The sequence below is a fragment of the Siminovitchia terrae genome (assembly GCF_003605405.2).
GTDB classification, from domain to species: Bacteria; Bacillota; Bacilli; order Bacillales; family Bacillaceae_C; genus Siminovitchia; species Siminovitchia terrae.
Map to the genome: position 1 here is coordinate 1 of NZ_QYTW02000030.1, position 51,591 is coordinate 51,591.

Genomic DNA, 51,591 nt, shown 5'->3' on the forward strand with positions numbered 1-51,591 from the left:
CCTTGTGAGAGCAGGACGTCGCCGGGCAATGAAGAAAAACATGGAGTCAGTCGACTTCATGTTTTTTTGTTGAGGAGAAAAAAATTTCCTTCTTCAGGCATTCGCAATAACATGCCGTTTTCGCACGATAATGTCTAATTTCGCACGATAAAATGAGAAATCGCACGATAAACTCGATTTTCGCACGATTCTCCAGGAATTCGCACAATAACCGGTTCGCAACCAAAAACATGATCTAGAGGTTAAAATTATAACCGATTCGAAAACAAAGAAACTCGAGTCAGAGGTTAAAACAAGAATGGACCGCACTCTCAAACACGGGCCACAGACAAATCAAAAACAAAATCGTGCACCTCGCCAGCATCAGTACCGTTTTTCTTCGCATCTATGCACTCGGTAATTTGAAACAGCCCAAAAGTTGCAATAAGAACAGTATTTCTTTAGTAAGTTTCTTGCTTTTTTCCGACCCTTTCATTATAATAATCAAGACAAGTTCAATTTCATCTTTTATTGTCGCGGGGTGGAGCAGTCTGGCAGCTCGTCGGGCTCATAACCCGAAGGTCGCAGGTTCAAATCCTGCCCCCGCAATTACCTTCTTATTTAATAAAATAAACAAAGTTAACCTTAGGGGAGGTAGAGGAGCCTAAGGTTTTTTTGTATAATCAACTAAGGAGTCTTTTATGAAGACGTATGAAATAATCTCAAGTAATCCAGAAGACACCTTGGAGATTGCCCGCCGATTAGGAAAAATATTGAAACCGGCAGATGTTTTACTTCTCGAGGGTGATCTCGGTGCGGGAAAAACAACTTTTACAAAAGGTTTGGCTTCTGGTCTTGGAATAAAAAGAAATGTAAACAGTCCGACCTTTACAATCATTAAAGAGTATCATGGTCGGATTCCGTTATATCATATGGACGTATACCGTTTGGAAGATTCGTTCGAAGATCTGGGATTTGATGAATATTTTTATGGTGATGGTGTAACCGTGGTGGAGTGGGCTCAATTTATTGAGGATCAGCTTCCACAAAGTCATCTGTCTCTATACATTTATCATGAAAACCAGAACCAAAGACGTATTGTTTTTCAACCGACGGGGACAAGGTATGAAGCATTATGTGAGGAGCTTTTTGATGAAAATCCTGGCAATTGATACTTCCAATGACGTGCTTGGTATTGGTCTTGTAGACGAGACGAAAGTCATTGGCGAATATATTACAAATTTGAAGAAAAATCACAGCATCCGCGTCATGCCTGCCGTTGAACGCCTTCTTGCTGACTGTGAAACAAAACCATCTGAGTTGGATAAAATTGTTGTAGCGGGCGGACCTGGGTCGTATACGGGTGTACGGATTGGAGTGACGATTGCTAAAACGATGGCTTGGAGTCTGGGAATTCCGCTATCCAGTGTCTCAAGCTTGGCGCTTCTGGCAACTGCAGGCCGTTATTTTCCAGGGGTTGTCTCTCCAATTTTTGATGCAAGGCGCGGATTGATTTATACAGGTCTTTATCGGATTGAAGACCAGGACCCTGTTATGATAAAAGAAGATCAGAACATACCTGCAGTGGAGTGGGCAGAAATATTAAGGAAAACCGGTGAATCTGTATTATTTGTTGGGAATGATATCGACATTCACAAGGAGACTTTCCGTTCTGTCCTTGTGGAAAAGGCACATTTTGCCACGGTTGGTGAATTTAATCCCAGGCCGGGTGAGCTTGGTTTGTTGGGGATTAACCGGCCTGAAGAAAATATTCATACGTTTACTCCAAATTATATCCGGCTTGTTGAAGCTGAGGCCAAATGGCTGGAGAGACAGGGGAAAAAGACCAATGATTGATCGCAGCATGGAAATAACGAAAAATATATCGTTTCGTCTTGCTACAATGGAGGATATTCAAAAGCTCTATCAAATAGAGAGCCGTTCATTTTCGGCCCCATGGCCTGAGGAAGCTTTTTATAATGATATTGCCCATAATCGTTTCGCCTCCTATGTATTTATTGAGGTAGATGGCGTACAGGCAGGCTATTGCGGCGTTTGGCTCATACTGGATGAGGCACATATAACAAACATAGCCATTCTTCCTGAATTTCGGGGACACAAGCTTGGAGAAAAATTGCTGTGCAAAGTGATGAGCTTGGCTAAGGAAGCTGGAGGAAAAACGATGACGCTTGAGGTTCGCGTCAGCAATCATATTGCAAAATCTCTATATAAGAAGCTAGGATTCCAAGAAGGCGGTATTAGAAGGGGTTATTATACCGACAACAAGGAAGATGCTCTGGTTATGTGGGTGAATTTATGAGTAAGAAAGATCTAATTGTACTAGGAATTGAGACAAGCTGTGATGAAACCGCGGCTTCAGTAGTAAAAAATGGAACGGAGATTCTTTCAAATGTGGTGGCATCTCAGATTGAGAGCCACCGCAGGTTCGGGGGTGTTGTTCCTGAGCTTGCATCAAGGCATCATGTGGAGCAGATCACGATTGTCATTGAGGAAGCTATTAAAAAAGCGAAGATTACCTTCGATGATGTTGATGCGATTGCAGTTACGGAGGGACCTGGGTTGGTCGGTGCCCTTCTAGTGGGGGTTAATGCGGCGAAAGCCTTAGCATTCAGTTTGAATAAACCGCTTGTCGGGGTTCATCACATCGCGGGTCACATATATGCCAACAGGCTGATCACCGATTTTACATTCCCTTTATTATCGCTTGTCGTTTCAGGCGGTCATACAGAACTGATTTATATGGAAAAAGACGGGGCTTTTCAAGTGATTGGTGAAACGCTTGATGACGCCGCGGGGGAAGCCTATGATAAGGTGGCGCGAACCTTGAATTTGCCTTATCCCGGTGGCCCGCATATTGATAAACTTGCACAGGTGGGAACTCCTAATATTCAGTTGCCAAGAGCCTGGCTAGAAGAAGGATCATATGATTTCAGCTTCAGTGGATTAAAATCTGCAGTTATCAACACATTACACAATGCGGAACAGCGAGGGGAAAAGATATCCCCAGAGGATTTGGCTGCCAGTTTCCAAGCAAGTGTTATTGAAGTTTTAACGGCAAAAACTGTCCGTGCCGCTAAGGAGTACAGTGTGAAACAGGTGTTGCTTGCAGGCGGGGTCGCGGCTAATAAGGGATTGCGCGCTTCATTGGAAAAAGCTTTCAGCGAACTAGATGAAGTTGAGTTGATCATTCCTCCGCTATATTTATGCACAGATAATGCCGCTATGATTGCTGCAGCAGGCAGCATGTTGTATGAAGCCGGTAAAAGAGGCAAGCTTGATATGAATGCAAATCCGGGTTTGGATATAGAGAATTTTTGATGAGGCAGGTGGGTTCTAGGTCCATCTGCTTTTTAAATTCAAACGTCTAAGTTGTTAATAACATTTCCCTTAATGCGGCAGCCTGAGTCATAGGCGAAATGAAGCTGGATGAAGTAAATACGATATAGTGTAATGGAGATCAGTCACTTTGCAAGCTCCGCTCCTTCTTCAGAACTCTTGTTGCGCTTTCTTATGTTCGATTTTTAACTTCATTCAGCAGAAATCTCCCACTTCTGTAAGTGGTGAGATGAATGCATTTTGGTATTCCCTTCAGTAGGGGTTCAAACCCCGGCTGAATAAAGTTAAAGCCTCCGGCGGATGCCACAGATTTTGAGAGGAAATTTATCGAGCGGAGCTCGATAAAATCTGGGCGCAAATACGCCAAGGCGCATTTGATGAATTTGTGGAAATGTTAATAATAAACAATGAAAATTAGAAGTTATACATAAACAATCCACAAACCTGTGGATAATGTGGATTAATCAAAAGATGTTTGTGGATAATGTTGATAGGTTTGTTCATAACTTATAAATATTGAGCTTACTTTGTGAGTAAACCTGTGAATATTGAGCAACTAAAAAGTACAGGTACTCCTTTTTGATTGTGAGGGTGGCTGAAACAATTTCCAAATGATAAAAACAGGCCCGCACACGCAGGGCCCGTTTAAGAATCCATCTCTTCTGAAAGCTCAGTCCATTCTCCCATAAGCTTATCGACTTCTTCCTTAAGCTTTTCGACTTCCAAATGGATGGCCAGCGATTGTTCATGATCTTCGTATATATCGGGTTGGCAGAGCAGTTCTTCTTTTTCTGCTAATTCGTGTTCCAACTGCTCGACGCATTCCTCAATTTCAGAGATTCTACGTTTTCGCTGCCTGTCCAGTTTTCTCATTTCTTTTTCGTGTACATACGAACTTTTATCCACAGTTTTTGAAACAGCTTGACTTTTTTGCTCTATTTTTTCACGTGCTAGTTTTTCAAGCTCGTTCATTTCTGCTTTTTTCTCAAGAAAATAATCATAATCCCCAAGGTATTCCACAGTTCTGCTTTCTGAGAGCTCAACAACCTTAGTCGCAATCCTGTTGATGAAATAGCGGTCATGGGAAACGAATAAAATTGTCCCCGGGTAATCCACAAGCGAGTTCTCCAACACTTCTTTGCTGTCTAGATCCAAGTGGTTGGTCGGCTCGTCTAGTATGAGAAGGTTGGCTTTTTGAAGCATCAAGATGGCCAAAGCAAGGCGTGCTTTTTCACCACCGCTTAAAGATGAAACAGTCTTCAATACATCGTCACCGCTGAACAAAAAGTTTCCCAACACTGTCCGAATGTCTTTTTCACTGGTCAAAGGGTAATGATCCCACAACTCCTGCAGCACCGTTTTGTTGGATGACAAATCAGCCTGTTCCTGATCGTAGTATCCAATCTGGACATTGGAGCCGTATTTCATTTCTCCTGATAAAAGCGGCAACTTTTTAAAGATTGTTTTCAACAACGTGGACTTTCCGATTCCATTAGGCCCCACAAGAGCAATGCTGTCACCGCGTGTCAGGGAAAGCTCAATGTTTTTGGCCAAAGGACTGCCGTCATATCCAACAGTCCCGTCAACAAGTGAGAAAACGTCATTTCCAGTTTGCTTTTCGATTGAAAAAGAGAAGGAAGCGGATTTTTCATCGCCGGCAGGTCTGTCCATGATCTTCATTCTTTCCAGCTGTTTGCGCCTGCTTTGGGCACGCTTGGTTGTCGATGCCCTTGCCAAGTTTCGCTGGATGAAGTCCTCCAGCTTCGCTATTTCTCCCTGCTGCTTTTCAAAAAGCTTCACATCCCGCTCATATCTTTCCGCTTTTTGCTCTAAATATTTGCTGTAGTTTCCGTGAAATATTGAAATTTCATGTCTGGACAGCTCGTACACTTGTGTTACGATTTGATCCAAAAAATAACGGTCATGCGAAACGAGAAGAAGCGCACCTGGATAATTTTGCAAATACTTTTCAAGCCATGCCATAGTTTCTATATCTAAATGGTTTGTAGGCTCGTCCAATATGAGAAGATCAGGTTTCGTTAAAAGAAGTTTGGCTAAAGCTAAGCGGGTCTTCTGTCCGCCGCTAAGTGTCGATATATGAGTATGGTGATCTTTTTCAAAAAATCTGAACCCATGGAGAACAGAGCGGATATCGGATTCATATTGATAACCACCAATTTCTTTGAAATCCTCCTGAAGACGATCGTATTCCGATAATAATTTTTCATATGCGCCTTCTTGCTGATAATTGGCAGGATCAGACATCTTCTGCTCAATGTCGCGAAGTTTTTGTTCCATTTCCCTTACATCATCGAATACGCAAAGCATCTCTTCCCATATTGTCAAGTTTGATTCCAAACCTGTATGCTGCGATAAATAGCCGATCGTTACATCTTTCGGCTTAATAATCTGCCCTGAATCATAGGATAATTCGCCAGCGATGATTTTGAGTAAGGTGGACTTTCCTGCACCGTTCCTTCCAACAAGCGCGGTTCGGTCCTTGTCATGGAGCTCTAGCTTGATGTTTGATAAGATCAGATCGGCACCAAAGTATTTGTCGATCTGTTGCACCTGTAACAATTGCATGATTTTACACCTCTAATCATAGACAGTGTACCATTTTTTCAGTTTTTGACAATCAACAATTTGTCACTAATAAGAAAAGCGAAAGCACCTTGGCCAGCGCGGCAAACAAGACGATTCCCGAGGAGGCAGTTCTTCAGCCACCACAGGGAAGGGGCTTGATCCTTGCGAGGCTAGGCGCTGAGCTGGACAAAAACAAATCTTCCTTTGAATAAAATTTTCCATAACAAGTTATACTTTCTTCACTAACGAGAAAAGACAGGCTTGACAAAATAGTGTATGATGGATGAGAGGTGTTGAGCGTGGATAAACTGACCCATTTTAATGAACAAGGCAGGGCTCAAATGGTGGATGTAAGCGGAAAACCTGAGACCGTCCGTACCGCCATCGCCCAATCCAGTATCGAAGTCAACAACACGATTTACGAACATATTAGCCAAAACAAGGTAAAAAAAGGAGATGTCTTGGCAGTCGCTCAGGTTGCTGGCACTATGGCAGCCAAAAAGACGTGGGATATTGTTCCGATGTGCCACCCAATTCCCTTGAAAGGCATCAATTTTTCTTTTCAATGGCACGATGGAAAAGATGATCAAAAACAACTTGTTATCCAGGCTTCCGTGAAAACGATCGGAAATACTGGTGTCGAAATGGAGGCATTGACAGCCGTTTCTGCTGCAGCGCTCACTGTTTATGATATGTGTAAGGCCATTGACAAAGGAATGGTGATCGGACCGACTTTTTTAATAGAGAAAACAGGTGGAGTATCCAGTAAAGATTATCGTCGCTAGGTTTGTTTTTGGGTTTCTTGCCAGCAGTCTTGACTAGCTGACTGGCATTTCGCATATAAATCATTGGCATCTAGTCTTGGAGGATTGGATAATGAACGAAGAAACGACAAAAATACCACAGGCAACAGCCAAACGGCTGCCGCTTTACTACAGATTCTTGAAAAATTTACATGTTTCGGGAAAACAAAGAGTTTCATCCGCTGAGCTGAGTGAAGCGGTCAAGGTTGATTCGGCTACAATTCGCAGGGATTTTTCTTATTTTGGGGCGCTTGGAAAAAAAGGATATGGGTATAATGTAAACTACCTACTTACTTTTTTTCGAAAAACATTGGATCAGGATGAACTTTCAAAGGTTGCTTTGATTGGCGTTGGAAACTTGGGAACGGCTTTTTTACATTATAATTTTTTGAAAAACAATAATACAAAGATTGAAATGGCTTTTGATGTGGACAAAGAAAAAATCGGTAAAGAAATTTGCGGTGTCAGGATTTATGATATGGATGAATTGGAGGAGAAGCTTGAACAGGAAGAGATAACGGTTGCAATTTTAACCGTTCCTGCAAGCGCCGCCCAGACGATTACCGACCGAATTAAACAGGCAAATGTGAAAGGTATTTTAAATTTCACACCGGCGCGGCTCAATGTCCCGTCTTCCATTCGGGTCCATCATATAGATTTGGCAGTTGAGCTTCAATCGCTAATCTATTTCTTGAAAAATTATCCTAATGAGGACACGGAAAATTCACAGGATAAAAAGAATTTAAATGGCTAATTAAATAGGTTTCCGTTAAAATAATAGTATGAGGAGGTGGGCCCCTATGGGTATAGGTCCAGGAAGTTTTATTATTATCGCACTTGTAGCTCTATTGATTTTTGGTCCAAAGAAGTTACCGGAACTAGGTAAAGCAGCGGGAAGCACGTTGCGTGAATTCAAGAATGCAACTAAAGGGCTGGCAGACGACGATGAAAAGGAACAGAAGAAAGACTCCGATAAGTGATAGGATGAACGACATGAATCAGAAGGATATGACGATTCTTGATCATATAGAAGAATTAAGAAAACGGCTGATGATGATAGTCGTTTTCTTTGTGCTGGCGGTTGTTGTCAGCTTTTTTTTATCACAGCCACTTATTAAATGGCTTCAACATGCAAGTGTTGCCCAGGATATAACAATGAACGCTTTTCGGGTGACCGATCCGTTTAAGGTGTTCATGCAAATGGCGTTTGTACTGGCATTTATTATAACCTCGCCGGTTATTTTATATCAGTTGTGGGCGTTTATCAGCCCTGGCTTATTAGAGAAGGAACGGAGAGTGACGCTCGGCTATATTCCTGTTTCCGTCACATTGTTTTTAGCAGGGCTCCTGTTTTCATATTTTGTCCTTTTCCCGTTCGTTATTCGCTTCATGATGAGCTTATCGGGGAATATGGAGATTCAGACGACGATTGGAATCAATGAGTATTTCCATTTTCTATTTCAGATCACCATACCATTTGGCGTGCTTTTTCAATTACCGGTTGTCATGCTGTTCTTGACACGGCTCGGAATTATAACGCCGGCCTTTTTGAAGAAGGTCCGAAAATACGCATATTTTATTTTAATCGTGGTAGCGGCATTCATTACTCCGCCGGATGTCATCTCACATATGATGGTGACGGTGCCCTTGCTTATCCTGTATGAAATCAGCATATGGATTTCAAAAATAGGCTATAAAAAGTCGCAGGCTGCGGAAGCGGAGCAGGCGCGCGCATTAAATGATCCACAATAAAAATACAGGCATCCTACTGTTGTAGGATGCTTTTTTCTTGTAATAATTTATTTTTCACTAAACGCTGCGTCCAGCTCTACATAAGGACTAGTGCAAGCTAAGTGACTCCCTCGGGAATCATCTTATGCTTGTTGGGGCCAAAATAATAAAACTTAAAATTTCTCCTTGACAGATTATTTGGCATGAGATACGATGTATTCACATCAATCGTAAGACACAAAATAACACTAATTAAATAAGTTTTTCTTATCCAGAGAGGTGGAGGGACTGGCCCTTTGAAGCCTCGGCAACAGACCATAGGGTACTGTGCCAATTCCAGCAAGCCTGTAAAGCTTGAAAGATAAGAAGAGAACATTGAATTTTTAAGGTAAAACCTCTTCTTATTGTATTTAAGAAGAGGTTTTTATTTTTGTGACTTAGGAGGGGAATATGTTGGCAAAAATTGATAAAGATGCTGTGAATGACATCGTTTCTGCGTTAAGAAAGATTGAATACGGTTCGTTGGTCATCACGGTTCATGATGGAGAAGTGACACAGATTGATACGACTGAAAAAAAGCGTTACAAAGTGGAAGGGAAGAAAAGGAAGGCCCAATGATGGAAAAAAGTGAATATGTTTGCCGATTAGACAACTAAAGGCATCTTTCTATTCAATATGAATGGAAGGATGCTTTTTTTACTAAAAACGATAGGGAGGCAAGAGAGACAATGAATTATAAGCTTGGAATACTTGATCAAAGTCCCGTTTTTCTAGGGAGAAATACGTTTGAAGCATTGCAGCAAACCATCCATCTTGCTCGTAAGGCGGAGGAATGGGGTTATTCACGCTTTTGGGTGGCTGAGCACCATCATATGGAGGATGTAGCGGGTTCTTCCCCAGAAGTGCTAATATCACATTTGCTTGCACGAACGAAATATATCCAGATTGGGGCAGGCGGGATCATGCTCCAGCATTACAGCCCCTATAAAGTGGTGGAAAATTTCCACGTATTATCAACCCTTTCACCAGGCAGGGTTGATCTAGGGGTTGGGCCTTCGCCCGGCGGGCTGCCTTTATCAACAAAAGCTTTGCAATATGGAACCGAGAATAATGGAAAAGATTTTGAAGATCGGCTGAAATTCATAAAAGCGCTTGTGGATGATACAGTTGGAAAGCACCATCCACTTGCTGGAATACAGGCTTTGCCTAGACCGCCGATCAAGCCGGGAATTTTCCTCCTGGGAGGCAGCGCAAACAGCGCAAAGCTTGCGGCCGAATTAGGCTTGCATTTTGTATTCGCCAATTTCTTAGTCAGCAGTGAAGAGGTATTGGCTCAAGCGGCTAAAATATATCGAGAAAATTATCCACAAGGAACCTTCATAGCAGCCGTTTCTGTTATGGCAGCGCCTGATCAAAAAACGGCAGAAGAGCTGGCAAATGAACATAGATTATATGAGATTAATCTTAGCAGCGGTCGAACTTTGAAAGTCCAATCGCTCCGGCAGGTCACAGCCTATGAAAAACAGGCAACTGAACCATTTGAAGTAAAGGAGATCAAAGCGGATATGATAGCGGGAACCGCATGCAAAGTGAAAGCCGCGCTCACTCGACTTCATGAAGTATATCACATCGATGAATTCATTGTTCATACGCCCATTCGAAAGGAGAAGGAACGGCTTCGCTCGTTTGAACTGTTAAGCCCTTTGCCTGCCGAAGAAAGAATCTTAGAGCAGGTATAGTAAAATTTAACTTCATTCAGCAGAAGTCTCCCATTTCTGTAAGTGGTGAGATGAATGCCTATTGGTATTCCATTCAGTGGGTCCAAACCCGGCTGAATAAAGTAGAAGCCTTCGGCGCCACAGATTTTTAGAAGAGATTTATCGAGCGGAGCTCGATAAAATCTGAGCGTAAATACGCCAAGGCGCATTTGATAATATAAATCACACTATTTTGATGTGCATAATAGGAGGTTATAATGGCTTGTTTATTGAACCGGTCAATTTTGGTCAAGGAAATGGAGGAAAAGGAAAGAGAGACAGTACGCGGAGTGCTGGTTGATAGTTATCAACAGTTTGAAGCAGTGTTCGATCCGGAACGGTGGACCGACTATTTGAATGAACTGATTTCGTCTATTGATCATCCAAATATTGATAAGCTTTTGGTCGCCAAACGGGATAAGGAGGTACTTGGCAGTCTGCAGTTGTTTCCGTCGGCCGAAAAAGCCTATACGAAATGGGATGTTCAAATCGATGCTCCCATTATTCGCTTCTTGGGTGTTCATCCCCTGGCAAGAGGACTGGGAGTAGGAAGGGAGCTTTTGAAAGCGGCCATATCCTATCTTGAAACCCAAAGGGCAGCCAGTGTATTTTTGCACACGACTGACACGATGGAACAGGCCATCAAACTATATGAAAGTTTCGGCTTCATCCGTGATCTGTCCAAGGAATTTTATACAGATGATCGGTTGATCAAGTGTTACAGATTTGATTTGAATTAAAAAACGGGGGATAGAAAATGAAATTGAAACAGGGATTATTAGTATTGTTGGCAGCTTTCGGATTATTGCTCGTGACAGGGTGCGGCGCCCAAAAGGAAACTTCAGCCGAACATCCCGAAAAGGAAGAAAAACAGAAAGATGTAACGTTAAAAATAGCAGCTTCATCTACACCGCATGCTGAAATTCTTGAATTCATCGGACCGGACTTGGAAAACGAGGGCATTAAATTGGATGTTTCAATCGTTTCTGACGGCATTCAAACGAACCAGCAAACAGCGGATGGGGAGTTGGATGCAAACTTCTTCCAGCACACTCCGTATCTTGAGCAGGTTAACAAAGACAGCGGACTGGATCTTGTAAATGTAAAAGGAATCCATATCGAACCATTTGGCATCTATTCAAAAAAAATTGACTCAATCGAGGATTTGTCCAAGGGAGCGAAAATAGCATTGCCGAAAGATCCGGTAAACTTTTCCCGTGCGTTGGAGCTCTTGGCGGCTAATGACATCATTGAACTGGATGAGTCAAAATTGGGGGATTATGTGCTTACTGATATTGTAACAAATGAAAAAAAGTTGGAGTTCATCCCGGTTGATAGTGCAGTTTTAGTCCATTCTCTTGATGATGTAGAAGCATCTGCGATCAATACGAACTATGCTTTGGAAGGCGGTTTTAAACCTCTTGAGGATTCATTGATTATTGAAGGAAACGAATCGCCTTATGTCAATATTTTAGTTTCACGGAAAGATAACCAGAACGATGAAGCAATTACGACGCTTGCTGAAGCACTTACAACGGAAAAAGTGAAGAAATTTATTTTAGATAAATATAAAGGGGCAGTGGTGCCTGCGTTTTAACTTCATTCAGCAGAAGTCTCCCACTTCTATAAGTGGTGAGATGAAAGCATGTTGGTATTTNCCTGCGTTTTAACTTCATTCAGCAGAAGTCTCCCACTTCTATAAGTGGTGAGATGAAAGCATGTTGGTATTTCATTCAGTGGGGGTTCAAACCCCGGCTGAATAAAGTAAAAGCCTCCGGCGGATGCCACAGATTTTCAAAGGAAATTTATCGAGCAGAGCTCGATAAAATCTGGGCGCAAATACGCCAAGGCGCATTTGATCGGATAAGAAAAAATAAAACTAGATGTTTTGGTATATGTCTAGCTGCAACGTACAGGAAGTACTAGTACAGGCGAAGCGACAGGACGTCGGCTAACATACAGGAAGTACGAAGCTTGTCTAAGGCCACCAGTGAGGAACTGCCTGCCTTGCGCTTTTCTTATAGAATGGGAGGAGATTTTTCATGATTGAATTCCGCCGGGTCTCAAAAGTGTTCAGAAGTGGAGAAAAAGAGATTGGGGCATTAAAGGATGTAAATTTGACTGTGGAAAAGGGAGATATCTTCGGAGTTATTGGCTTTAGTGGTGCTGGAAAAAGCACATTGATCCGAACAGTCAATCTGTTGGAATATCCTACTTCGGGTGAAGTAATCGTGGAAGGAAAAAGCTTGGCAAAGATGTCGGAGAAGGAATTGCGGAAGGCTAAAAAAAGTATCGGGATGATCTTTCAACACTTTAACTTGCTGCATTCCAAGAGCGTTTTTGAGAATGTAGCTATGCCATTAATTCTTAGTAAGGGGAAGAAAAAGGAGATTGAGAAACGTGTCCATGAAGTTCTCCGATTTGTCGGGTTGGAAGATAAAGCCCAAAATTATCCCGGCCAACTTTCAGGCGGACAAAAGCAGAGAGTAGGCATTGCTCGGGCTCTTGTAACGAATCCCTCTATCCTGTTATGTGATGAAGCCACTTCGGCCTTAGACCCACAAACGACCCGTTCAATTTTGGATTTGTTGAAGCGAGTGAACGAAGAATATAAAATCACGATTTTAATCATTACACACGAAATGGAAGTTATTAAGGAAATTTGCAACAGGGTGGCAGTTATGGAAGACGGCCGAATCATTGAAAAAGGGTCGACATTTGATATTTTTGCCCACCCCCAAACTGATACGACGCGCAACTTTGTCCGGACTGTTGTCCAAGATGAGATTCCAGAAAGTGTCTATCCTTTTTCACCATCTAATGAACATCCCGGCCGGATTTTTAAAATGAATTTTATCGGATCCAGCTCAGGGCAGCCTGTCATATCCAAAACTGCAAAGAGTTATGATGTGGAAATCAATGTGTTATTTGGAAACATTTCGGAGTTGCAAGGAATTCCTATTGGTCATTTGATCGTGGAATTGATAGGAACAGAGTATGAAATTGAACGTGCATTAAGATTCATCACTACGCAAAATATCGAAGTGAAGGAGGTTCTGGAAGATGGAAGTCAGTACAGAGTTGATTTTGAACGCCTTGTGGGAAACGCTCTACATGGTTAGTATCTCACTTTTTTTCGGGGGAATTCTTGGGATATTCCTTGGCGTTTTGCTAGTTGTGACAAGGAAAGGCCACATATTGGAAAATCGCTGGGTTTTTTCCATAGTGAATCCGATCGTTAATACGTTCCGTTCCATTCCGTTTATCATTCTACTCGTCGCTATCATCCCGTTCACTAGGCTTGTCGTCGGAACGTCAATTGGAACGACAGCAGCTATTGTACCACTTGTCCTTCATATCGGTCCATACTTCTCCAGGCTCGTGGAAAATTCATTACTTGAAGTGGATGAGGGGATTATTGAAGCGGCAAAGGCTATGGGGGCTACTCCATTTCAAATCATACGCCGATTCTTATTCCCGGAAGCCTTCGCCTCTTTAATACTGAGCTTAACTACCGTAACGATCGGATTGATCGGTGCTACAGCGATGGCGGGTGCTGTTGGAGGCGGTGGCCTTGGTGATGTGGCAATTACCTACGGTTATCAGCGGTTTAGTACGATTACGATATTTGTGACAGTTGTGATCCTTGTTTTGCTTGTACAAGGGATCCAAAGTATAGGAAACTTCCTTGAAAGGAAAATCAGAAGAGTACATTAATGCGGGGAAAGCAGAGAGGAGCATGAATGGTGAAAAAATGGTTGATATCTATATTGATTCTTGGAATGCTTCTGGCAGGATGCTCCAGCAATACAACGAATGCGGAAGAAGAAACAGTAAAAGTTGGAATCAGGAGTAACCATACAAGGGTTTGGGATTATTTGAAGGATGAAGCCAAGAAGGAAGGCATTAACATCGAGATAGTCAATTTTTCCTCAGCAGTTGATCCGAACCAGGCACTAGCAGAAGGGGATATCGATATCAATTCTTTTCAGCATGTGGCTTATTTAGATGCCTTTAATGAGAATACGGAATCTGACCTTGTCCCGATTGGAACGACAATTATTGCTCCACTCGGTTTATATTCCATAAAATACGATTCCTTGGAGAAGCTTCCGGATGGAGCCAAAATAGCTGTACCAAATGATGCATCCAATTGGGGCAGAGCGCTGCTACTGTTGCAAGAAGCTAGGCTCATAAAAGTTGTAGAAGATTTTGATGGCAATGGCGGAGAAGACAAAATCAAAGAGAATCCGAAAAATATTGATATTGTTCCTGTTGATGGGGCTAGTGCTCCGCGAGTGATGGAAGATACGGATGCCTCAATTATTAATAATGGTGTTTCAATGGAGGCAGGGCTTTCTTTAGCTGATGCGCTTATCCATGAAAGTAAAACGGCAAAGCCATACATTAACATTATTGCGGCTAGGAGTGAAGACGAAGATAACAAAATTTTCAAGAAAATTGTTGATCTTTATCAATCGGAAAAGACAGCAGAATTCATTGAAGAGGCGTACAAAGGGAATTACTTGCCAACGTTTATTTCGTTAGATGAGCTAAGCACTTATAAGGAGACATACTCCAACTGATAAGGAGAGATTTTCAAAATGGCACGGAAAAGACAAATCAAGCTAGCAGCATATTTGATCGGATCGGGCATGCATTTCACTTCATGGAGGCACCCACAATCGAACCCGGTTGCAAGCATCGATGTGAAGGCTCTGCAGAAACTTGCTCAAATTGCAGAAAAAGGGAAATTTGATCTCGCCTTCATTGCCGACAGTTTGGCGATCAACCATGAGTCGCATCCACATATCTTGAATCGTTTTGATCCGGTTGTGTTAATTACGGCATTAGCTGCGGCAACTGAAAAAATCGGGCTGGCTGCGACAGCTTCAACGACATATAGTGAACCTTATGTGCTGGCACGCCAATTTGCTTCAGTTGATCATATAAGCGGCGGCCGAGCCGGCTGGAATGTTGTCACGACTGCTGACGCCACTGGCGAAACAGCCCTAAATTTTAGCAGGGAAAAGCATTGGGAACATGATCACCGATATGAAAGAGCAGAGGAATTCATTGATGTCGTCCAAGGGCTTTGGGATTCATGGGAGGACGATGCGTTCATTTATGACAAGGAAAGCGGGCAATTCTATCATCCGGAGAAAGTGCATGAGCTTCGTTATGAAGGGGAATATTTCCAAGTGAAAGGTCCATTGAACATTGCGAGGTCACGGCAGGGGCAGCCTGTGATCATTCAAGCGGGTGCCTCTGTTCCGGGACAGCGGTTGGCAGCCCGCACAGCGGAAGTTGTTTTTACCCATTGGGATGATCTTGAAGAAGCCAAACAGTTTTATCAAAAACTGAAATCACAACTGAAGCAATTTGATAGAGAAGAAGATGAGTTTCATATTCTTCATGGAATCTCTCCAATTGTTGGGGAAACGGAAGAAGAGGCTGTTCGAAAATATAATGAACTTCAACAGCTTGTTGATCCTTATGAAAGTTTAAGGTTCGTTTCAGGATATATGGGAAATGTGGATTTTTCCAAATATACACTGGATACTCCCGCACGCAAAGTAGAGTTTCCCAAGGTGAACAGTATTCAAAGCCAGTTTAATGAAATGAAGAAAATAATTGATCAAGAGAATTTAAAAGTTGGAGATTTATATACGAGATTTTTTGGAGCTGCAAAACGCGATGGATTCATCGGAACGCCGGTGCAGGTAGCTGATGAAATAGAAAAATGGTTTACGGCAAAAGCGGCAGATGGGTTTATGATACAATTTCCGCTGTTGCCAAGGGACCTGGATGATTTCGTAACGCACGTTGTTCCAATTTTACAGGAGAGAGGTTTGTTCCGCCTGGATTACGAGGGAGACACGCTTCGTGAACATCTCGGTTTACAGGTTCCAGAAAACCGCTTTGTATCAAAAGAAAAGCAGTTCAGCACGTTTTAACTTCATTCAGCAGAAGTCTCCCACTTCTGTAAGCGGTGAGATGAAAGCCTATTGGTATTCCATTCAGTGGGGGGGCAAACCCCGGCTGAATAAAGTTAAAGCCACCGGCGAATGCCACAGATTTTCAGAGGAAATTTACCGAGCGGAGCTCGATAAAATCTGGGCGCAAATATGCCAAGGCGCATTTGATAAGGAGAGGGAATGAAATGAGTCATATTGTGATCTTGTCGGGAAGTCCATCAGCATTTTCTAGATCCGATAAAGTATTGAAGTATTTAGGAGAATTGCTTGAAAAGGAGCGTTTTTCCGTACAGTATATATCTGTCAAAGATGTGCCACCGGAGGATTTGATCTATGGCAAATTTGACAGTCCGGCAATTGAAAGAATTTCTTACGACATTCAAGGAGCAGCCGGTGTCATTATCGGGTCACCGGTTTATAAAGCAGCTTATTCAGGTGCCTTGAAGACCTTGATAGACGTCCTACCACAGGATGCATTTAAAAATAAACCGGTTTTTCCACTGATGACAGGAGGAAGCCCGGCACATTTATTGGCAGTTGAATTTTCGTTGAAACCGCTCATTGCTTCTTTAAAAGGGCATAGTTTACAGGGGCTTTATGTATTGGATAGCCAAATCGATAAGCATTTGGAAGGAAGCCCGTTTCTTGAAGATGAGATTTTATCCAGGACCAAAAAGCGGCTTCATGAATTTATCAGCGCTGTTAATAATAATCGGCTAGTAGCTATTTGAAGGTATTGAAGGGCACGAAGTGCTGTTGATTAAAAAATCAGGTGAAAGGAAACCAAAAATGGTTGCCTTCACCTGATTTTTTATTTAAGATGAAATATTTTGTTCGAATTAAGTTTTTTAATGTTCAGGTACGACGTACAGGACGTCGCGCCTGAGCCTGCCGACGTACAGGAAGTAATAGTGCCACCGAAGCCACAGGATGTGGCGGCTTGAGGCGGCCAAGCGCCATCGGCGCAAGGATCAACTCACGCGGAAGTTTATTCAGGAAGAATGTGCTCCTGTGGCACAGTTTATTCAAGGAAGCATATGTTTCCCTCGTCGTAATGCTGCATGAAGCAACTTAAGGAAGCTCTCATGATGTAATTGAAATAAGCAGCTTTGCTGTGGTGGCTGAGGAACTCCCACATCAAAATTCGCCTTGTGCTTGTCGCCTAAGGCTACGCGCCTTTCGCTTTTCTTATTTTTGTCCATTTTTTAAGCGGAAGTGGAGAGAGATCAGTCGAAAGCCTGCCCCAAAATCGAAGGTGGCTAAAACGATCAGTAAGTATGCCATGAAACCCCATTCGTTCAACTTCACTTGTTGAACGGCGAAAAAAGTGAACACGACCCCAAGCGTGATATAGATCAAGCCGGAAAATAACGGCGACCTCATAAAAAGAAACCTCCCATCCACTGTACCGAGTGTATAAAGCTTTGAATATTTTTCTCCAGGTCTTCTGGGACGAATCGCTGCGCCACAACGACAAGTGTGTTCATCATGACGTGAGCGATAATTGGAACGATAATCCTTTTGGTTTGTACATACAAAAAAGCGAAGACAAATCCCATTGCTGTATATAAAATCAAGTGGATTGGCTCCATATGTGCAAAAGCAAAGATGACAGAGCTAATGACTGCCGCCATTCCAAACGGCAGTCGGTTATAGAGCGTCCCGAAGATGACCTTTCTAAAAACAATTTCTTCTAGGATTGGCCCGATAATGGAGCTAATCAAAACAATTGCAGGAAAGAGATCAATCAACTTTAAAATTTCCTGCGTATTTTCCGACCCCGGAGTTACACCAATCACCTGTTCAATGGCTACTGCGATGACTTGTGCAAAAAAGGCCATGAAAATCCCGGCCACGGCCCAAGCAAGGGACAGGCCGAATGAAAGGGGGGCAGCCCGTTCAATTTTATTATGTTTTTCATTTTTCCAAAGAAGAAACAATACGATGGCCAGTCCAACGAAAAAACTAAAAACAAGCCAGTAACCTGTCGCTTGGATCTCCGCTTCCTTAGGAGAAAGGTTGAAGCCTTTTATTCCGATCGCATAAAAAAGCGGCATACCGATAAAGACGGATAGCTGCATAGCAATATAGGTCATGACAATAAAGATATATCTTCTATTCATAAAGTTAAGTCCCTTTCAACGATATAAAAACCGCAAATCCCATTTTACTAATAAATACAAGGGGATTCAAACCGGGAGCCTTCGAGGCTCATACTCCTACAAGGAATAGGACATATGGAATCGTCAGCAAACTGACAATCGTCGTGATGAACGTTGTGAATGAAACTAGATCAGGCTCTGTATCAAATTGGATTGCCAGCAAAGTCGTATTGGCTGCGGCCGGCATGGACGCTTGGATGAAAAGTACGGCTTTGATCAAATCATCCATGGGCAAGAAATATAAAATAAGAAGAGCAATCAACGGTGACAATATCATTCGAATGCCAACAGTAGCTGAGACGAACCTGTAGGCGACTCGCTTTCTTTGCATGGCGGCCAGCTGCATTCCGAGTACAAGCATGACGGTCGGAATGGAGGCGTCTGCAACGAGTTCAACGGCATTCATAATGGTACCAGGCAGATGAATGGAAAGAAGCTGTAAAGCAAGACCAAGGATTGCTCCATAAATGACAGGCATCTTGATCACTTGCATGACAGCATCCCGAATCGATGCATTTTCTTTTCCACCAATCGACGCCACTAGGATTCCAATTGAGTTCATCAAAAATGACTGAAAAACCATCATGATGACCGCATAATCGAAGGCAACTGCCCCGAGGGCAAACAGTACGACTGGTGCTCCATAGTTTCCGCTGTTCATAAACGCTCCGCCCAGAATCATTGCCGAGAGCTTCTGCTTGTCCGATCGCATGAGCAAGCCCGTTATCCAAGTGACTATAATTAGAATGAACGATAAAAGACAACAAAATAGAAAGATATAAATATAGTCCATCGTGACTTCATTTGTATAAAAGGTACGGAAGGCGAGAAATGGCGACATCAAATAAAGCGCCACTTTCGAAATGGATTTTATATCGAATCCGATGAGCTTTTGCCCAAGCCATCCTGCAAAAAATATTAAAAAAACAGGTAGTACAATTAAAAGCAAGTCCACGGGGCGTTCATCTCCATTTGTGTATCTTACTCTATCATACCAAATAGAGGCTAAGCAGATGGACTGAGATTGTAAAAAAAACAAACCATCTATTAAGAGATGGTTTGGACTTTGATAGAATACTATAAAACTTTGCTCAAAAACGCCTTCGTCCTCTCGTTGTTCGGTGAGCCAAAAATTTGTTCAGGAGGTCCCTCTTCAACAAGGAGCCCCTGGTCTATGAACAATACGCGGTCCCCCATTTCCCTCGCAAATCCCATCTCATGTGTTACAACCACCATGGTCATTCCATCCATTGCCAATTGTTTCATGACATCAAGGACTTCTTTGACCATTTCGGGGTCAAGGGCAGAGGTGGGTTCGTCAAATAGCATGACTTTTGGTCTCATCGCCAACGCTCTGGCAATGGCTACTCTTTGCATCTGACCTCCTGATAACTGCTCGGGATAGGCATTTGCTTTGTCTCCGAGACCGACCTTTTGTAGCAACTGATGCGCAAGCTCCTCGGCGTCACGAAGATTCATTTTCCTGATTTTTATCGGAGAAATTGTGATGTTATCGAGTACTGTCATGTGAGGAAAAAGATTGAACTGCTGAAAAACCATTCCCACTTCTTTCCTGATTTCATTTATATCTGTTTGGGGATCATTTATTTTGACGCCGTCAATATAAATGGAACCATCTGTGATTTCTTCCAATAGGTTGATACAGCGAAGGAAAGTGCTTTTTCCCGATCCGCTCGGCCCGATGACACAGATGACTTCTTTTTCATTCACTTTGTAATCGATCCCTTTTAAGACTTGCAGTTGTCCGAACGATTTATGAAGCCCTTGAATTTTAATCATTTGTTCACCTCTATTGTTGAGCGGCCAAATGTGAATATTCGTCTCCTTTGCCGCGGAATGTAGCTATTGCTGAAACGTTTTTCCACATAGGCTATCACTTTTGTAAATAGCCAGGTGAGGACTAAGTATAAGATAGCTACTGTTATATAGGGCTCCCAGAATCTGGCGTAAGCTCCGGCAACAACTTTACCCGCGTAGAGCAGGTCGTTTGCCGCAATAACAGTGACAAGAGATGAGTCTTTCAATAATGCGATCAATTCGTTCCCAAGAGGAGGGACCATCCGCCGGAACGCTTGCGGAAGAATGATATGTTTCATAGCTACGCTTCTTGGCATCCCAAGTGATCTAGCCGCTTCCATCTGTCCTTTTTCGATCGATTGGATTCCTGCCCGGATAATTTCTGCATTATAGGCTCCACAGTTAAGCGCAAGAGCAATCGATCCAGATACAAAATATCCTAGGGAGTGTCCAAATACGGACGGAATAAGGGCTAAGTGGATAAGCAGGATCTGCACCAATAGCGGTGTTCCACGGAAAAAGTCTACAAAGTATTTACAAGGATAGTAGATCCATTTTCTTTTGGACAGCTTGCCCATTCCGATAAACAGACCTAAAATGATTCCGCTTACATAACCGACAGCGGTGAGGGCCAGGGTGATCCACAGCCCCCGGATAAACAGCTCCTTGTAGTTCCAAATCATATCCAGCCGAATATCTAAAAAATCTATTATAACCACCTCCAGATTGAGTAAACGATGTTCATAGACTAAGAAGCAACTTCTTACTCAACATCAAAGCCGGTGATCTCTTTCAACTTTCCGTTCTCTTTAACTTTTTTGATTCCTTCATTTAATAGATTGACAACCTCAGAGTTTCCTTTTTTAACCATCAATCCATAATATTCTTTTTCCGCGCTGTCATCTTCAACGATTTCAACTTCTACGTTCGGATTATTTTTAATGTACTCGTTAACGGTGGAGTTATCTCCAACAGATGCGTCCGCATTTCCGTTAAGTAACTCTTCAATGGCAAGCGGCATTGTTTCGGAAGCTATGATCTTAGAACTTGTTTTGCCTTGAATTTCTTTCATCATTGTGTGGCCTGTTGTGTTAATTTGAACGGAAACTTTCTTATCTTTTAAATTTTGGAAGGATTTAATATCCGATTCTTTTTTCACAAGAATGACCTGGTTAGCGATGTAGTATGGTTCAGAAAAATCAAAGGATTCCTGGCGCTCTTCTGTGATTGTAATAGAAGAAACCGCGAAGTCCACTTCTCCGTTCTCTACTGCAGGAAAAAGAGGCTCCCAGCCGATGTTCTTAAATTCAACTTCAACACCAGCTTCTTCTGCAATCGCCTTCACTATATCGATGTCAATACCGACGATATTTCCGTTATTATCCATATATTCCATTGGTGCGTATGTAGCATCTGTTCCGACAACGAGTTTTTTCTTACCGTCGCTGTCGTCATTACTGCCGCTTGCAGGTTCCGCATCATCTGTTCCTTTTCCGCAGCCAAGTAATAGGGCAGTCAAACTTAATAAGAGAAAACCCAGTGACCAAAAGCGTGATACCTTTTTCATAATGTTTTTCCCCCTTGTTATTTTCTACATCATTCTGAAGTCCGAAATTTTTCTGTTACTTCTGATGATTACCACAATTATAAGCGAATTGATAGAGTGAATCAATATGACAATTATTTTTGAAAAATGTGTTTTAGAGCGAAATCAACGCTTTAACGCGTTATCGCAGCGGGGGTCAGACCCCCTGTTGTTTGTGCAGAATAGTTTATTGGACTGAAAAAACGCCGCATTCCGACAAATTGCCTCCTACGGATGACTCGAATTATGGAGAAACTTTTTTTAAAAATGAATGGTTAAGGCTTGCAAATGGAAAACAAATTATTTAATATAATACTTGTGTTAGCACTCATGGTGTTAGAGTGCTAATGAAAAATCTACATATACTTTAAGGAGGTTGTTTCACTTGTTAAAACCACTTGGGGATCGTGTAATCATTGAACTGGTGGAGTCAGAGGAGAAAACAGCGAGCGGCATCGTTCTTCCGGATTCTGCGAAGGAAAAACCGCAGGAAGGTAAAGTAGTTGCTGTTGGAACAGGACGTGTACTTGACAGCGGCGAGCGTGTTGCACTGGAAGTATCCGAAGGAGACACAATCATCTTCTCTAAATACGCTGGTACAGAAGTGAAATACCAAGGTACTGAATATTTAATTTTACGTGAGTCTGACATATTGGCTGTTATCGGCTAATAAAAAAGAACGCTTTTTATATGAGAGAATTCAACGATAGGGAGGATATTTTAAATGGCTAAAGACATTAAGTTTAACGAAGATGCACGCCGTGCGATGCTTCGCGGTGTAGATCAATTGGCTGATGCAGTAAAAGTTACTTTGGGGCCAAAAGGACGCAACGTTGTTCTTGAGAAAAAATTCGGTTCTCCGCTCATCACAAATGACGGTGTAACGATCGCAAAAGAAATCGAGCTTGAAGATGCATTCGAAAACATGGGTGCAAAGCTTGTATCTGAAGTTGCAAGCAAAACAAACGATGTAGCCGGTGACGGAACAACTACAGCTACTGTTCTTGCTCAAGCAATGATTCAAGAAGGCTTGAAAAACGTTACTGCTGGTGCGAACCCAGTCGGTGTCCGCAAAGGAATCGAAAAAGCGGTTGCTACTGCTGTAGAAGAGCTTCATAACATTTCCAAGCAAATCGAAGACAAAGAGTCCATCGCTCAAGTCGCTTCCATCTCTTCCGGTGACGAAGAAGTAGGGCAACTTATTGCAGAAGCAATGGAGCGCGTTGGAAACGACGGTGTTATCACTATTGAAGAATCAAAAGGTTTCACTACTGAGTTAGATGTCGTGGAAGGTATGCAATTCGACCGCGGATATGCATCTCCTTACATGGTAACAGATTCTGACAAAATGGAAGCGATTCTTGAAGATCCATACATTTTGATCACTGACAAAAAGATTACAAACATCCAGGAAGTTCTTCCGCTTCTTGAGCAAGTCGTTCAGCAAAGCAGACCTTTGTTGATCATTGCTGAAGATGTTGAAGGTGAAGCTTTGGCTACTCTTGTAGTGAACAAACTTCGTGGAACATTCAACGCAGTTGCTGTTAAAGCTCCTGGCTTCGGTGACCGCCGCAAAGCTATGCTTGAAGACATTGCGATCTTAACTGGTGGAGAGGTCATCACTGAAGATCTTGGTCTTGACCTGAAAACAGCTTCAATCCAATCTCTTGGACGCGCTGCTAAGGTTGTTGTATCCAAAGAAAACACAACAATCGTTGAAGGTTCTGGTGACTCTGCGAACATCGCAAGCCGCGTAAACCAAATCCGTGCGCAACTGGAAGAAACAACTTCTGAGTTCGATAAGGAAAAACTTCAAGAGCGCTTGGCTAAATTAGCTGGCGGCGTAGCTGTCATCAAAGTTGGTGCTGCAACTGAAACTGAGTTGAAAGAGCGCAAACTTCGCATTGAAGACGCATTGAACGCTACTCGTGCAGCTGTTGAAGAAGGAATCGTTTCCGGTGGTGGAACTGCACTCGTTAACGTATACAACAAAGTAGCTGAGATCGAAGGTCAAGGCGACGTGGCTACAGGTGTTAAAATCGTACTTCGTGCACTTGAAGAGCCAGTACGTCAAATCGCTCAAAACGCTGGTCTTGAAGGATCTGTCGTTGTTGACCGTCTGAAAAAAGAAGAAATCGGCATCGGCTTCAATGCTGCTGACGGCGAATGGGTAAACATGATCGACGCTGGTATTGTTGACCCAACAAAAGTTACTCGCTACGCGCTTCAAAACGCTGCATCCGTAGCTGCTATGCTTCTTACAACTGAAGCAGTAGTTGCTGACAAGCCTGCTGAAGAAGGCGGCGGCATGGGCATGCCTGATATGGGCGGCATGGGCGGAATGCCTGGCATGATGTAATAAACGTAAAAAAACATGATAATATCAATGTTTAATGGTCATGGGTTTATCCCGTGACCATTTTTTGACCATATTTAGTCAAAATCCAATACGCCATTCATCAGATTGGAAAACTTTTCTGCGTCTCTTTTTCTGACAGCTTCAGTTGTATGTAGATAAACTTTTTTAGTGATATCATCATCGGAATGACCTAACCTTTCCATGATCCTTTCTAGGCTAACTCCCGCCTCAGATAATAAAGATGTATGTGTATGCCGTAGAGAGTGAGGGGTTAATGACTCGTTTAGATTTGCCAGTTTCAGTATTCTTTTCATTCTTTGCTGAATGATCTTTACATAAATAGGGTATCCGGGATTTGTACCGTTGTTTACAAATATAAACCCCTCATCCAAGTATTCCTTGCCAACAATTCGTTTTATTTCTTTGTTTCGTTCAATAACCGACTGTAAACAATTCACAACAAGATTATCAATATCAATTATTCTTCTTGATGATATGGTTTTAGGGGTCACAAGCTTAAAGGATTTTATGTTATTGTTTGGGTTGTAATAAGTTTTAGTGATGGAGAGCAAATAACTTCCATCGTTATTTTTTATTAAGTCCGTCTCCTTTAACGGACAAAGCTCACCAATCCTTATCCCTGTATAGGCTAGGGTGACGAATATCTCAAAATCCAGATCCAATCCTTTTTCTTTGGCTGTTTTCAAAAATAAAGCCAAGTCCTCTTTTTCCATATATTTCGGTAACTCATAAAAACTATCTAACTCCTCAATGGTTTGGGCTGCTTTAGGAATATAGGCAAATTCAGTCGGATCTTTCTTTATAACCTCTTTCTCCAATGCTTTTCTGAATATCATCCTCCCAGTTCTATGTATGCCTGCCAATGTGTTCTTTGCAAACTGTCGATTCAACTTGCTTAAAGCTGTTTGATATTGCTCTTGAGTAATGTCGGCCATCTTAATATTTTTAAAAAATGGCAGCAAATTATTAATTTCATGCCTTCTGATTCTAATGGTACCAGGTTTTACCCCTCTTTCTTCCTGATAAATGTTTATCCACAATTCACTAAAACTTTTGAAGGTAATGTGGATATCTTTCAAACTATTGCCTGCCTCAATTTCATTCTCCATATGCCTTGCTGCAGTTCTAGCCTCTCCGATGGTTTTAAATCCTCTCCTGGTAGTGTGCTTTCTCTTGCCTGTGGCTGGATCGATGCCAGTATAAATTTTAAACATATACCTTTCGCCGTTCTTTGTTTTATAGCTTTGAAAACTAGCCACATTAATGCTCCTTCCTTTTTATATCATCCTGCAACCACTCAATCGGTGTATCAACGTATCCTTCAATATCACCGACCAATTTTCCGTTTTCGTAACGTATAGTTGAATATACGGGTATTTTTACCATCTTAGTTACTGGAAATAGGTTAGTCAGAGATTCTTTTTTCTTTACCAATGCTTGATCACTCCTATTCTGGCATGCCCATTCAATAGCACTCTTGAATAAATTTTATTTTTATACATATCTAAGCGTTTACTCGCAAACTCATACCCGACGTTAAATAGATTCATAATGTCGGATAAAGTGTAATTAAACAACCTATCTAACATAAAAGTAGGTACGCAAAAATGATATGCAAAATAATTAGCCTGGTATTCTTGTAGATCAATAAACAACGGATGCATGTCTAATTGGTTACCGTAGTGTCTTAAAAAGTGACAAATTTCATGTCCAAATTCCATCCATTCCTCACTTTCGGTTCCTTTCACCAAAATAATTTCATCATCGAATCTGAACGCCTTTTGTTTATAAGTAATATTTACCCCTAGTTTACTGGCTATGAATTTTATATCTAAATCTGTAGGATTCATTACCCCGATTGATTTGTACAGCTCATAAATGTAATCCTCAAGATGTGAACGCAAGATATGACCCCCTCTTTGAAAGGAACGTATGTTTGTTTTTTGGTTAAAAGAAAAGGTGTACTTGGTACACCATGTTTTAATTGTTTGCATTTTCTACTCCTGTATGAATTCTAACCGACGGTGGTAGCTCCCCATCTAGATAAGTCCTCGATATATCTCCAATAATTTCACCAGTTTTTTCAGAATAACTACCTTTGGTCGCGTGTTCTCCTATCAACAGTTTATTCAAAGCTACCTCTACGGCATCTGCTAACTTCAAAAGTTCTTTTGCGGCCTGATCATCTGGGTATTCTTCTTCTATTTCACTTACGGCTGAATCTACGTCTAAAAGAGCTTTCGTGATAACTTCCAACTGCCTTGTGCTATCTTTTTCGTACATATCAACTGTTAAATATTTCCCTGTAATTAGCTCCATGTACAGTAGTATAGAGTCCTCCGACATACCTTCGTTTTTTTCTTCTGAAGATGCATCAGTGATAGGAGTTTTCGCGCTTTCGGAAGCAGAAGCACAACCAATTAACAACAAAGAAAATGCCAATGCTAAAGTTATTTTTTTCAATCGAATTTCTCCTCACTGTTTTTTCTGGCTCATCTTAAATTTTATATACTCATAAACTTCTTTCATTTCTTCTGCTGTTAAGGATTCCATATCCTTGAACATGAGGTCTATATCTGGGAACTCCGTAGAAATCTTGTTTTTGTAGTGTTCTAATTCACTATAACTTGTATCCTGTCCTAATAAATAATCAATTGAGACTTCGAATATGTTAGATATCTTTTCTAGTGTTTCGAAATCTGGCTCTCTTGTTCCTGATTCATATTTAGCAATAGTTGAATATGAGATGCCTAATTTATTAGCTAGATCATCCCTACTAAATTTATTTTCTTTTCTTAGAAATTTTAATCTATCGTTAAATTTCATTAGTTTTATCCTCCATTACCCCCTATATTATACTATTTGTCCAATCTATAAAATAAATTGGACAAAAAGGGTAAAAAAGTGTTGACATAGGACGAATTGTCCAATATGATAATAACAACAAGACAATTCGTCCAATAAAAGGCGGTGAGATTGTGAGACGTAATTTGAGACAACAACGAGTTGCAAAAGGTTATACAGACGTTGAAAAATTTTCCAAAAAAATTGGTATATCGGCGTCATACTACTACAAGATTGAACAAGGAAAAAGAACACCAGGAATCATTTTGGCAAAAAAAATTGCTGACACTTTAAATCAGACGGTAGACGAAATTTTTTTTGAAGAACAACTGGACGATTCGTCCAAAACGAAACAAGCCATATAGGAGTTGATCTAGTGAACGCCAAACAAAAAGAAAAAGTCATTAACGAGATGTTGAAAACACTGGTAGATAACGGCGTTACCTTTGCCGAAGTTCCAGAAGTGCTTAAAAGCTTAGAAATTGAACTTGATGAAATATGTAAACAACAGGCAATTCAGTTTCCGTAAGGAGGTGATCTAATGCAAAGCGCTATTGATGAATTAAATCAAAATCTTTTGGCAGAAACCATAAAAGAAATGTGCCAACAAGCCTACGAACAAGGGGTGGAGGATGCTCGAAACAAATATGCATATCCTCCTACGCTTAAGAAAACACATCTAACCGAGATATTTCAAGTGGCGATGCCAACTGTTGACAACATCATTCGAATGGAAGGATTTCCAAGGTCTACAATCACGAAAGCCCGTTATCCAAGAGACCAAGTTTTTGAGTGGATTAAGGACAACATCGAGTACGTTCGTTACAACACCAATTATTTAAAAGGTATTTCTTAATACTAGTTTACTAGCTTAAGCCATACACCTACCATTCCGATTCGGAATATTGAGGGGAGGTGAGAAAAATGGAATTTGGGGGAGTGTTCAAAGCGCTCAGACAGAAAAGAGGTTTGACGCAAGAGGAGTTTGCAGAAGAGCTTAATGTTAACCAATCAGACATAAGCAAGTTTGAAAATGATGATAAATTGCCGGATCTACACTTATTCCGACAAATGATATTAGCATCGAACGCACCAGAGGTTGCTGTTGCTTTTATGTTCGGGATGGACGGTGTCGGCATTATCCAAAACGTATTACAAATGATGGGAGGGTTCATTTTATGGATGTAAACAATTTTTTGGCCGAAGATTACCCAGCGGCATTTAAGGAAACAATCTGCATCATGGATTGCATTTATGTCATGAGACAGGAACTGGTAGAGGGAGATTACGAGCAAGCTATTGTTGCTACAGAAAACGCCCTACGTTCATTTAAAGAGTTGTACAAGATGCAACAGGAGAAAGCGCATCGTGACGAAGTTCAGGCCATCATACAAGAAGCCAAGGAAAAGGGAATGGGAATTGTCATCATACAGGGGTTACTCAATGGATAGCAAAACTTGGACAGCCTTAATCATGTGGGGAATCCCGTTAATCGTCCTATCGGCCTTATGCATTACCAGTTTCATTATCAGCGAAAGGAGATCCGAAAATGAACCTAAGACAGGAAGTAGAAAACCCTATGGTCCTGGACAGTCATTGGAATGATACGGTGAAAGTCTCGGGTACAGATGCACTCGGCAATGAAATACATGCAAGGGATGAGGTATTTGAATATGACGATAAGACATTTGTCATTGAAGAACTATCATACGATGCACAGAAAGTCCTTGAGTTACTTGGCGCAGAGAGAAAATACGCATAAAAAAACTTCCTTCGGCAAAAGGAAGCTAGCGAAAAATATTTGATACAAACATTATACCACAAAAGATGGAGGGATTGAAATGAGTTTCGACACTCCAAACGGCCCAGTTTTTGAACCTGAAAATCCTATGCTGAGAAGCTTTTATGAAATGTTGGAAGAACTCGCCCCAATGGAAGCAGGATGTCGCAAGTTTGAAAAGTGGGTTGAAATATACGAAGCACTGGAATATGACACAAGAGACAAAGGGGAAGATGTAATTGGCATTAAAGCCGTTTAATGAATTATTCCAAGTTGATTTGTCAAATGAAGTCGCGAAAAGGCCAGTTAAAAAGAATTCAGACCTTACATTGGATTACCTGGAATGGGCCAACTGCATCAAGCTGCTATATCAACATGGCGCCGAAAGTGTTAAGTACGGAATGAAAAAGAACGGGAATGACTACCCTTGTTTTTACAATCCAAACGGAGAATCACCATTTGTTAGTGTGTGGGTGGATATTGATGGCAATCGATATGAGGAAGATTATCCGGTTGTGAACGGGATCTATGCAGTAAGCAACCCAAACCAACTGGACATTAATAAAGCCAAGCAGAGGGGATTTGTGAAGGCAGTAGCCATCAACACCGGATTAGGGTTAAGCCTTTGGATCAAGGAAGAAGAAATGATTAACACAGATCAAGAAATCCAAAAAGAACTTTATCAGAATGAAACAGCCTCATTAAACGATCAGATAACAAATTTATTCGCAAAGGCCCTCCAAAAAATCGGAGACAAGGACGAGCTTTACGCAGTCTTGCAAACGACTAAAGAAGAGATTCACAAGCTTTATAGGTCAAATGATCATGCTGCCAAGAAAATATTAATCGGCCAGTTAGTAGTGATATTGAATGATCAAAACAACTGATGATAGGAATCAATTTATAGGTGGTTCAGAAGCAAATATGATCTACATGAACTATGAATCTGCCAGCTTTAAAAAATGGTGGGCTAGCAAACTATCTGAATCACCTAGTGATTCTTTCTCAAACATTCATATGTCTGTAGGGACGATTTTGGAGCATGACATTTTGGACTTATATGAACGAGTAAACAACGTTAAAGGGATTCGAGAAGCGCAGAAGGTTAAAGGGATTGCCAGAGCAAACACGGATTACATCTTGGGAAATAAGGTGTCAGACGTTAAAGCAACGAACAAGGCGTTTGAGTGGTTCTTGAAAGAAAAGGTCCCGTTAAATTACAAGCGCCAGCTGATTCATTACATGTACATCTTTGGCTTAAGTGAAGCGTCCATAATTGCGTACCAAGTTGACAAAGCATTAATGACAAACCCTTTTGAAAGCCTTGTTCCAAGTAAACTTTTTGAGGTAATGGTACCTGTTACAACGGACGAAATCACAGTACACAAACAAAAGATAGATTACTTGGAGCACTGCAAGAGTATAAGTATTTTTCCAAAATAAGGAGCGATCGGGGCAATGGAGGAAAACAGGTTAAAAGCTTCGGGGTTTGTAATCCAGCCCCGATTACAGTTTGAAAGTATAAAGGACAAGATGCTTTACCAACACTTTATCGATGATGCGAATTACAAAGAAGGAAACTGCAAGAGAGGTCAATTGATCACTTCATCAATCAGTCTATCTAAAAAAATAGGATGGACGCGGGGGGATATAAGAGGTTCCATCAAACGACTAACTGATGCAGGTTATATAAAATCGGAGCCTTACAAGAAAAACAAAGGGTTAATCATCACTATTGAAAACTATGATGACTTCCAAAAACTAGAAAATTATAGCAAGAAAATTAACCAACTCGAAAACCAACAAGGTAACCAACAAGACAACCAACAAGGAGACGTTCAAACTCCTTGCGAGAGTAAGGAGGAAGACGATTTGAAGAATGATAATAACCAACCCATTAACCAACAAGGTAACCAACTCAAAAACCACACTATAACAGCATTTATTAACAGCATTAATAACATCAATAAAACATTAAAAGAATATATCACCGAAGCTCCAGTGAAAAATAAAAATTTGACTTCAACCGATGATACAGAAATCTTTGTTGATTTCGCTTCGCGAACCAACGCTATACCTTCTGGGGTTAATCGTAAGTTACTTGTTTCTTACTTTGATTGTGTACGACTTACAAGGCAGACATGCGCCATTTCAGCGAACATCTTAGTCAACTTCATTGAAAAACTACAGAAATACTCTGCCAACCAAATCAATTACGCGATATGGAACCACATTGAAAACCATGATGACAAAAAAGAGCAATACACACTTGGGATTCTGCGGAATACAAAAGAGCCAGAAGCTAGGCGGGGCCTAATGAAGTTGAAAAATAGCAGGGGAGGTCAGTCCTTTGAATCTAATAAAGCAAGTTCTGGAGAATACGACTACGGGTTCTAAAATCGCCCCTCAAAAAATCCTAGAAAGGTATTGCTGTATGGGGTGTAGGAAAGAGGTTTGGGTCAAAGAGTTCACGATAACAATCGGTCCGCTAAAAGGACAGACAGATATAGCAAAAATCGGTTGCGACTGCGAGCTGATTGCGAAGGTGAAACAGGAGCGACAGGCAGCGAAAAAAGAACGAACAAGGTTCATTTTTGAAGAAAACAGCCTTATTAATCAATCTTTGCAGGATGCCACTTTCGAAAACTTTGAGCGCGGTGAATTTGGACAGGCTTATCAGAAAGCAAGGAAGTACGTTGAAACCTTTGACCCGAAGAATCCTAGGAATCTATTCTTTCAAGGTTCATTTGGTACAGGGAAAAGCCATTTGTCTGTATCTATCGCAAAGGAACTAACTAAAAAAGGATACACAACCATATTTATTTCTACTCCAAAATTGCTTACAAAAATACGCGGTACATACAACAAGAGCAGCGAATTTGGGGAAGAGCAAATCATTCAAACTCTAACAAATGCTGATTTAGTGGTATTCGATGACATAGGAGCCGAAGGTGACATATCCGGTTGGGGAATGCAGAAAATTTTCGAGGTCATTGATCAACGCGCAGGGAAAAGTAGCGTCTTTACTACCAACTTATCGTCATCTGATTTTGAGTCAACAAGAGACTTAAATCGAATATTTTCGCGAATGATGATGAATTCAGAACCAATAATCATGAACGGAACTGATTACCGCAGGCGTCAATTCATGAAAGGAAGCAGAGATTATGCATGAACACATTATAAATCAGATCGTCATCACAGTCGGGCAATGGGGAAAGTTCGGCGGAGTAGAATACGAACATCGGTTTGAATCGTTGCTCGGGCAATTGCAAAAAGCTACTGGTCTTGATCATGAAGGAGCCGTGAGATTCATAGAACGGCAGGTCGGGATTACTGCTAGAAAAAGATTCAGGGAGTTGAAAGGAAATGGGTGCTCAACAAAAACTGGATAACGATCTGAAATTGTTAAACGACTTCCACAGGTCTCACGAAAAGGCATTGGATGAAATCCAGAAGCTGGACAGTCGCATGGACCACCTGGCACCTTACGAAATTGGCAAACTCCAATACTTGTACACCAAAGCGGAACGGCAAGCCTGGAACATAGCAGCATGGCACAAAAAGAAGCAGAAATACTACGAAGGCATGGCAGAGATAGCACAAGGGCAGGAGTACAAGCAGATGCGGGACAGTGGCAAGACAGGAACGGATGCACAGTACCTGTCCCGGATTTCAAAGGGTGCACAGCTAACGGAAGCGGCGAAGTATGAGGGTGACTATATCACTTGGAGGGGAATAGCGCAGACTTACGAAGGGGCGCGCCTGGCATTGAAGGACATTCTGAAATCAATTGAAGCGCAGGGAGGAAGTTGAATTGGCTAAAGATGCATGGGTATTGCGATTGAAACCGGAGATCGCGGAAGAACATCACGGTAATGAAACTCTTTATCTAACGGACGACGAGGAACTTGATTTTTTAACAGACGACATACAGAAGGCACAACTAGTTTTTGATAAAGAAAAAGAAATCGAAAGTATGAAAACACATGAAAGAATCATACTTGAAAAGTTTGGGCCTGGTGCAATCTGCGATTTTGGATACACAAATATCACCAAGAATTTTGATTGGGTTGAAGTTGAAGTGGAGGAAGAAACATGGTCAACAGAACGGTATTAGTCGGACGTCTTACAAAAGACGTTGACTTGAAATACACGCCAAACGGTGTGCCTGTAGCCAGCTTCACACTGGCAGTTAATCGCACATTTACAAATCAACAGGGAGAACGTGAAGCGGATTTTATAAATTGCGTGGTCTGGCGTAAACCTGCTGAAAACGCGGCGAATTATCTCAGCAAGGGTTCGCTTGCCGGAGTGGACGGAAAGCTCCAAACACGAAGCTATGAGAGGCAGGACGGGAAACGAGTTTACGTGACAGAGGTTGTCGCTGACAGTGTGCAATTCCTGGAGCCGAAAAAGCAAGGCGGCGGACAACAGCGTGATTCGGGAGATCCGTTCCAGGATGGAGAGCCGGTGGATATGAGTTCGGAGGATTTGCCTTTTTAATACGAATTATGAAGTAAGGGGGTTGTTTAATGGGCAAGGAAAAAGAATGCGATTTATGTATGATCGATAAAGCCACAACAACGGTTGATTATCAAGATGTTATCTATGATGTTTGTGAACAATGCCGCGTTTTGGCAACGGAATAGCGGACAGTTCGAACCCACAAACCAATCAAAAAGGAGCGTTTTAAATGGTTTCAGTTCACGTAATGTTTAACGGTGCATCAATGTATTACGAATTTGAAAATGATATAGAAGGGTTTATGAAACGGTGGAATAACCACATGCCGGCAGTTGGTTTTTTTACCGGAGAAGATAAAGATGGGAAAAAGGTAATTATAAACCCATCAAATTGCGGAACGATTGAAATTAGAGAGATTAATGGATAGCAAGTGATACTTTTCAAACCAATCAAAAAGGAGCCGATCCTATGAGTTTTGGTTTTCATCCTATCAGCAAAGCAGAACAGGTACGGAAAGTGCCAGTCAAGCAACGGAAACAGCATAGCAAGCCGGAGTTGTATAGAGGACGCAGAATCCCAATGAAATCAATAAGAGGCCGTATCACAAGGGAGACATACAACAAAACGATTGACATGCACGGATTTGAATGTTTCTTCTGCGGCACTACTCACAGTTTGGAATGTCATCATGTGGTGCCGAAAGGATATTCCAGGACAATCAGCGGGAGGGGCGTATGGCGCAATCTTAGGTTTGTATGCACGAAAGATCATGAGAACAGTCCGAACGGTGTACACGGTAATCCGGCGATGCTGAAACAGCTGCAGGAACATCATGAACAACTTTACGGCCCGCATTACTACAAGGATGTATATGACCTGTTTATGGAGGGGCTAGTGGAAAACACATCACCGGAGGCATACGAAGCCTTTATGCAGGAAGAAGAACGGAAGGCCGCATTTCTCCGGGTAGATGCGGAAGCTAGTGAGGCGGCTTGGTTTTGATGCTACGACTTAATGAAAGGGTGAGAAACATAAAAAAATTAGGATTTAAGCATATTTACACGATATTTCCTTGTGTATTCAAAAGGAATTTACCGAGTTTTATATACGATGCAGAAAAATCAGCCAGAGAGAAAGGTGCACAGGATTACGAAAATCCTAGTGTTGAATTAGTTTCTATTCAAAAAGTTGGTTTCGTTAAGTATCTAGTCGTATGGAAAGTGCGGGGTTATAGAAAACAGCAGATCTGATTTCAAACTGAATGCTTATTTTTAGGAGGGGTTTCATTGGAGTTCATACAAAAGAGAACAAAGCCGTTTATTAAGACTTTTAAAACGAAGAAAAGAACAATCAAAATTGAGCGCAGAGATTGCGGCGCACTAGGTAGCTTTGGTGGTGGATGGTTTTTTGAGTGGGGATTATCAGTAAAGACCGGGAGCGAAGGGTTAAAAGGGACGATTCTAATTACTTGGCTAGTTTATACCATAAGAATTGATAAAAAACGATCAGATTCTTTGATTTAGGAGGGGTGGGAGAATTGACTAGCTTTAAATCTATTTTTAATCAGATAGAAAAAATGGTCAGGCAAAGCGCTCACTATGTACCAAGAAATTATAAGACGGTCGGTGGAATGTGGACTGTAGACACTTATAAAAAAGGCAATGTAACCCTGCAAATCATGGACGAGGGCTGGACGATTAAAATCTTCACCAAAGATATTTGCGCAATTGATTCAGGAAACACATTCAAGGTTGAAAGAGGATCGCTGGAAGACTTTGAAAATGTACTAAAATCCATTAATTGATACAGGAGGGGCGGGAATGACCGTAAGAGTTTTATTCATTGATCCGAAGAAGGGTCTAAAAGATGTTTCGATTCAGGAAGCTCCATCTGTAGATGATGTTGTAAGCAAACTTAAAAATATGGGCTGTGTAGTGTTATCAGCCGAACAAGCCTAGGAGGGGTGGAAATGCGGGAGATAAAATTCAGGGCGAAGCTTGATAAAGAATCATTTCCAAATAGTTATAAAAAAGACTGGGTGTATGGTTTTGTGTCTAAGCACGAAGGCGAATGGTGCATTGATACCTATGGAAACAATGGAAGGTTTGTGAGTGATGGTCAGTATTTGAGAATTAATGGTGAAACGATTGGTCAATACACCGAACTCAAAGACAAGAACGGCGTGGAAATCTTTGAGGGGGATGTTGTTCGTCAATATCCAAAAGATGGATACCAACAAATCATTATGAATGGGAATTTGGGAATTATTGAATTTGGTCATAGTGCATTTGTTTCAAGGAATGTTAATGACCACAGAACACATTTCTTGTTCTATACAGAACAAGAAGTCATCGGCAACATCTACGAACACAGTCACTTATTGGAGGTGGCGGAATGAGTGAAAAAATAAAGCGGTGTGAAGCTTGCGAAGATCCTTTTCGTTGGAATGATGATGTTATCGAAGTGAATGATAAATTCTACCACAAAAATTGCGTAGAGCTTTATCCAACCGGATACTTTGCAATGTTGGATGATGAGCCATTGGGGGGAACGGAAAACGAAGACGGAAGCATGGCCTTCGAAATCCTAGATCAAGATGAATATCTGGAGGATGCGGAATGAACCAAGATCAAGTAAGAAAAAAAGAAGATAGGTTTTTCCGGGAAGTCGAAGCTGATCTAGTCAATCATCCACCACACTATACAGCGGGAACAATCGAAACCATTGATTATATAAAGGACGTTCAAACAGCAGAAGAATTTCAAGGTTATTGCATCGGCAACGTAATTAAGTATCTATCACGACACAAATATAAAAACGGGCTAGAAGATTTAGAAAAAGCAAAAATTTATCTTGGTTGGGCAATTGATTCGATGAAGGGGGAGCCACTTCAAAAATGAGTATAACCCTTGAGTCAGAAAACAGATCCATCGGCAAATTGGAAGGTCATTACCTCCGAAACAAGGCAGGTCAAACATATCTAGCATGCGAGGACATGAATTTCATATGGACAAGACAGCAAGTAAAAGATTTCCGCATCCTTTGGGAAGAGGGAATAAATTTGGACGAGTTGTCACGGTATTTCCAGCGGTCGCAAGAAGAGATTCTCATACTTGCTCTTGATTTAGGAGTGAAAAATAAAATAAAGCCAAGGGATGGAGGTCTTATAGGTGAAATGCCCTTCTTGTAAGAAAAATACTAGGGTAATTGATTCTCGGCCAGTCAGTGAGAGTTTGATCAAGAGAAACCGGAGTTGCTGTAGTTGTGACACAAGGTTTGTAACGTTTGAGAAGGTTGGATATGTCTACAGGGATTGCGGGTTACCGGTGGAGCAAGACGTTTATCAATAACCTTTAAGGGGGCGGCAGTGATGCCTAGTCGATTCGAGGTCGGTGAGTGGGTCCGCAGGGGCGCAGAGGTTGGCTGGATTGATCAGATTCTTAATTACAACGTTATGGTTCAATTTGTTGGCAATAGCTACACATCGAGCGCCAGCCCTGACTCGCTAGAAAGCTATGATGCGATATTACCGGAAGCCGTAGAAGATGCGAAACCTGTATTTGTAGAAATGGCAATCTCGACATGGGATGAAGATTTGTTTAATTACGCCATTGGGAAAACGGAGGAACTGACATGACCTGCATCGAGTGTAAGCAGCTGCCGGCGATTTATTGGGATAAATCGTTTTGTATGGATTGTTACACGAATCTTTTGAAGAGTAAAAAGAAAGAGGAAGTGCGGGCTTGATACAAAAAGTGAGGGAGTGAAGCTATGAAATACATTGTTTTAAAAACAGAGGATGTTGAAAAATATTGTTCTTTTGAACAGCAGGAACAACTAATGGAAATTTGCGGAGATATTCACGCAGGCAGATTTAGAGCAGGAAAGGAAGAAGAAAACAGGTACTTGGTTGTAAATGTAGATGAACCATATGCCCACGATGTAAGGACGTTAATTGAAGAACATGAAGGTGAAGCAGTTTCTTTTGATTAACACACAGTACGGAGAAAAACGGAGGTAAAAATAATGCAGGAATTAACAACGAAAATAAAAGAATGGGCAGAGGAACGGAATCTACATACAGCAGACCCAAACAAACAAATTCTAAAGCTCGGAGAAGAATTCGGAGAGTTATGCCAAGCAAGGGCCAAAAACAGACCAGAGCTTGCTAAAGATGGCATAGGAGATATGTACATTGTCCTCACGATATTGGCAATGCAGTTGGGAACGAGTATAGAAGAATGTGCGGCGTTGGCATATGAGGAAATCAAGGACCGGAAAGGGAAAATGGTGAACGGCGTGTTTGTGAAGGAGGCTGACTTGAATGTCTGAATGGCTAACCACAGGGCAGATGATTGATACGTTGAAGGTTGGGGAAGTGGCGGAGAGTGACGATGGCAAGCTGACAGCTAAATGGAATGAATATGACAAAATTGTTTTTAACAATACAAGTAATGGGGGCGGCAGAAATAGCCTGCACCTTTATGACTTGGGAAGAAGATGGCGTATCCTTCCTAAATTTGTGAGCTTCGATGATGCTATGAAGGCTCATGAAGCAGGTAAGGTTGTTTTTTATCACGGTCACATTGATGTAGTTGAATTGTGGGATAAGCTATTACCTGATCAAAAACACATTAGGGTAAGTTCCACTGATTTGGGCGATTATTCATTGCTTGGTATGTGGAAAGGAAAATGGACCATCGAGGATGATTCCAATGACTGAAAGCAAAGAATGGTACGTGGAGCAATTATTAGCAATGCCAAGCAACGGCTATGACCGAGACTCACTGGAAAGGATGTCCGTTGTGCAACTATACAAACTTTACTGTGAGCGCATCGACAGGCAGGGGATGGTGTAAGTGGTTGAGATAGTCATACCAGGGGAATTCCCCACGATGAATGAAATAGTGGCGGCAAGCAAAAAACATCATATGCAATACGCAAATATGAAGCGTACATACACAAGGCTTGTCGCCTTGAAATCTAGGAACCTACCAAAAATAGATAAAGCTAACTTTGAAATCACATGGTATTGCAAGGATCGGAGGAAAGATAAAGACAACATCATGGGCGGTCAGAAATTCATCTTTGATGGTCTTGTGGAAGCTGGCGTCATCAAAAATGACGGATGGGCGCAGATTGGAGACATATGGCATCGGTTTTCGGTAGATAAAGAGAATCCGAGGGTGGAAATAAGGGTGGAGGAAATGGAAGGATGAAATTTGATTTAAAAACACCTTGTAAAGATTGTCCATTTATAAAAGGCAGCTCCACAAACAAAACTTTAGCTGAAGATCGGATAGAGGGCATTGTTGACGACATTAGAGCCGGTATGACCTTTACTTGTCACAAAACATTACAAAAACATACATCAGAACAACAACATTGTGCTGGAGCTTTAATCTTCTTAGAAAAGGAAAACAAACCTAATCAAATGATGAAGATAGCTGAACGACTAGGGTTATACGATCATCGTAAGTTAAAAATGAATGTTGAAATTATAGATGAATATTAACCTGAAATGAAAATGGAGTGATTCCATGAAAAGAAAACAAAAATACCGCCACGGTTACTACCTTCTTCACAGAATAGAGGAAGGGCAACCTGTTTGGCAGTATGATTACTTTCAAAATCACGAAGTAAAAGCCCGCATCCGGCAAGGATGGAAGATAGCATGAGGCAGAAGGGAGATAAATATCGTCCCATTGTAACGATCCTCAAAACTAAAAAGGGAACGCCCACTGTGATACAGGTCAGTGGTAGACAATACACGTTGCAGCATCCGGATCAGTATAAGCGGGCATGAGTCAAATTGCGAGGCAAGAAGAGGTGAAAATATGACTATATTAGTTCCATTTGAATACTTCAATGAACGCATGAGTGATAAGCCTTATACGGTTTATATGGTTAACGAGGACAACCCTAATAAAAGTGGATATATTCAAGGGTATTGGGAATGTACTCATTGTGGAGAAGGAACTCAATTCAGATTCTTTGATGACAGCCGATTCCCTTATTACCAAGCGAAGTGTCCGAAGTGTCGCAAAGATTTTTTAGCCAAAGACGATACGGATTGGGAAGATTAACGTACAGTTCGAAATAACAAGGCGGGTGATACCTATGGTATTTGAAGTAAAGATTAAGTTTTTACACAAAGGCTCAAAAAGAAAAGAAATTGAAAGCAAAGATGGGTTTACCGCAATAACCAAGGCATTGGAGACTCTTAATTCTACGGAAAAAGATAACGTTTCAGCAGTGCTTATAACTGATATTAAATCCCATGCAGGGGATCAGTATAAGAGGTAGTGGATAAAGACTGTGCGACAAGGAGGTTAAACAAGTGAAAGTTAAATCTATTGAAGAGTATTTAGGAAAAATGGGAGTAAAAGCTGATGATGTATTTACAAAAGAACAGGCAGTCGAACTGGTAAATGCGAATGTAATCGCTATATATAAAGGTCGAGTAAATCTTAGAGAGGATAAAATTTTCACTGGTTACGACATAGCCGACAAACTTCACACCATTGAATCAGTATTTACAGAAGCCTTTGAAAAAGCCTTAGACGATGAAGATGTTTAGTTCACAGTACGGAGAAAAAGGGCGGTGATCCCATGCAACAAATCAATCAAGGCCTGCGGGGCAGAGTGGGAGTGAGTGATGTGGAACGGTTGGAAGAAACACAAGAACACTTAGTAGCGATCAAAAATCTCGTTGATAAGTATGAAAATTGTTATGACAAAGATATCGCGCTTAAATATTGCAGAGATTTAATGAGATACCACGCAAAATGGTTTATCCAACAAGCTGAACGAGTGGAGGAACAGCAGAAGGAAATAGAACGGTCGGGTAAGTGGAAAAAACATGCAGAGAGCTTATCGGATGTTGTGTCAGATTTGGAATTAGAAAACAAACGTTATCGGGAAGCTTTAGAAAAAGCTGTAAAAATAATGCAAGACCACGCAATAGGTGATGCTCAGGCGGAAGTTGACATGATGTACTTCGTGGAAGAATGGAAGTCACTAAAGGAATGACAGGAGGGAACGGGGTGGAAAAAAGGTCTATTGACAATGCCACGGTTAACATACTTCTTGAATTGGATGGAAAGGTCCATCTTGTCGGAATGGAAAAAGATGCCCTAGACACAATCACATTTCTTATAAAAAGATCCACAGAACAAATTGTAGAAACAGGAAAAACACAAATGGAACTATTAAACTTTCTGAACTACAAACGGGAGGACTAACATGCACGACAACACAACAAAGGCAGTGATCAACCTGACAGAGGATGCAGCATATGTAGTGAAAAAGGGGAAGCTCACTAAAATAACAGCTCGGGAGCATGGACAGGACGTCATCATTTGGAAAAATGGACAGGTCCTTGATGTAGATCGGAACGAACGAATAAGGATAGAGGGGCAGGAGGTTATATGATTGAGCGAATATACGGTCGTAATTGAGCGAAAGCCATTAAGAAAAACATTCACAAAAATAGGACTACACATGTTTCAATTCACCAAGGATTTTACCCGAATACGATATCAGAAAAAAGATAAAAAATGTCATCTATGTAAAGAAGACTTTTTCAACAATGAACGTATTAGTTTGGCTTTTGTGAAGGGTATGAAAAATCATTTGTTGTGCGAAAAGTGTGCTAAAAAATTAATTGAAAAAGGTGTTTCTTATATTGATAAAAGTAAAACATAATAAATAGTCCTTACGGAAGAACCGACGGACACTGAAAGGCGAAAGCTTTTTGGTGTCTTTTTATATTTTAGGAGGGAAAAGAGAATGGTTATAGCATTTCAAATAATTATATTGATCATAATTGGAATTTCGTTCCTCGGAATTGTGGGAGAGAAAGAGGACAAAGCATTGAGAAATAATCTATTTCCATTATGCATTGCGGCAATCGCTGGGTTCATTGTGAGTGTGATGTGGTTATGAATCCACCAATGAAAGAGCAACTTGAAAAAGCATACGGAAAGCCAAAGCACAGGGAGCCGCAGAAGCGCCGCAGGGAAGACTTATCAGAGTTTGAGATCAAAAGCCTTATGGGGATGGATAGACCAGTTTATCGCAAGTACAGGGGTTCTTACAGACAAAGATAAGGGAGGGGTCGGAATGAATAAAATTGATATCGAGAACACACTCAAAGATTACCATTGGATGATTAACAGCATAAAAATCATGAGGCAGTCATTGGAATCTGCAGGAGAAGGATTAACGGCCCAGTATGGAATCGAATCAACTATGCCAAAAGCGAAGGGACAGACAAGTGATCCAGTCCACAGGGAAGTCGTAAGACGAGGCCGGCATTGGAAAAAGGTAAAAGGGTATGAAGAAAAGATCAAAGTCATTCAGGAACGTGTCCACTTGATTACGAACGAAAGAGAAACGGAAGTCCTTCACTGGATCTTGGAAGGGAAAAGCTATCGTTGGATTGCTGCTCATATGGGACTGTCTCATTCACACATCAAAAGAATAAAAGAGAGCATCGTGGATCAAATAAGCCAACATGTTCCAGATGTTCCAAATGTTCCAGATGTTACGAATTATGGATGTGGTAAATCAGCATGTTAAACTGGAAGAGAGGTTTAGTTCTGCTGTTCCTCTGTTATGTATCTGTCTGCGCTGTCCCTTGGAAAAGGATGGCGCTATGCGGTGGCGGAAAAGGTAGACGCTAAATAAACTCGGCCCGAGATCCAGACGGAGTAGTCATGCATGGGGTCATAATAAAGGTGTGCATGATATGTAAGGTGCAAATCCTTGCCCGCATATTGTCGCTTGTTCCTGTAGGTTCGGGGATAGCCCGGACGGCCGATGCGTGCCACGTGTTGTGCTTCAGCAGGAGGGGGCTATTTAAATGTGATCTGAACCCATGCTAGACATGGCAGTAGGATCGGTTGCCGGGAATCCTAACGTGAATCCCGGCTTTTTAGCTGATGTGCCATGATGCACAAACAGCCAGTTGGATTTCGTAATGCGATAACCAGCCTTTATGGTAATCATGGCAGTTTCGGTCTATTGTCGATTAATGTCAAACTATAGAGATTAATCACAGTGAGCAGATAGCCATTTTTGGTGTAATATATAGCCAGGTGAGTTGATTTGTCGAAAAAAAGCGTGAACTTTATTCAGGTTATTAAAAATGATATGAGTGAAGTGAATAATAGAGGTGTAGTCAAGGTTAATTATAAGGCCTTGAATAAGCTTTTAGAAGAACATGAGAGACTGTCTAGCTATCATGGGGATATTGACCTCGGGATTGAAGATGGAGGCATAGAGTCCTATGGTAATGAAACGTTAACCGTTAATTACAAGACTTTATCAGAGTTGGTAAAGAATTATGAAATATTAAAGAAGGATTGACGTCGATTTAACGGGAGCGTCTTGGTAGATGCTTTTTAGGTAAATAGTTGCAGGAAAATATCTCCTTTTGTCGAATAGGTTCGATGGGAGGGGGGTGTAATACATGAGTGAACAAGAAAAGTATTTTTATATATTTGAATTTGTGAACGGTAAAATAATAGAAATCGAAAGAGATGACATAGTTCTAGCTGGAAAATTAAGAAGCACAGATAAACGCATGTTCCCGATTGACAATATGTTCATAAACCTTGATAACGTTATTAGCATAACTGTTGAAACACAAAGTGAGAGAGAAAGCGATGCGGAAGAAATTTTAAATTTAGTACATGATATAAAATTTTAATTAAGCACCCATAGCGGTGCTTTTTCTTATGACTAAAATTCGGAGGTGGCGGTGATGTAATATGAGTAAATTGACAGCTAAACAAGAGCTATTCTGTCAGGAGTATATCATTGACTTAAACGCTACTCAAGCAGCTATTAGAGCAGGTTATAGCGAGAAAACAGCGAGAGTGACGGCATCGAAGTTGCTAACAAAAGCTAACATTTCCACACGTATAAAGGAACTGAAAGATAAACGTGCCGATAAGTTAGAATTGGATGCCTATTGGGTGCTGAAACGATTAAAAGAAATATCCGATCGCTCAATGCAAGCTGAACCAGTTATGGAATGGGATCATGCAGAAGGTAAGCTTGTTGAAACGGGGGAATATCAGTTTGACAGCACTGGTGCCAATAAAGCCACTGAGTTAATCGGTAAGCATATTGGTATGTTTGATCCTAAGTTACCTGGCCAATTAAAGATGATGGATATACAGCAAGAAAAGGTGAAGGCAGAGATATCAAAAGTTAAGGCTGAAACTGACAAGATATCCAAAGATGATAACAACAAAGCTCCACCAACTATAATGATCGTTGATGCATGGAGTAACACCAATGAGTAAGCCTACTATCGACATTCAGCAAAACGTCAATCCGCATTTCAAGCCTGTATGGACAACCAAGAAGCCGTACAACATATTGAGGGGCGGTCGGAACTCATTTAAATCATCTGTCATAGCCTTGCAGCTTGTTTACATGATGCTCTGGTATTTAATAAAGGGCGAGAAAGCTAACGTTGTTGTGATCCGTAAGGTAGCAAATACGATTCGCGATTCCGTATTCTTAAAAATACAATGGGCTTTAGGTAAGTTCGGTTTTATGGTAGCCAAAGGTGGAGACTTCGAACCAACAGTTGCGCCGTTTAAAATAACTCATAAAGGTACAGGCTCTACGTTCTATTTCTATGGCCAAGACGACTTTGCGAAACTGAAATCTAACGACATCGGAAACATAATTGCGGTCTGGTATGAAGAAGCAGCAGAGTTTGCAGATGCGGAAGAATTCGACCAAACGAATACTACGTTTATGCGGCAAAAACATCCTTTAGCTGATATAGTGCGTTTCTTTTGGTCATATAACCCACCAAGAAACCCATACAGTTGGATCAATGAATGGTCTGACAGCATGATTGGTGAAGATAACTACCTCGTACATGATTCAAGCTATAAGAATGACGAATTGGGTTTTGTTACTGAGCAAATGCTGCAGGATATTGAGCGCATCAAGAAGAACGACTATGATTATTACCGTTATCTTTATCTGGGTGAACCTGTGGGGCTTGGAACTAACGTCTATAACATGAACCTGTTCAAGGGATTAGATGTATTGCCGGATGACGATAGAATCATAGCCTTGTATTACTCAATGGATACAGGTCATTCAGTTTCAGCAACCTCTTGTGGGTGCTACGGACTGACAGCAAAGGGAAATGTAATAAGGTTGAACACGTACTATTACAGTCCTGCTGGACAAGTGAGGAAAAAGGCTCCTAGTGAGTTATCTAAGGGCATTCATGAGTTTGTGACGGCCACATCAACTTGTGAACACTGGAAAGGCGCCCGAATCCAAAAGAGGACGATTGATAGTGCAGAGGCAGCACTAAGAAATCAATATCTCAAAGACTTTGGGCAACATTGGATGCCGGTGGCTAAGAAAAAGAAAATAGATATGATCGATTACGTCCATGACTTATTAGCGCAGGGGCGTTTTTATTATCTTAAGAAGCCAATACCTACTGGATTGCCGTATTGTGACAGCAACGACATATTCATCGAAGAACACAAGAAATATCAGTTTGACGAGAAAACACTCAACTCAGACGATCCAAAAGTTATCAAAGAAGATGACCATACGTGTGATGATTTTCAATATTTCTGTACGGCCAATGCTCGTGATCTAAGACTGAGAGTGTAGGAGGTGAGCGCGTGAGCATCATCCAGAGCATTAAGAAATTCTTTAAGAGAGGAGGTTACGCTTTGTCGGGGCAAACACTCAAAACAATCAATGACCATCCTAAGATCAATATAGAACCCGAAGAATTGGAGAGGATTGAAAGGGATCTCGAGGAGTACAAAGGGAATTATCCTGAGGTTGAATATATCAACTCGATGGGGCAATTGCAAAAACGAGATTACATGCATTTAAACATGGTTAAGTTAAGCGCCGAATTGCTGTCCGGTTTAGTCTTTAATGAGCAATGCGAAATCACTGTATCGGATGCTGATGACGAGAAAAAGAAGACTAACACCTATAAATCGGCAAATGACTTTATACAGCATGTGTTTGAGCATAACGACTTCAAAAAGAATTTAATGCGGTATCTGGAACCGATGTTTGCAATAGGAGGCATAGCAGTCCGGCCGTACGTTGACCAATCGACTGGAGAAATTGAATTTGCTTGGGCTTTGGCAAATGCATTTTATCCGTTGAAATCAAACAGTAACGGCATTTCAGAAGGCGTTATTGTGTCCGTAACAACGAAGGTAGACCGGGACAAGACCATTTACTATACACTGCTAGAGTTTCATGAGTGGGAAAATGAATTGTACGTGATTACAAACGAACTGTATAAATCGGACAACAAAAGTGAAATAGGCAAGCGAGTGCCTCTAAACGAGATATACGAAGGATTGGTGGAGAGGACCGAGGTTGCAGGCTTATCACGCCCGATTTTTAATTACTTAAAGCCCGCTGGATTCAACAATATTAGTCCTCTCAGTCCGTTGGGGTTGGGGATTACAGACAATTGCAAGCCTACTCTTAAGCAGATCAATGACACATTTGACCAATTTAATTGGGAAATCAAGATGGGGCAACGTACCGTCTTTGTCAGTGATTACATGCTGCAAACATTGCCGAGTGAAGATGGGTTGCCGCCAAAACAAGTGTTTGATCCTAACACCAACGTATTTAAAGCCATGAGGATGGCTAGCGATGAAGAGATGGTAAAGGATGTCACAAATGACATTCGATCTGATCAATATATTTCAGCCATAAATCATCATCTGAAAACATTGGAAATGGATCTGCAGTTATCAGTAGGCACACTTTCCTTTGATGGCAAATCAATGAAAACAGCGACAGAAGTAGTCAGCGAGAATAGTTTGACATACCGAACTCGAAACAATCACGTTAATGAAGTTGAAAAGTTTATCAAAGGATTAATCATTTCTGTGCTTGAATTAGCCAAAGCGACCACCGGAAAGAATAGCAAACGTCTGTTTGATGGTGAAATACCAACGTTCGAGCATATTGGCGTTGATTTTGACGATGGTATTTTTGTCGATAAAGCACAGCAATTGAAGTTCTATGGTCAAGCTAAAACACTTGGTTTTATCCCAACTGTGGAGATTATTCAAAGGATTTTTGAAGTGCCTAAGGAAACAGCTGAACAGTGGGTTAAAGAGATACAGTCAGAGCAATTGGCATTTGACCCAATGGAGGTTAGCGATAGGACGGCAAGGCGTATGTTTGGTGATGAGGAGTGATTTAAGTGACTGTAAACGATTTGATTAAACGGTTAAAGAAAATCGACGGTGACAAGATGGTGTTACATGTTGACGAAAATGGTGGATGGTCAAATATAGAAATTAGCGAAAAGGAGCATGATGTTCATATTTACGATGAACACAATCCACTGTTTCATGATTGAAGGTGATTAAATGGTTAAACCTAAAATTACACCTTACCAACTAGACTTATGGTCCAGTAACATGGCTGAACTTTACAACAGCCTAGAAGGTGAAATCATTCGTATCATCATCAAGCGCTTGAAAAACGGATCAGATGACATTACCGAATGGCAAGCTCAAAAGCTATCAGAATTACGCTTGTTTAATAGAAAAGTGACTAAGCTGTTAGCAAAGGTAACGGGAGTTGCAGAGCCCGAAATCAAGCGAATGTTTGAAGAATCAGGACATGAGATTGTTCAAGATGTAGATAAGGCTATGCCCTACCAAGCAAAGCCAATGCCCAACAACCTAGATAACGTCATGAGAGCCTATCATGATCAAGTATGGAGCGAGATTGATAATTACGTCAACCAAACCCTTATTACCACAAATTACAGAGTTGGAACGGCACAGAGGGCATATCAAGACGTGCTTAATCGAACGACAGCAATGTTTAACACAGGGCTTTATACATTCGAGCAATCATTGGAGCGCTCAATCACTGAGTTGGCGCAAAAAGGTATTAAAAGCACCATGGTTGATAGAGGCGGCCACGCATGGAGCTTAGAAGGGTACACACGCACTGTTTTAAAGTCTACGCTAGGCAATACCTATAACGAGCTTAGAAAAGACCGCATGGCTGAATATGACGTGCATACAGTGGTTGTCACAAGTCATGCAGGGGCTAGAAAACAATGTTCAGCTATTCAAGGTCATGTGGTGGATTTAAGATTCCCTAGTGAGATTCCTCCTGATAACGAGTATAAATCTATTTATGATCCGTCATGGGGTGCTGAATATGGAACAGCAGGCGGACACCGAGGTGTTAACTGCCGTCATTTGCATATACCTTTTATTCCAGGTGTCAATACGAACAATCAACCACAATATGACTCTGAATTGAATCAGGAAGTAGCAAAAGCCAGAGATACTCAGCGACGAATTGAAAGAGAGATTGTTAAATATAAGAAAAACCTTATGGTTGCTGAGAAGCTTGGAAGCAAAAAAGCCGATCACTGGCGAATGATGGTTAGACGCAGGCAGGCTGCTATGAGAGATCATTTGAGTAAGAATGGTGAGCATTTAAGCCGTAATTATAAGCGTGAGAAGGTATATACTCCTTTAGATACGTTGTTGAAAGACTTTGATTACAAAAAATGATCCATATTGTAAGAAGAACATTTAATAGGTTTTAAGTTTGTCTTTAGCCAATAGACGTTATAAACAGGGCTATTTATTATGCCCATTTTAAAAGCTTGGGGTAAAACTAAGCGTAACCTTTCAGCGTGAGGTGTGACACGCCTAAAAACATTAATAAAGGAGCGTATATAGATGGATTTAAAAGAATTGCTAGGTGAAGAACTGTATAACCAAGTCACAGAAAAAGCAGGTGATAACAAAATTGCGATTGTTTCTGATGGTCAATGGATCCCTAAACAGAAATTTGATGATGTCAATACATCGTTAAAAGATTTCAAGGATCAGTTGAAGGAAAGAGACGATCAATTGGAAGAACTGAAAAAGATTGATGCAGCAGGACTTCAACAAAAGATTCAAGAACTGCAGCAAGAAAATGAAACCACCAAGACCGATTATGAACAAAAGCTTCAGCAAAAGACCTTTGATTACGCTTTGAAAGATGCTCTTACAGGAGCAAAAGTTCGCAATCCAAAGGCTGCTAAAGCTCTGTTGGACTTGGAAACTATCAAGCTTGATGGAGAAAAGCTTCTAGGTTTGGATGACCAACTAAAAGCCATCCAAGAAAGCGATCCATATCTGTTCGAGGTTAAAGAGGAACCCAATCCCTCCCCGCAGATTGTTGTGCCAGGCAATCCAAATGGCGGGAAAGGCAATGGTGAGACTGACCCATTTGCCGCAAAGTTGGCTAAATACAATTAAAAGAAAGAGGTAATAAGAAATGGCAGGAGAAAACAACAACCAAGCTGTACGCAGTTATCAAAAGCAATTTAAGGAGTTATTGCAAGCTGTATACCAAAAACAAGCTTACTTTGCTGAGTTTTTCGGTGGAGGCGTGGAAGCTCTGGACGGAGTTACTCATAACAAAACAGCATTTTCCATCAAAACAAGCGATATTCCGGTGGTTATCGGTACGGAATACAACAAGGATCCAGATGTTGGTTTTGGTACTGGAACAGGTAAGTCTACTCGATTTGGTGAGCGTCAAGAAATCATTTATACGGACACTGATGTACCGTACACATGGGAATGGGTATTCCACGAAGGTATTGACCGCCATACGGTTAATAATGACTTTGCCGCAACGATTGCAGACCGTTCCGACTTGCAAGCGCAAGCTAAGGTTCAATTGTTTGATAATCATGGTGGTTTGTTTATTTCACAGGTTGCAGACCAAACATTCAAACTGGCCGGAATTACAAATGATGCAGTATTAAAGCTGTTTAACGACCTATCCAATGCTTATGTAAACATGGAAGCAGTCGGCACTAAGATGGCATGGGTGAAGCCAGAGCTATACAACGCAATTGTCGACCATCCGATCACTACAACAGCAAAACATTCGGGAGCTAATATTGACGCCAACGGAATCATTAGCTTTAAAGGCTTCCAGATTAAAGAAGTACCAGAAACAAAATTCCAAGATGGTGAGCTTGCTTACACATCTATTACAGGTGTTGGTAAACAATTTACAGGGATTAATACAACTCGTACTATCGAATCAGAGGACTTCGACGGAGTAGCTTTCCAAGGTGCGGGTAAGGCTGGGGAATTCATTTTGCCAGCTAATAAAAAGGCGGTTATCAAGGTGACTTTGGGGGAGTAAATCCCCCGAATATTGACGTCACGCCAACGACTGACGGGGCAGTCATTAACCTTAAATAAGGAGGGCTTTTATGTTTAAAATCTACAAAGGCAATGATGTGGTCGTAGAGGGTGAAAGCCCTCTAACAATCACAGGGATTAATCCCAATACAGATGTTGCTGCAGGTGAATATCAAGCAGTAAGGGTAGACGGTGATAGGGAGTCTGAAAGAGTGGATATTCCTGCATTTAAAACATTGCCGATTGCGGTAACAGGAGTAACACTATCACCTAAAACATCCAGTGCAGAGGCAGGAACGGCGGGTACAAGGCAGTTAACAGCTACCGTAGCGCCAACTAATGCAACGAATAAAAGCGTATCATATGCTATTGTACCAACCACAAACGGATTATCCGTTAATGCCAGCGGCTTAATCTCATGGAACGAGGATGTACCAGCAGGGACTTATACAACTACTGTAACAACGGCTGATGGTGCGAAGAAGGATACGCATGTATTAACATTGGCTGAACCAGAGCCAGATCCACCACCAGAGGGTGAATGAACATGGCTTATTTAACGTATGAAGAATTCAAAAAGTTGAATAGTGCAGATGTCGATGAAAAAAAGTTTGATGAACTACTTCCGAAGGCATCTGCCATATTGGATAACGTAACCAGTCATTTTTATGCAAGATATGACATGGAAAAAGACAACCCTTGGCGAGTAGATAAATTCAAACGTGCATTATGTGCCCAAATAGAGTACTTCAACGAATTAGGCGCAACAACATTTGAATCAATCAATAACGCTCCACAGACGTTTTCAGCAGGTCGCACAAGCGTGTCTAATGCTAGTCGGTACAACCCAAGTGGAGCCAATGAAAGTAAACCTCTAGTGGCAGAAGATGTGTTTGTTTACCTTGAAGGGACTGGATTACTCTATGCTGGCATCGGGGTGAGATCATGGTAATGCTAAAGCCGCCAAAGGATTTTTGTATTGATGCATTTGAGTACAAAGAATATCTAGGCGAGAACGATTGGTCTGAACCTCAATACGCCAAACCTATTCTAATTGAACATTGTCGTATTGATCGTGGAGCTGAATATACGTCAACAACATCTGGAAAGCAACTGCTGTATAATGCGGTTGTTTTTTGCTATGGAGGCATTACAACGCCGTTACCAGCGTTTAAAACAGAGTCTGTGCTTGTGTTTGATGGCATTGAGCATGTTGTTACAAAGGTTATACCAATTTACGAAGCGTATAGCACGACCATCTATTCCTATGAGTTAGAGGTGGTCTGATGGTACAAGTTAACATCAATATAACAGGAGTACGCCGGAAATTAAGTTCGCAGGCTCAACAACAAGGACAAAGGGCGCTCGCTAACCAAGCGCTAGCTGACATGAATCCATTTGTGCCAGCGGATGAAACTACCTTAAGGCAAAGCGCGACAATCGCCACTGATGGTTCGGCTGTCAATTACAACACTCCGTACGCAAAGGCGCAATTTTATGGGCGTGTAGGTAAAGGTGGTTACCCTGTTCGTAATTACACAACACCTGGTACGGGTCCACGGTGGGATGAAAAAGCGAAATCAATACACATGAAGGATTGGGAAGATGCATTCAAGAAGGGAGCTGACTGGTAATGGATTTTATGGAGAGGCTATGCGACAAAGTAAATGAAATGCCAGAGCTTCCTATTACATGTAAGAAGGGTTACCTTGGCGCAGATGAATCATTCGTGGTTTATCCTTTGCCAGGATCGAGAGTTGTGCAAGAATACATGGATGGCACAAAAGACTGGGCAATGAATTATGAATTTGCCATGAAGTCTAAGGTGCAAAGCAAAATAAACCAAACCTTATGGACCGTTCAGACCGAATTAGAAAAGCTCGCTGAACTAGAAAGTCAAAATGACAGCTTTGAATTCGAAGAACTAATCATAACGAACAAGCCTTTTATCAATCAAATTGATGACCAAGGTTGGTTCGTTTTTTTATTGGATGTACAAGCAAAAATAACAGTTTTGAAAGGGGATTAATCAAATGGCAAGATTAAAAAACGCATTAAGAGGTCACTTTGTGCAAAAGTACACACCAGGTCAAGAGGAACCAGGAACAGAATGGCTAGAACTAGCGAAATATATCTCA

General features: G+C 41.3%; 89 protein-coding genes, 1 tRNA gene, 1 pseudogene and 1 riboswitch (1 of these 92 only partly in view). Of the genes and pseudogenes, 78 read left to right on the forward strand and 13 right to left on the reverse strand.

All coding sequences use genetic code 11. The annotated features are described in order from the left end of the window. Positions 1-514: 514 nt before the first annotated feature. The 5 genes from D5F11_RS21320 (at position 515) to tsaD (ending at position 3,318) form a co-directional block, all read left to right on the forward strand. A tRNA-Met gene (locus D5F11_RS21320) sits at positions 515-588 on the forward strand. A gap of 92 nt (positions 589-680) precedes the next feature. Then, positions 681-1,151 (forward strand): tRNA (adenosine(37)-N6)-threonylcarbamoyltransferase complex ATPase subunit type 1 TsaE, encoded by a 471-nt coding sequence (gene tsaE, locus D5F11_RS21325; protein WP_120118257.1) that lies wholly within the window; start codon positions 681-683, stop codon positions 1,149-1,151. After that, complete coding sequence (tsaB, locus tag D5F11_RS21330) at positions 1,132-1,836, forward strand: tRNA (adenosine(37)-N6)-threonylcarbamoyltransferase complex dimerization subunit type 1 TsaB (protein WP_120118258.1); 705 nt, start codon at positions 1,132-1,134, stop codon at positions 1,834-1,836. The genes tsaE and tsaB overlap by 20 nt, the downstream gene beginning before the upstream one ends. Then, positions 1,829-2,299: a ribosomal protein S18-alanine N-acetyltransferase gene (gene rimI, locus D5F11_RS21335; protein WP_245998283.1), complete on the forward strand. Its 471-nt coding sequence runs from the start codon at positions 1,829-1,831 to the stop codon at positions 2,297-2,299. Before tsaB ends, rimI begins: the two co-directional genes overlap by 8 nt. Beyond that, positions 2,296-3,318: a tRNA (adenosine(37)-N6)-threonylcarbamoyltransferase complex transferase subunit TsaD gene (gene tsaD, locus D5F11_RS21340; RefSeq protein ID WP_120118259.1), complete on the forward strand. Its 1,023-nt coding sequence runs from the start codon at positions 2,296-2,298 to the stop codon at positions 3,316-3,318. The genes rimI and tsaD overlap by 4 nt, the downstream gene beginning before the upstream one ends. A 663-nt stretch (positions 3,319-3,981) precedes the next feature. On the opposite strand, the gene D5F11_RS21345 is transcribed toward tsaD, so the two are convergent. Next, positions 3,982-5,922 (reverse strand): ABC-F family ATP-binding cassette domain-containing protein, encoded by a 1,941-nt coding sequence (locus tag D5F11_RS21345; protein ID WP_120118260.1) that lies wholly within the window; start codon positions 5,920-5,922, stop codon positions 3,982-3,984. A gap of 299 nt (positions 5,923-6,221) precedes the next feature. Between D5F11_RS21345 and moaC the strand changes: the two genes are divergently transcribed. The 15 genes from moaC to ssuE all read left to right on the forward strand — a co-directional run bounded on the left by moaC (position 6,222) and on the right by ssuE (position 16,922). Further along, positions 6,222-6,707 (forward strand): cyclic pyranopterin monophosphate synthase MoaC, encoded by a 486-nt coding sequence (gene moaC / locus D5F11_RS21350; protein ID WP_120118261.1) that lies wholly within the window; start codon positions 6,222-6,224, stop codon positions 6,705-6,707. Between the two features lie 91 nt (positions 6,708-6,798). Further along, entirely contained in the window at positions 6,799-7,479 is a 681-nt protein-coding gene (locus D5F11_RS21355; protein ID WP_120118262.1) for a redox-sensing transcriptional repressor Rex, read from the forward strand. Between the two features lie 46 nt (positions 7,480-7,525). After that, a complete protein-coding gene (locus D5F11_RS21360) occupies positions 7,526-7,705 on the forward strand; it encodes a twin-arginine translocase TatA/TatE family subunit (protein WP_120118263.1) in 180 nt (59 codons plus the stop codon). A gap of 13 nt (positions 7,706-7,718) precedes the next feature. Beyond that, positions 7,719-8,477 (forward strand): twin-arginine translocase subunit TatC, encoded by a 759-nt coding sequence (gene tatC / locus D5F11_RS21365; protein WP_120118264.1) that lies wholly within the window; start codon positions 7,719-7,721, stop codon positions 8,475-8,477. Positions 8,478-8,720: 243 nt separating this feature from the next. Beyond that, positions 8,721-8,824, forward strand: a riboswitch (SAM riboswitch). 85 nt (positions 8,825-8,909) lie between these two features. Further along, positions 8,910-9,074 carry a YezD family protein gene (locus D5F11_RS21370; RefSeq protein ID WP_244862217.1) on the forward strand — a complete coding sequence of 55 codons (165 nt, stop codon included), beginning with the start codon at positions 8,910-8,912 and terminating at the stop codon, positions 9,072-9,074. Positions 9,075-9,184: 110 nt separating this feature from the next. Continuing rightward, positions 9,185-10,195, forward strand: coding sequence for an LLM class flavin-dependent oxidoreductase (locus tag D5F11_RS21375; protein WP_120118265.1), 1,011 nt, complete (start codon positions 9,185-9,187; stop codon positions 10,193-10,195). A gap of 236 nt (positions 10,196-10,431) precedes the next feature. Continuing rightward, positions 10,432-10,953: a GNAT family N-acetyltransferase gene (locus tag D5F11_RS21380; protein ID WP_120118266.1), complete on the forward strand. Its 522-nt coding sequence runs from the start codon at positions 10,432-10,434 to the stop codon at positions 10,951-10,953. Between the two features lie 17 nt (positions 10,954-10,970). After that, complete coding sequence (locus D5F11_RS21385) at positions 10,971-11,810, forward strand: MetQ/NlpA family ABC transporter substrate-binding protein (protein ID WP_120118267.1); 840 nt, start codon at positions 10,971-10,973, stop codon at positions 11,808-11,810. Between the two features lie 113 nt (positions 11,811-11,923). After that, positions 11,924-12,139, forward strand: coding sequence for a hypothetical protein (locus D5F11_RS21390; protein ID WP_126646653.1), 216 nt, complete (start codon positions 11,924-11,926; stop codon positions 12,137-12,139). Between the two features lie 116 nt (positions 12,140-12,255). Beyond that, positions 12,256-13,335 (forward strand): methionine ABC transporter ATP-binding protein, encoded by a 1,080-nt coding sequence (locus D5F11_RS21395; protein ID WP_120118268.1) that lies wholly within the window; start codon positions 12,256-12,258, stop codon positions 13,333-13,335. Further along, a complete protein-coding gene (locus D5F11_RS21400; RefSeq protein ID WP_120118269.1) occupies positions 13,277-13,930 on the forward strand; it encodes a methionine ABC transporter permease in 654 nt (217 codons plus the stop codon). The genes D5F11_RS21395 and D5F11_RS21400 overlap by 59 nt, the downstream gene beginning before the upstream one ends. Before the next feature lie 26 nt (positions 13,931-13,956). Next, a complete protein-coding gene (locus D5F11_RS21405) occupies positions 13,957-14,799 on the forward strand; it encodes a MetQ/NlpA family ABC transporter substrate-binding protein (protein ID WP_120118270.1) in 843 nt (280 codons plus the stop codon). Between the two features lie 18 nt (positions 14,800-14,817). Next, on the forward strand, positions 14,818-16,170 hold the full coding sequence (locus D5F11_RS21410; protein ID WP_120118271.1) for an LLM class flavin-dependent oxidoreductase: 1,353 nt from the start codon (positions 14,818-14,820) through the stop codon (positions 16,168-16,170). A 40-nt stretch (positions 16,171-16,210) separates the two neighbouring features. Continuing rightward, entirely contained in the window at positions 16,211-16,375 is a 165-nt protein-coding gene (locus D5F11_RS26870) for a hypothetical protein (protein WP_185830836.1), read from the forward strand. 1 nt (position 16,376) lies between these two features. After that, the gene (gene ssuE / locus D5F11_RS21415; protein ID WP_120118338.1) at positions 16,377-16,922 is read left to right on the forward strand and encodes an NADPH-dependent FMN reductase; all 546 of its coding nucleotides are present in this window, start codon (positions 16,377-16,379) and stop codon (positions 16,920-16,922) included. Between the two features lie 457 nt (positions 16,923-17,379). On the opposite strand, the gene D5F11_RS21420 is transcribed toward ssuE, so the two are convergent. The 6 genes from D5F11_RS21420 to D5F11_RS21445 form a co-directional block, all read right to left on the reverse strand. After that, positions 17,380-17,574, reverse strand: a complete 195-nt coding sequence (locus D5F11_RS21420; protein ID WP_120118272.1) for a YdiK family protein — start codon at positions 17,572-17,574, stop codon at positions 17,380-17,382. Beyond that, complete coding sequence (locus D5F11_RS21425; RefSeq protein WP_120118273.1) at positions 17,571-18,314, reverse strand: CPBP family intramembrane glutamic endopeptidase; 744 nt, start codon at positions 18,312-18,314, stop codon at positions 17,571-17,573. The genes D5F11_RS21420 and D5F11_RS21425 overlap by 4 nt, the downstream gene beginning before the upstream one ends. Before the next feature lie 88 nt (positions 18,315-18,402). Then, positions 18,403-19,308, reverse strand: a complete 906-nt coding sequence (locus D5F11_RS21430) for an AEC family transporter (protein WP_120118274.1) — start codon at positions 19,306-19,308, stop codon at positions 18,403-18,405. Between the two features lie 122 nt (positions 19,309-19,430). Beyond that, entirely contained in the window at positions 19,431-20,153 is a 723-nt protein-coding gene (locus D5F11_RS21435) for an amino acid ABC transporter ATP-binding protein (RefSeq protein WP_120118275.1), read from the reverse strand. Continuing rightward, a complete protein-coding gene (locus D5F11_RS21440) occupies positions 20,150-20,854 on the reverse strand; it encodes an amino acid ABC transporter permease (protein ID WP_244862216.1) in 705 nt (234 codons plus the stop codon). The genes D5F11_RS21435 and D5F11_RS21440 overlap by 4 nt, the downstream gene beginning before the upstream one ends. Before the next feature lie 80 nt (positions 20,855-20,934). Next, positions 20,935-21,738: a basic amino acid ABC transporter substrate-binding protein gene (locus D5F11_RS21445; protein ID WP_120118276.1), complete on the reverse strand. Its 804-nt coding sequence runs from the start codon at positions 21,736-21,738 to the stop codon at positions 20,935-20,937. A 403-nt stretch (positions 21,739-22,141) separates the two neighbouring features. Between D5F11_RS21445 and groES the strand changes: the two genes are divergently transcribed. After that, on the forward strand, positions 22,142-22,426 hold the full coding sequence (groES, locus tag D5F11_RS21450) for a co-chaperone GroES (protein ID WP_120118277.1): 285 nt from the start codon (positions 22,142-22,144) through the stop codon (positions 22,424-22,426). A gap of 54 nt (positions 22,427-22,480) precedes the next feature. Next, positions 22,481-24,115: a chaperonin GroEL gene (gene groL / locus D5F11_RS21455; RefSeq protein ID WP_120118278.1), complete on the forward strand. Its 1,635-nt coding sequence runs from the start codon at positions 22,481-22,483 to the stop codon at positions 24,113-24,115. Positions 24,116-24,189: 74 nt separating this feature from the next. Here groL and D5F11_RS21460 read toward each other — a convergent pair whose 3' ends face one another. The 5 genes from D5F11_RS21460 to D5F11_RS21475 all read right to left on the reverse strand — a co-directional run bounded on the left by D5F11_RS21460 (position 24,190) and on the right by D5F11_RS21475 (position 26,962). Then, the gene (locus D5F11_RS21460; RefSeq protein ID WP_245998284.1) at positions 24,190-25,395 is read right to left on the reverse strand and encodes a site-specific integrase; all 1,206 of its coding nucleotides are present in this window, start codon (positions 25,393-25,395) and stop codon (positions 24,190-24,192) included. Position 25,396: 1 nt separating this feature from the next. Beyond that, entirely contained in the window at positions 25,397-25,570 is a 174-nt protein-coding gene (locus tag D5F11_RS26875; protein ID WP_185830837.1) for a hypothetical protein, read from the reverse strand. Continuing rightward, positions 25,564-26,040 (reverse strand): ImmA/IrrE family metallo-endopeptidase, encoded by a 477-nt coding sequence (locus tag D5F11_RS21465; RefSeq protein ID WP_245998285.1) that lies wholly within the window; start codon positions 26,038-26,040, stop codon positions 25,564-25,566. The genes D5F11_RS26875 and D5F11_RS21465 overlap by 7 nt, the downstream gene beginning before the upstream one ends. Positions 26,041-26,116: 76 nt before the next feature. Continuing rightward, positions 26,117-26,599 carry an outer membrane protein assembly factor BamD gene (locus D5F11_RS21470; RefSeq protein WP_120118279.1) on the reverse strand — a complete coding sequence of 161 codons (483 nt, stop codon included), beginning with the start codon at positions 26,597-26,599 and terminating at the stop codon, positions 26,117-26,119. 12 nt (positions 26,600-26,611) lie between these two features. Next, entirely contained in the window at positions 26,612-26,962 is a 351-nt protein-coding gene (locus D5F11_RS21475) for a helix-turn-helix domain-containing protein (protein ID WP_120118280.1), read from the reverse strand. A 152-nt stretch (positions 26,963-27,114) separates the two neighbouring features. On the opposite strand from D5F11_RS21475, the gene D5F11_RS21480 reads away from it, so the two are divergent. The 32 genes and pseudogenes from D5F11_RS21480 (at position 27,115) to D5F11_RS21620 (ending at position 38,742) form a co-directional block, all read left to right on the forward strand. After that, the gene (locus tag D5F11_RS21480; protein WP_120118281.1) at positions 27,115-27,345 is read left to right on the forward strand and encodes a helix-turn-helix transcriptional regulator; all 231 of its coding nucleotides are present in this window, start codon (positions 27,115-27,117) and stop codon (positions 27,343-27,345) included. Between the two features lie 11 nt (positions 27,346-27,356). Continuing rightward, complete coding sequence (locus D5F11_RS26880; RefSeq protein ID WP_185830838.1) at positions 27,357-27,509, forward strand: hypothetical protein; 153 nt, start codon at positions 27,357-27,359, stop codon at positions 27,507-27,509. 12 nt (positions 27,510-27,521) lie between these two features. Next, on the forward strand, positions 27,522-27,836 hold the full coding sequence (locus tag D5F11_RS21485; RefSeq protein WP_120118282.1) for a hypothetical protein: 315 nt from the start codon (positions 27,522-27,524) through the stop codon (positions 27,834-27,836). 68 nt (positions 27,837-27,904) lie between these two features. After that, the gene (locus tag D5F11_RS21490) at positions 27,905-28,168 is read left to right on the forward strand and encodes a helix-turn-helix domain-containing protein (RefSeq protein WP_120118283.1); all 264 of its coding nucleotides are present in this window, start codon (positions 27,905-27,907) and stop codon (positions 28,166-28,168) included. After that, a complete protein-coding gene (locus tag D5F11_RS21495; RefSeq protein WP_120118284.1) occupies positions 28,159-28,431 on the forward strand; it encodes a hypothetical protein in 273 nt (90 codons plus the stop codon). The genes D5F11_RS21490 and D5F11_RS21495 overlap by 10 nt, the downstream gene beginning before the upstream one ends. 98 nt (positions 28,432-28,529) lie before the next feature. Continuing rightward, positions 28,530-28,742 carry a hypothetical protein gene (locus tag D5F11_RS21500; RefSeq protein ID WP_120118285.1) on the forward strand — a complete coding sequence of 71 codons (213 nt, stop codon included), beginning with the start codon at positions 28,530-28,532 and terminating at the stop codon, positions 28,740-28,742. A 79-nt stretch (positions 28,743-28,821) separates the two neighbouring features. Next, entirely contained in the window at positions 28,822-29,019 is a 198-nt protein-coding gene (locus D5F11_RS21505; protein ID WP_120118286.1) for a hypothetical protein, read from the forward strand. After that, on the forward strand, positions 29,000-29,647 hold the full coding sequence (locus tag D5F11_RS21510; RefSeq protein WP_120118287.1) for a Sak single strand annealing protein: 648 nt from the start codon (positions 29,000-29,002) through the stop codon (positions 29,645-29,647). Before D5F11_RS21505 ends, D5F11_RS21510 begins: the two co-directional genes overlap by 20 nt. Further along, positions 29,631-30,203: a YqaJ viral recombinase family protein gene (locus D5F11_RS21515; RefSeq protein WP_120118288.1), complete on the forward strand. Its 573-nt coding sequence runs from the start codon at positions 29,631-29,633 to the stop codon at positions 30,201-30,203. Before D5F11_RS21510 ends, D5F11_RS21515 begins: the two co-directional genes overlap by 17 nt. Positions 30,204-30,218: 15 nt before the next feature. Continuing rightward, a complete protein-coding gene (locus D5F11_RS21520) occupies positions 30,219-31,157 on the forward strand; it encodes a hypothetical protein (protein WP_120118289.1) in 939 nt (312 codons plus the stop codon). After that, complete coding sequence (locus tag D5F11_RS21525; protein WP_245998287.1) at positions 31,111-31,935, forward strand: ATP-binding protein; 825 nt, start codon at positions 31,111-31,113, stop codon at positions 31,933-31,935. The genes D5F11_RS21520 and D5F11_RS21525 overlap by 47 nt, the downstream gene beginning before the upstream one ends. Further along, positions 31,928-32,155, forward strand: coding sequence for a hypothetical protein (locus tag D5F11_RS21530; protein WP_120118290.1), 228 nt, complete (start codon positions 31,928-31,930; stop codon positions 32,153-32,155). The genes D5F11_RS21525 and D5F11_RS21530 overlap by 8 nt, the downstream gene beginning before the upstream one ends. Next, on the forward strand, positions 32,130-32,576 hold the full coding sequence (locus tag D5F11_RS21535; protein WP_120118291.1) for a hypothetical protein: 447 nt from the start codon (positions 32,130-32,132) through the stop codon (positions 32,574-32,576). Before D5F11_RS21530 ends, D5F11_RS21535 begins: the two co-directional genes overlap by 26 nt. Before the next feature lies 1 nt (position 32,577). Continuing rightward, the gene (locus tag D5F11_RS21540; RefSeq protein WP_120118292.1) at positions 32,578-32,880 is read left to right on the forward strand and encodes a hypothetical protein; all 303 of its coding nucleotides are present in this window, start codon (positions 32,578-32,580) and stop codon (positions 32,878-32,880) included. Further along, positions 32,859-33,266 (forward strand): single-stranded DNA-binding protein, encoded by a 408-nt coding sequence (gene ssb, locus D5F11_RS21545; RefSeq protein WP_120118293.1) that lies wholly within the window; start codon positions 32,859-32,861, stop codon positions 33,264-33,266. The genes D5F11_RS21540 and ssb overlap by 22 nt, the downstream gene beginning before the upstream one ends. 190 nt (positions 33,267-33,456) lie before the next feature. Next, positions 33,457-33,654 carry a hypothetical protein gene (locus D5F11_RS21550; RefSeq protein WP_120118294.1) on the forward strand — a complete coding sequence of 66 codons (198 nt, stop codon included), beginning with the start codon at positions 33,457-33,459 and terminating at the stop codon, positions 33,652-33,654. A 41-nt stretch (positions 33,655-33,695) separates the two neighbouring features. Further along, on the forward strand, positions 33,696-34,229 hold the full coding sequence (locus D5F11_RS21555) for a hypothetical protein (protein WP_120118295.1): 534 nt from the start codon (positions 33,696-33,698) through the stop codon (positions 34,227-34,229). After that, a complete protein-coding gene (locus D5F11_RS21560; RefSeq protein ID WP_126646654.1) occupies positions 34,226-34,477 on the forward strand; it encodes a hypothetical protein in 252 nt (83 codons plus the stop codon). Before D5F11_RS21555 ends, D5F11_RS21560 begins: the two co-directional genes overlap by 4 nt. A gap of 36 nt (positions 34,478-34,513) precedes the next feature. Continuing rightward, a complete protein-coding gene (locus D5F11_RS21565; RefSeq protein ID WP_120118297.1) occupies positions 34,514-34,750 on the forward strand; it encodes a hypothetical protein in 237 nt (78 codons plus the stop codon). 14 nt (positions 34,751-34,764) lie between these two features. Further along, positions 34,765-35,031, forward strand: a complete 267-nt coding sequence (locus D5F11_RS21570; protein ID WP_120118298.1) for a hypothetical protein — start codon at positions 34,765-34,767, stop codon at positions 35,029-35,031. 16 nt (positions 35,032-35,047) lie between these two features. Beyond that, on the forward strand, positions 35,048-35,185 hold the full coding sequence (locus tag D5F11_RS26885; RefSeq protein ID WP_185830839.1) for a hypothetical protein: 138 nt from the start codon (positions 35,048-35,050) through the stop codon (positions 35,183-35,185). An 11-nt stretch (positions 35,186-35,196) separates the two neighbouring features. Next, positions 35,197-35,625, forward strand: coding sequence for a YopX family protein (locus D5F11_RS21575; protein WP_120118299.1), 429 nt, complete (start codon positions 35,197-35,199; stop codon positions 35,623-35,625). Beyond that, the gene (locus D5F11_RS21580; protein ID WP_120118300.1) at positions 35,622-35,849 is read left to right on the forward strand and encodes a hypothetical protein; all 228 of its coding nucleotides are present in this window, start codon (positions 35,622-35,624) and stop codon (positions 35,847-35,849) included. Before D5F11_RS21575 ends, D5F11_RS21580 begins: the two co-directional genes overlap by 4 nt. Then, the gene (locus D5F11_RS21585) at positions 35,846-36,127 is read left to right on the forward strand and encodes a DUF3310 domain-containing protein (protein WP_120118301.1); all 282 of its coding nucleotides are present in this window, start codon (positions 35,846-35,848) and stop codon (positions 36,125-36,127) included. The genes D5F11_RS21580 and D5F11_RS21585 overlap by 4 nt, the downstream gene beginning before the upstream one ends. Beyond that, positions 36,124-36,417, forward strand: a complete 294-nt coding sequence (locus D5F11_RS21590; protein WP_120118302.1) for a hypothetical protein — start codon at positions 36,124-36,126, stop codon at positions 36,415-36,417. Before D5F11_RS21585 ends, D5F11_RS21590 begins: the two co-directional genes overlap by 4 nt. Beyond that, positions 36,398-36,523 (forward strand): annotated as a pseudogene (locus D5F11_RS27575) (NrdR family transcriptional regulator); the annotation flags it as partial. The gene D5F11_RS21590 and the pseudogene D5F11_RS27575, both read left to right, overlap by 20 nt. A 74-nt stretch (positions 36,524-36,597) precedes the next feature. Beyond that, positions 36,598-36,864: a hypothetical protein gene (locus D5F11_RS21595; protein WP_120118303.1), complete on the forward strand. Its 267-nt coding sequence runs from the start codon at positions 36,598-36,600 to the stop codon at positions 36,862-36,864. A gap of 134 nt (positions 36,865-36,998) precedes the next feature. Beyond that, the gene (locus D5F11_RS21600) at positions 36,999-37,220 is read left to right on the forward strand and encodes a hypothetical protein (RefSeq protein WP_120118304.1); all 222 of its coding nucleotides are present in this window, start codon (positions 36,999-37,001) and stop codon (positions 37,218-37,220) included. Positions 37,221-37,253: 33 nt separating this feature from the next. Then, positions 37,254-37,559, forward strand: coding sequence for a MazG-like family protein (locus D5F11_RS21605; RefSeq protein WP_120118305.1), 306 nt, complete (start codon positions 37,254-37,256; stop codon positions 37,557-37,559). Then, positions 37,552-37,950: a hypothetical protein gene (locus tag D5F11_RS21610; protein WP_120118306.1), complete on the forward strand. Its 399-nt coding sequence runs from the start codon at positions 37,552-37,554 to the stop codon at positions 37,948-37,950. The genes D5F11_RS21605 and D5F11_RS21610 overlap by 8 nt, the downstream gene beginning before the upstream one ends. Before the next feature lie 172 nt (positions 37,951-38,122). Then, the gene (locus tag D5F11_RS21615; RefSeq protein ID WP_120118343.1) at positions 38,123-38,446 is read left to right on the forward strand and encodes a RusA family crossover junction endodeoxyribonuclease; all 324 of its coding nucleotides are present in this window, start codon (positions 38,123-38,125) and stop codon (positions 38,444-38,446) included. Continuing rightward, positions 38,443-38,742, forward strand: a complete 300-nt coding sequence (locus D5F11_RS21620) for a hypothetical protein (protein ID WP_120118307.1) — start codon at positions 38,443-38,445, stop codon at positions 38,740-38,742. Before D5F11_RS21615 ends, D5F11_RS21620 begins: the two co-directional genes overlap by 4 nt. On the opposite strand, the gene D5F11_RS21625 is transcribed toward D5F11_RS21620, so the two are convergent. Further along, positions 38,739-38,933: a hypothetical protein gene (locus tag D5F11_RS21625; RefSeq protein WP_126646655.1), complete on the reverse strand. Its 195-nt coding sequence runs from the start codon at positions 38,931-38,933 to the stop codon at positions 38,739-38,741. The genes D5F11_RS21620 and D5F11_RS21625 overlap by 4 nt on opposite strands. 131 nt (positions 38,934-39,064) lie before the next feature. Here D5F11_RS21625 and D5F11_RS21630 point away from each other — a divergent pair, with 131 nt between their 5' ends. The 24 genes from D5F11_RS21630 to D5F11_RS21735 form a co-directional block, all read left to right on the forward strand. Further along, positions 39,065-39,313, forward strand: a complete 249-nt coding sequence (locus tag D5F11_RS21630; RefSeq protein WP_120118308.1) for a hypothetical protein — start codon at positions 39,065-39,067, stop codon at positions 39,311-39,313. A 34-nt stretch (positions 39,314-39,347) separates the two neighbouring features. Continuing rightward, positions 39,348-39,533 (forward strand): hypothetical protein, encoded by a 186-nt coding sequence (locus tag D5F11_RS21635; RefSeq protein ID WP_120118309.1) that lies wholly within the window; start codon positions 39,348-39,350, stop codon positions 39,531-39,533. 34 nt (positions 39,534-39,567) lie between these two features. After that, a complete protein-coding gene (locus D5F11_RS21640) occupies positions 39,568-39,807 on the forward strand; it encodes a hypothetical protein (protein ID WP_120118310.1) in 240 nt (79 codons plus the stop codon). 32 nt (positions 39,808-39,839) lie between these two features. Then, the gene (locus D5F11_RS21645) at positions 39,840-40,259 is read left to right on the forward strand and encodes a hypothetical protein (protein ID WP_120118311.1); all 420 of its coding nucleotides are present in this window, start codon (positions 39,840-39,842) and stop codon (positions 40,257-40,259) included. Between the two features lie 14 nt (positions 40,260-40,273). Further along, entirely contained in the window at positions 40,274-40,471 is a 198-nt protein-coding gene (locus D5F11_RS21650) for a hypothetical protein (RefSeq protein ID WP_120118312.1), read from the forward strand. Between the two features lies 1 nt (position 40,472). After that, positions 40,473-40,661: a DUF3954 domain-containing protein gene (locus D5F11_RS21655; RefSeq protein WP_120118313.1), complete on the forward strand. Its 189-nt coding sequence runs from the start codon at positions 40,473-40,475 to the stop codon at positions 40,659-40,661. Then, positions 40,662-40,934 carry a hypothetical protein gene (locus D5F11_RS21660; protein WP_120118314.1) on the forward strand — a complete coding sequence of 91 codons (273 nt, stop codon included), beginning with the start codon at positions 40,662-40,664 and terminating at the stop codon, positions 40,932-40,934. 84 nt (positions 40,935-41,018) lie between these two features. Beyond that, positions 41,019-41,174 carry a hypothetical protein gene (locus D5F11_RS26890; protein WP_185830840.1) on the forward strand — a complete coding sequence of 52 codons (156 nt, stop codon included), beginning with the start codon at positions 41,019-41,021 and terminating at the stop codon, positions 41,172-41,174. Between the two features lie 177 nt (positions 41,175-41,351). Further along, positions 41,352-41,810 (forward strand): helix-turn-helix transcriptional regulator, encoded by a 459-nt coding sequence (locus D5F11_RS21665; protein ID WP_120118315.1) that lies wholly within the window; start codon positions 41,352-41,354, stop codon positions 41,808-41,810. A 528-nt stretch (positions 41,811-42,338) separates the two neighbouring features. Further along, a complete protein-coding gene (locus tag D5F11_RS21670; protein ID WP_120118316.1) occupies positions 42,339-42,599 on the forward strand; it encodes a hypothetical protein in 261 nt (86 codons plus the stop codon). A 103-nt stretch (positions 42,600-42,702) separates the two neighbouring features. Beyond that, entirely contained in the window at positions 42,703-42,942 is a 240-nt protein-coding gene (locus D5F11_RS21675) for a hypothetical protein (RefSeq protein WP_120118317.1), read from the forward strand. A 61-nt stretch (positions 42,943-43,003) separates the two neighbouring features. Beyond that, a complete protein-coding gene (locus D5F11_RS21680; protein WP_120118318.1) occupies positions 43,004-43,543 on the forward strand; it encodes a terminase small subunit in 540 nt (179 codons plus the stop codon). Further along, positions 43,536-44,894 carry a PBSX family phage terminase large subunit gene (locus D5F11_RS21685; RefSeq protein ID WP_120118319.1) on the forward strand — a complete coding sequence of 453 codons (1,359 nt, stop codon included), beginning with the start codon at positions 43,536-43,538 and terminating at the stop codon, positions 44,892-44,894. Before D5F11_RS21680 ends, D5F11_RS21685 begins: the two co-directional genes overlap by 8 nt. Positions 44,895-44,956: 62 nt before the next feature. Then, the gene (locus D5F11_RS21690) at positions 44,957-46,468 is read left to right on the forward strand and encodes a phage portal protein (protein WP_120118344.1); all 1,512 of its coding nucleotides are present in this window, start codon (positions 44,957-44,959) and stop codon (positions 46,466-46,468) included. A gap of 5 nt (positions 46,469-46,473) precedes the next feature. Beyond that, positions 46,474-46,632, forward strand: coding sequence for a hypothetical protein (locus tag D5F11_RS26895; RefSeq protein ID WP_185830842.1), 159 nt, complete (start codon positions 46,474-46,476; stop codon positions 46,630-46,632). A 10-nt stretch (positions 46,633-46,642) separates the two neighbouring features. Then, a complete protein-coding gene (locus tag D5F11_RS21695; protein ID WP_120118320.1) occupies positions 46,643-47,812 on the forward strand; it encodes a phage minor capsid protein in 1,170 nt (389 codons plus the stop codon). Between the two features lie 171 nt (positions 47,813-47,983). Continuing rightward, positions 47,984-48,550: a phage scaffolding protein gene (locus tag D5F11_RS21700; protein WP_120118321.1), complete on the forward strand. Its 567-nt coding sequence runs from the start codon at positions 47,984-47,986 to the stop codon at positions 48,548-48,550. Positions 48,551-48,569: 19 nt separating this feature from the next. After that, positions 48,570-49,454, forward strand: coding sequence for a phage capsid protein (locus tag D5F11_RS21705; RefSeq protein WP_120118322.1), 885 nt, complete (start codon positions 48,570-48,572; stop codon positions 49,452-49,454). 70 nt (positions 49,455-49,524) lie between these two features. Further along, complete coding sequence (locus D5F11_RS26900) at positions 49,525-49,998, forward strand: putative Ig domain-containing protein (protein WP_185830843.1); 474 nt, start codon at positions 49,525-49,527, stop codon at positions 49,996-49,998. A gap of 2 nt (positions 49,999-50,000) precedes the next feature. After that, the gene (locus D5F11_RS21715) at positions 50,001-50,405 is read left to right on the forward strand and encodes a head-tail connector protein (protein WP_120118323.1); all 405 of its coding nucleotides are present in this window, start codon (positions 50,001-50,003) and stop codon (positions 50,403-50,405) included. Continuing rightward, on the forward strand, positions 50,399-50,740 hold the full coding sequence (locus D5F11_RS21720; RefSeq protein ID WP_120118324.1) for a putative minor capsid protein: 342 nt from the start codon (positions 50,399-50,401) through the stop codon (positions 50,738-50,740). Before D5F11_RS21715 ends, D5F11_RS21720 begins: the two co-directional genes overlap by 7 nt. Beyond that, a complete protein-coding gene (locus D5F11_RS21725; RefSeq protein ID WP_120118325.1) occupies positions 50,740-51,087 on the forward strand; it encodes a minor capsid protein in 348 nt (115 codons plus the stop codon). Before D5F11_RS21720 ends, D5F11_RS21725 begins: the two co-directional genes overlap by 1 nt. Next, on the forward strand, positions 51,087-51,482 hold the full coding sequence (locus D5F11_RS21730; protein WP_120118326.1) for a minor capsid protein: 396 nt from the start codon (positions 51,087-51,089) through the stop codon (positions 51,480-51,482). The genes D5F11_RS21725 and D5F11_RS21730 overlap by 1 nt, the downstream gene beginning before the upstream one ends. Positions 51,483-51,486: 4 nt before the next feature. After that, positions 51,487-51,591 carry the start of a phage tail tube protein gene (locus tag D5F11_RS21735; protein ID WP_120118327.1) on the forward strand. Its footprint extends 348 nt past the window's final position, so only the first 105 of its 453 coding nucleotides appear in the window; the start codon lies at positions 51,487-51,489; the stop codon falls past the right edge of the window.

What these genes read in the sequence shown, in the direction of transcription:
- D5F11_RS21720 (WP_120118324.1), top strand. Translation starts at nt 50,399, where the DNA reads ATGGTAATGCTAAAGCCGCCAAAGGATTTTTGTATTGATGCATTTGAG.
- D5F11_RS21580 (WP_120118300.1), top strand. Translation starts at nt 35,622, where the DNA reads ATGAGTGAAAAAATAAAGCGGTGTGAAGCTTGCGAAGATCCTTTTCGT.
- D5F11_RS21600 (WP_120118304.1), top strand. Translation starts at nt 36,999, where the DNA reads ATGAAATACATTGTTTTAAAAACAGAGGATGTTGAAAAATATTGTTCT.
- tsaB (WP_120118258.1), top strand. Translation starts at nt 1,132, where the DNA reads ATGAAAATCCTGGCAATTGATACTTCCAATGACGTGCTTGGTATTGGT.
- D5F11_RS21355 (WP_120118262.1), top strand. Translation starts at nt 6,799, where the DNA reads ATGAACGAAGAAACGACAAAAATACCACAGGCAACAGCCAAACGGCTG.
- D5F11_RS21585 (WP_120118301.1), top strand. Translation starts at nt 35,846, where the DNA reads ATGAACCAAGATCAAGTAAGAAAAAAAGAAGATAGGTTTTTCCGGGAA.
- D5F11_RS21495 (WP_120118284.1), top strand. Translation starts at nt 28,159, where the DNA reads ATGGATGTAAACAATTTTTTGGCCGAAGATTACCCAGCGGCATTTAAG.
- D5F11_RS21445 (WP_120118276.1), bottom strand. Translation starts at nt 21,738, where the DNA reads ATGAAAAAGGTATCACGCTTTTGGTCACTGGGTTTTCTCTTATTAAGT.
- D5F11_RS21685 (WP_120118319.1), top strand. Translation starts at nt 43,536, where the DNA reads ATGAGTAAGCCTACTATCGACATTCAGCAAAACGTCAATCCGCATTTC.
- D5F11_RS21345 (WP_120118260.1), bottom strand. Translation starts at nt 5,922, where the DNA reads ATGCAATTGTTACAGGTGCAACAGATCGACAAATACTTTGGTGCCGAT.
- D5F11_RS21715 (WP_120118323.1), top strand. Translation starts at nt 50,001, where the DNA reads ATGGCTTATTTAACGTATGAAGAATTCAAAAAGTTGAATAGTGCAGAT.
- D5F11_RS21425 (WP_120118273.1), bottom strand. Translation starts at nt 18,314, where the DNA reads ATGAATAGAAGATATATCTTTATTGTCATGACCTATATTGCTATGCAG.
- tatC (WP_120118264.1), top strand. Translation starts at nt 7,719, where the DNA reads ATGAATCAGAAGGATATGACGATTCTTGATCATATAGAAGAATTAAGA.
- D5F11_RS21555 (WP_120118295.1), top strand. Translation starts at nt 33,696, where the DNA reads ATGAGTTTTGGTTTTCATCCTATCAGCAAAGCAGAACAGGTACGGAAA.
- D5F11_RS21490 (WP_120118283.1), top strand. Translation starts at nt 27,905, where the DNA reads ATGGAATTTGGGGGAGTGTTCAAAGCGCTCAGACAGAAAAGAGGTTTG.
- D5F11_RS21635 (WP_120118309.1), top strand. Translation starts at nt 39,348, where the DNA reads ATGGTATTTGAAGTAAAGATTAAGTTTTTACACAAAGGCTCAAAAAGA.
- ssuE (WP_120118338.1), top strand. Translation starts at nt 16,377, where the DNA reads ATGAGTCATATTGTGATCTTGTCGGGAAGTCCATCAGCATTTTCTAGA.
- D5F11_RS21380 (WP_120118266.1), top strand. Translation starts at nt 10,432, where the DNA reads ATGGCTTGTTTATTGAACCGGTCAATTTTGGTCAAGGAAATGGAGGAA.
- D5F11_RS21620 (WP_120118307.1), top strand. Translation starts at nt 38,443, where the DNA reads ATGAAATTTGATTTAAAAACACCTTGTAAAGATTGTCCATTTATAAAA.
- tsaD (WP_120118259.1), top strand. Translation starts at nt 2,296, where the DNA reads ATGAGTAAGAAAGATCTAATTGTACTAGGAATTGAGACAAGCTGTGAT.
- D5F11_RS21610 (WP_120118306.1), top strand. Translation starts at nt 37,552, where the DNA reads ATGTCTGAATGGCTAACCACAGGGCAGATGATTGATACGTTGAAGGTT.
- D5F11_RS21625 (WP_126646655.1), bottom strand. Translation starts at nt 38,933, where the DNA reads ATGGGACGATATTTATCTCCCTTCTGCCTCATGCTATCTTCCATCCTT.
- D5F11_RS21535 (WP_120118291.1), top strand. Translation starts at nt 32,130, where the DNA reads ATGGGTGCTCAACAAAAACTGGATAACGATCTGAAATTGTTAAACGAC.
- D5F11_RS21475 (WP_120118280.1), bottom strand. Translation starts at nt 26,962, where the DNA reads ATGAAATTTAACGATAGATTAAAATTTCTAAGAAAAGAAAATAAATTT.
- D5F11_RS21700 (WP_120118321.1), top strand. Translation starts at nt 47,984, where the DNA reads ATGGATTTAAAAGAATTGCTAGGTGAAGAACTGTATAACCAAGTCACA.
- D5F11_RS21530 (WP_120118290.1), top strand. Translation starts at nt 31,928, where the DNA reads ATGCATGAACACATTATAAATCAGATCGTCATCACAGTCGGGCAATGG.
- D5F11_RS26885 (WP_185830839.1), top strand. Translation starts at nt 35,048, where the DNA reads ATGACCGTAAGAGTTTTATTCATTGATCCGAAGAAGGGTCTAAAAGAT.
- D5F11_RS26890 (WP_185830840.1), top strand. Translation starts at nt 41,019, where the DNA reads ATGGTTATAGCATTTCAAATAATTATATTGATCATAATTGGAATTTCG.
- tsaE (WP_120118257.1), top strand. Translation starts at nt 681, where the DNA reads ATGAAGACGTATGAAATAATCTCAAGTAATCCAGAAGACACCTTGGAG.
- D5F11_RS21645 (WP_120118311.1), top strand. Translation starts at nt 39,840, where the DNA reads ATGCAACAAATCAATCAAGGCCTGCGGGGCAGAGTGGGAGTGAGTGAT.
- D5F11_RS21420 (WP_120118272.1), bottom strand. Translation starts at nt 17,574, where the DNA reads ATGAGGTCGCCGTTATTTTCCGGCTTGATCTATATCACGCTTGGGGTC.
- D5F11_RS21360 (WP_120118263.1), top strand. Translation starts at nt 7,526, where the DNA reads ATGGGTATAGGTCCAGGAAGTTTTATTATTATCGCACTTGTAGCTCTA.
- D5F11_RS26870 (WP_185830836.1), top strand. Translation starts at nt 16,211, where the DNA reads ATGAAAGCCTATTGGTATTCCATTCAGTGGGGGGGCAAACCCCGGCTG.
- D5F11_RS21410 (WP_120118271.1), top strand. Translation starts at nt 14,818, where the DNA reads ATGGCACGGAAAAGACAAATCAAGCTAGCAGCATATTTGATCGGATCG.
- ssb (WP_120118293.1), top strand. Translation starts at nt 32,859, where the DNA reads ATGGTCAACAGAACGGTATTAGTCGGACGTCTTACAAAAGACGTTGAC.
- D5F11_RS21520 (WP_120118289.1), top strand. Translation starts at nt 30,219, where the DNA reads ATGGAGGAAAACAGGTTAAAAGCTTCGGGGTTTGTAATCCAGCCCCGA.
- D5F11_RS21590 (WP_120118302.1), top strand. Translation starts at nt 36,124, where the DNA reads ATGAGTATAACCCTTGAGTCAGAAAACAGATCCATCGGCAAATTGGAA.
- D5F11_RS21440 (WP_244862216.1), bottom strand. Translation starts at nt 20,854, where the DNA reads ATGATTTGGAACTACAAGGAGCTGTTTATCCGGGGGCTGTGGATCACC.
- D5F11_RS21680 (WP_120118318.1), top strand. Translation starts at nt 43,004, where the DNA reads ATGAGTAAATTGACAGCTAAACAAGAGCTATTCTGTCAGGAGTATATC.
- D5F11_RS26900 (WP_185830843.1), top strand. Translation starts at nt 49,525, where the DNA reads ATGTTTAAAATCTACAAAGGCAATGATGTGGTCGTAGAGGGTGAAAGC.
- D5F11_RS21705 (WP_120118322.1), top strand. Translation starts at nt 48,570, where the DNA reads ATGGCAGGAGAAAACAACAACCAAGCTGTACGCAGTTATCAAAAGCAA.
- rimI (WP_245998283.1), top strand. Translation starts at nt 1,829, where the DNA reads ATGATTGATCGCAGCATGGAAATAACGAAAAATATATCGTTTCGTCTT.
- D5F11_RS21730 (WP_120118326.1), top strand. Translation starts at nt 51,087, where the DNA reads ATGGATTTTATGGAGAGGCTATGCGACAAAGTAAATGAAATGCCAGAG.
- D5F11_RS21605 (WP_120118305.1), top strand. Translation starts at nt 37,254, where the DNA reads ATGCAGGAATTAACAACGAAAATAAAAGAATGGGCAGAGGAACGGAAT.
- D5F11_RS21665 (WP_120118315.1), top strand. Translation starts at nt 41,352, where the DNA reads ATGAATAAAATTGATATCGAGAACACACTCAAAGATTACCATTGGATG.
- D5F11_RS21375 (WP_120118265.1), top strand. Translation starts at nt 9,185, where the DNA reads ATGAATTATAAGCTTGGAATACTTGATCAAAGTCCCGTTTTTCTAGGG.
- D5F11_RS21655 (WP_120118313.1), top strand. Translation starts at nt 40,473, where the DNA reads ATGCACGACAACACAACAAAGGCAGTGATCAACCTGACAGAGGATGCA.
- D5F11_RS21505 (WP_120118286.1), top strand. Translation starts at nt 28,822, where the DNA reads ATGAGTTTCGACACTCCAAACGGCCCAGTTTTTGAACCTGAAAATCCT.
- D5F11_RS21695 (WP_120118320.1), top strand. Translation starts at nt 46,643, where the DNA reads ATGGTTAAACCTAAAATTACACCTTACCAACTAGACTTATGGTCCAGT.
- D5F11_RS21485 (WP_120118282.1), top strand. Translation starts at nt 27,522, where the DNA reads ATGCAAAGCGCTATTGATGAATTAAATCAAAATCTTTTGGCAGAAACC.
- D5F11_RS21500 (WP_120118285.1), top strand. Translation starts at nt 28,530, where the DNA reads ATGAACCTAAGACAGGAAGTAGAAAACCCTATGGTCCTGGACAGTCAT.
- D5F11_RS21550 (WP_120118294.1), top strand. Translation starts at nt 33,457, where the DNA reads ATGGTTTCAGTTCACGTAATGTTTAACGGTGCATCAATGTATTACGAA.
- D5F11_RS21630 (WP_120118308.1), top strand. Translation starts at nt 39,065, where the DNA reads ATGACTATATTAGTTCCATTTGAATACTTCAATGAACGCATGAGTGAT.
- groL (WP_120118278.1), top strand. Translation starts at nt 22,481, where the DNA reads ATGGCTAAAGACATTAAGTTTAACGAAGATGCACGCCGTGCGATGCTT.
- D5F11_RS21725 (WP_120118325.1), top strand. Translation starts at nt 50,740, where the DNA reads ATGGTACAAGTTAACATCAATATAACAGGAGTACGCCGGAAATTAAGT.
- D5F11_RS21390 (WP_126646653.1), top strand. Translation starts at nt 11,924, where the DNA reads ATGAAAGCATGTTGGTATTTCATTCAGTGGGGGTTCAAACCCCGGCTG.
- D5F11_RS21385 (WP_120118267.1), top strand. Translation starts at nt 10,971, where the DNA reads ATGAAATTGAAACAGGGATTATTAGTATTGTTGGCAGCTTTCGGATTA.
- D5F11_RS21515 (WP_120118288.1), top strand. Translation starts at nt 29,631, where the DNA reads ATGATCAAAACAACTGATGATAGGAATCAATTTATAGGTGGTTCAGAA.
- D5F11_RS21435 (WP_120118275.1), bottom strand. Translation starts at nt 20,153, where the DNA reads ATGATTAAAATTCAAGGGCTTCATAAATCGTTCGGACAACTGCAAGTC.
- D5F11_RS21575 (WP_120118299.1), top strand. Translation starts at nt 35,197, where the DNA reads ATGCGGGAGATAAAATTCAGGGCGAAGCTTGATAAAGAATCATTTCCA.
- D5F11_RS21400 (WP_120118269.1), top strand. Translation starts at nt 13,277, where the DNA reads ATGGAAGTCAGTACAGAGTTGATTTTGAACGCCTTGTGGGAAACGCTC.
- D5F11_RS21405 (WP_120118270.1), top strand. Translation starts at nt 13,957, where the DNA reads ATGGTGAAAAAATGGTTGATATCTATATTGATTCTTGGAATGCTTCTG.
- D5F11_RS21595 (WP_120118303.1), top strand. Translation starts at nt 36,598, where the DNA reads ATGCCTAGTCGATTCGAGGTCGGTGAGTGGGTCCGCAGGGGCGCAGAG.
- D5F11_RS21615 (WP_120118343.1), top strand. Translation starts at nt 38,123, where the DNA reads ATGAATGAAATAGTGGCGGCAAGCAAAAAACATCATATGCAATACGCA.
- D5F11_RS21675 (WP_120118317.1), top strand. Translation starts at nt 42,703, where the DNA reads ATGAGTGAACAAGAAAAGTATTTTTATATATTTGAATTTGTGAACGGT.
- D5F11_RS21395 (WP_120118268.1), top strand. Translation starts at nt 12,256, where the DNA reads ATGATTGAATTCCGCCGGGTCTCAAAAGTGTTCAGAAGTGGAGAAAAA.